This window comes from Aeromonas sp. S9(2024) (assembly GCF_041403185.1).
GTDB classification, from domain to species: domain Bacteria; phylum Pseudomonadota; class Gammaproteobacteria; order Enterobacterales; family Aeromonadaceae; genus Aeromonas; species Aeromonas enteropelogenes.
This window is the reverse complement of the sequence record NZ_JBGLRE010000007.1, coordinates 167,988-225,658: the sequence shown is the minus strand read 5'-3', so window position 1 is coordinate 225,658 and position 57,671 is coordinate 167,988. Positions and strand designations below refer to the sequence as shown.

Genomic DNA, 57,671 nt, shown 5'->3' with positions numbered 1-57,671 from the left:
GTGGGCATGAAGTCCCGTGGCTGCTACGAGACTCCGGGTGGTACCGTCATGGTCGCCGCGCTGCGCGCCGTGGAAGAGCTGGTGCTGGACAGAGCGACCCGCGCCTGGCGGGAAAAACTCGGTGCCGAGTTCTCCCACCTGGTCTATGACGGTCGCTGGTTCACCCCCCTGTGCAAGGCGATCCTCGCCTCCGCCAACGCCATCGCCGAGGATCTCGACGGGGAAGTGGTACTGAAGATGTACAAGGGCCAGGTCACCGCGACCCAGAAGAAATCGCCCAACAGCCTCTACTCCGAAGACTTCGCCACCTTCGGCGCCGACGAGGTGTACGACCAGAGCCATGCCGACGGCTTTATCCGTCTCTACACCCTGGCCAGCCGGATCCGCGCCATGAAGGAGCAGCATCTGGCCATCGGTGGCGACCACACCCACGGTTGATCACCCGGTGTGACCCGCTGATACCGGTGAGGGGGCATGGCCCCCTCACCCATAAGTGGCGGGATGTGACCAACGCGGCAGCGCCCTGGCCGCGTCTGTGAGATAACCCTCGGTCAGAGCAGAGAACAGACAAACAAGGCACGATTTCACGCTCGGGGGCCAGGCGCCGCCGACAACGCATTCAAGGAGAGCAGTATGGCACTTTGGGGTGGACGCTTCAGTCAGGGAGCCGATAGCCGGTTCAAGCAGTTCAACGATTCGCTGCGGTTCGATTACCGCCTGGCGGAGCAGGATATCCAGGGCTCCATGGCCTGGGCCCGCGCCCTGGTAAAAGTGGGCGTGTTGACCGAGGGCGAGCAGGCAAAGCTGCAACAGGCGATGGAAGTGCTGCTCGCCTCGGTGCAGCAGGATCCCCAGCAGATCCTGAGCTCGGATGCCGAAGACATCCACTCCTGGGTCGAGGGCAAGCTCATCGCCGCCGTCGGCGATCTTGGCAAGAAGCTGCACACCGGCCGCTCGCGCAACGATCAGGTCGCCACCGACCTCAAGCTCTGGTGCAAGGCGCAGGGCGAGCTGCTGGCCGCCTCCATCACCGCCCTGCAACAGGGGCTGGTGGCCTCCGCCCGGGCCAATCAGGCCGCCGTGCTGCCCGGTTACACCCATTTGCAGCGCGCCCAGCCGGTCACTTACGCCCACTGGGCGCTGGCCTATGTGGAGATGCTGGAGCGGGATCACTCCCGCCTGCAGGATGCCCTCAAGCGCCTCGACACCAGCCCGCTGGGCTGCGGCGCCCTGGCGGGCACCGCCTATGCCATCGACCGCGAGGCGCTGGCGCTGGATATGGGCTTTGCCGGTGCCACCCGCAACAGCCTGGATTCGGTGTCGGATCGGGATCACGTGGTGGAGCTGATGCACGTGGCGTCGCTCTCCATGACCCATCTGTCGCGCTTTGCCGAAGATCTGATCTTCTACAACACCGGCGAGGCGGGCTTTGTCGAGCTCTCCGACGCGGTCACCTCCGGCTCCTCCCTGATGCCGCAGAAGAAGAACCCGGATGCGCTGGAGCTTATTCGTGGCAAGACGGGTCGGGTGGTGGGCGCCCAGCTGGGCATGCTGATGAGCCTCAAGGCGCTGCCGCTGGCCTACAACAAGGACATGCAGGAAGACAAGGAGGGGCTGTTCGATGCCCTCGATACCTGGCACGACTGCCTCGACATGGCGGCCCTAGTACTGATCGACCTGAAAGTGAATGGCGAGCGCACCATGGCGGCGGCCCAGGGCGGCTACGCCAACGCCACGGAGCTCGCGGACTACCTGGTGGCCAAGGGGATCCCGTTTCGCGAGGCGCATCATATCGTCGGCGAAACAGTGGTCTACGCCATCAGTGTGCACAAGCCGCTGGAGGAGCTCTCCATCGGTGAGTTCCAGCGCTTCAGCCCGGTGATCGACTTCGACGTCTACCCCAATCTGGAGCTGGAGGCGACCCTGGCCAAGCGGGTTGCCAAGGGCGGCGTCGCCCGCGAGCAAGTAGAAGCGGCCCTCACCGCCGCCGAAGCCTGGCTGGCCAAGCGCGGTTAATCCCACCGGGATATCAGGAGAGGGCGTCAGCCCTCTTTTTTATGTCGGGTTATCAGCTCGTTCCGCTTGCCCCGAGGGCGGCAAAGCGGGCATATATCCCTGACCAGGCTGAATGGATCTCAGCGCCAACCAGAAGGAACCTGCATGTATCTGCCACCCCATTTCTCGGCCACCGACCCCAAGGCCCTGCACCAACTGATCCTGGCCCATCCGCTGGGCGCCCTGATCACCCATGGCGAACAGGGGCTCGATGCCAACCACCTGCCCTTCGAATTTGACGGTGAAGAGGGGAAGCACGGCATCCTGCGCGCCCATGTGGCCCGCAACAACCCGCTCTGGCAGGAGGTGAAAGACGGCGACGAGGTGCTGGTGATCTTCAAGGCCGCCGACGGCTATATCTCCCCCAACTGGTATCCGGGCAAGCAGGCGCACCATAAACAGGTGCCGACCTGGAACTACAGCGTGGTGCATGCTCACGGCCGCATCCGGGTGCGCGACGATGCCCGTTTCGTACGCCGTCTGCTGGCAAACCTGACCCGCCGCCACGAGGCCGAAGAGCCAGCGCCATGGAAGATGGCGGATGCCCCGCGAGACTATCTCGAGGCCATGGTGCAAGCCGTGGTTGGCATCGAGATCGAGGTAGTACGGCTGGTCGGCAAGTTCAAGCTGAGCCAGAACAAGGATGAGGGGGATCGCCTAGGTGCAGTCCAAGCCCTCCAGGCAAAGGGACTGACTGAGCTGGCCGGCGACATGGCAAGCCCGCCCTCGCCTCGCGCATAACCCTTTGAGCAAAAACCAAAACGGCAACCATCAGGTTGCCGTTTCCTTTTATTCAGCCGGGCTCACGCGCTGGCATTAAGCAGCCTGCCGACCCCCTCCCCCTTGCCGTTGGGCAGGGTCTGTTTAAAGGCGGCGAGCAGCTGATCGAGGTTGAGACTGCTTGCTCCCAGGGAGCCCTTGAGGGTGTCGAGTTCGCTGCGCAGCGCATCGAGACGGGTGCCCTGGGTGCCATTGGCGAGCTGGGTGCGGGCTGCGTCGATGGCATCCGGCAGGGACTGGCCACCAAACTCCTGCCCCAGGCTCTGCACCAGATCGCTCATAAAGTGGTTGATGGCGGGGCGATTTTGCTCGCTGTTGGCATCCTTGATACCGAGGCGCTGGAACAGGCTCTGGACCGTCGGGGCCAGACGCTCCGGCTGTGCGGCCTGCGGCGCCGCTTGCGTCTTGCCACTGCTGCTCAGCAACTGACTGCCGAGCTTGAGGGCAATGGAGGCGATGGGAAGCAGGGTACTGATCATCATGATATCTCTCCGCGGCGATGGCCCTGGGTGGTGTTGCCAAGAGAAGTGCATAAGCGGGGCCAACATGGCGAAAAAAACGCCGACCATGGCTAACGCCTTGAGCCGCCATCTGATTTACCGAGCAGCATCGACTCGCAAAGTGGGAAGCGCCCCCTCCCCGCAAGCCACCGGCGGCCAGAGGCTGCCGCCTGCGCGCCAAGCGGCAAGTGACTGCGGCAAGTGGCAGCGGCAAGACCGTTTGCCTCCTGTTCTCTGGCCCCTTGCGACCATAAGGGGCAGCAGATAGTCCCCTTTTATCGGCGCATTTATTAGGGAATCTTATTGGCATTAAGATGATGTCGATTTTCTTATCATCCCGCTTCCCGCAAGATGGCTCGCAGATCGGGTCCGCTCATCTTGGTATCTTGTGTCCCTTGTTCTCGGTGGCCCTGCCTCTCTTAAGTCAAACACCTGTCCCGGAGTCCTTATGTCGTTGATAACACCCCTGATTGCCCCCGAAGTCACTCCCATCGCTCCCGGATTCAGAGCCCTCAGCATCACGGTGCAGGCGGCGGCCATCAGCGATCCCGACGTGGGCGCTCGTGCGCTGGACAGCGCCTTTGCCGCCATGGCGCGGGGGGATGCCCCCTGGGCCGAGGCGCACCTTAGCGCCTGGGCGGACGTGTTCAGAAAATTTGGTGCCAAGCCGCAGCGCACCCCCTGCTCCGCCGAGGCGCTGAGGAAGCGGGTGGCCCGCGATGGCAGCCTGCCGAGCATCGACCCCATCGTCGATCTCTACAATGCCATCAGCATCGAGTACGCCATTCCGGTCGGCGGGGAGAACCTGGTCGCCTATCAGGGCATCCCCCGTCTGGTGGTAGCCGATGGCAGCGAGCTGTTCGACACCGTCAAGGGGGGTGAAACCGCCCACGAATCTCCCGAGCCGGGCGAGGTGGTCTGGCGGGATGACAAGGGCGTCACCTGCCGGCGCTGGAACTGGCGGCAGGGGGTGCGCACCCGCCTCAGCGTGGAGTCCAGCAAGATGTGGTTCATTCTGGAGAGCCTGCCCGAGATGCCGCTGGAGGCCCTCCATGAGGCCGGAGAGAAGCTGGTGGCCGGCATTCGCCAGATGATGCCGGGGGCTCTGATCGAACAGGTCCTGATTGGCGAGCAGGGCTAGCCCCTTTCCCCCCGACGAAACAGACTGGGGGCAGAAATGCAAAGAGGCTCCGAAGAGCCTCTTTTTTTATGCCTTGCCCACTTAGCCGAGCAGCAGATAGAGCTGGTGCGCCGCCACCCCGGCGCACAGGCCGCCGACGGTGTGGGCCACGATGGCGCGAGAGGTGAGATGACGATAGCCGAGGGCATCCAGCATGGCAGTGTGGGTGCTCAAAAAGCCGCTCCAGCACATCCCCATGGCGGTGAACACGGCCACCTCATTGCCGGTGATCCACCCCTTGGCGATAAAGGGGGGCACCAGCGACATGGCCGCGCCGACCGCGCCGAGGGAGGTGGCCGGGAAGGCGACCAGCTCCGGCTGCTGGAAGCCGAACAGCAGGTCAAACAGCCATCCCGCCTTGGCTGCCAGCACAGGCAGCAGCGCCACCCCCTGGAAAGCCTCGCCGGTATAACCCTGCTCCCCCGGGCCGAAGGTTAGCAGCATCACGAAGGTGCTGATGATCAGCACCCCGGGGATCACCGCCATCCCGAGCTCGACGCCGGATTTGCCGCCATCGAGCAGGGAGTTGAGCACCCGCAGCCAGCCAGGCGCCGCCTCTTTGCGAAGGCCCGGCTTGGGACCATGGGCGCTATCCAGACTCTCGGGCAGCACCTCGCCAACCAGCGGGCGGATCATCCGCTGCATCAGTCGGGTGGACACCACAGAACCCACCAGGGCCCCGAGCAGGCCGATCAGCGCCGCCGTGGCGGTGGATTCGCCGCCCGGCAGCTGCAGGGTGGCCATAAAGGTCACCACGATCAGCCCCATGCCGAAGGCGGTGCCGAAGTTGGTCAGCGATACCAGCTGCCAGGGAGTGAAGCCCTTGCGAAAGCGGCTGTCCCTAGCGAGGCTGATCACCGCCGGGTTGTCGGAGAAAAAGGTCATCAGGGCCGCCAGGGCGGTGCGACCCGGCAGGCGAAACACCGGCTTCATCAGGGGCGCCAGCAGCACCTCCAGCAGGCGGATCACCCCGAACTCGCTCAACAGCTGGCTCAGGGCACCGGAGAGCACTGTGATCCCCATGATAAAGAGCACGGTATTGAGCAGCAGCTGGTGCGCCGTGTTGAACAGGGTGTTCACCATGGCGGAAAGGCCCATCTCGCTACCCAGATAGCCAAACAGTCCCCCCAGGATCAGCAGAACCAGCACGGGTTCCAGCCAGCCACGAAGGGCACCTAGCCGCCCCTTGGATTCGATAACTACATGATTTTCCATATCTATCCTGCGTTGTGTCTGTGCGTGTGTTGTTATGGTGGCGTCAGGGCCCACGCCAAATGACAAGCCCCCGTCTTGCGACAAGGGCTCGCTGAACTGGCTCCTCCCGCCGGCCTTGCGCCTGCGGCCTATGCGCGGCCACCGTCACACCCGACGGCGCGACTGGCTCGGCACAATTGGCTGAACGGCTGAGCCGAGGAGGAAAAATACGTTGAGTAATGGGCAAACCAGAACGGCCAGCCCGCCATCGCACCGGGCGGTGCTCACCCCCCGGCCGGCCAGCATTGAGGGGCGGGAGTATAACAACTGGGGTCAGTCAGTAAAAGAATCGGCGGCAGTGGGGGCTTTTTCCCCCGGCCCCACGCCAAACAGGGCTCCAATGGCAGCACTTTTGCCTGTTTCTATATCCTCATCGGGCGGCTCTCAGAGTGGCAGCCTGCGCCATGCCACAAAAAGGTGGCGCCGATCCTCTCGATTCCGTTACGGTAACCCGAGCCCAGATTCGAAAGGAGCACCCCATGCACGGACCCGACCCCGCCAACCCGCACCCCATGGCGAGCTTCCCCCAGGTGTGCTTTATCAAGAACACCATCAAGGGGCCCAATATCGAGGTGGGTGACTACACCTACTACGATGACCCCGAGGATTCGGCAGACTTTGAGCGCAACGTCCTCTACCACTTCCCCTTCATCGGCGACAAGCTCATCATCGGCAAGTTCTGCGCCATCGCCCGCGGAGTGAAGTTCATCATGAACGGCGCCAACCACCAGAGCTCGGGCCCCTCCACCTACCCCTTCTTTATCTTCGGCAACGGCTGGGAGAGTGCCGCCCCCGCCCCGGGCAGCCTCCCCTACAAGGGGGATACTGTCATCGGCAACGACGTCTGGATCGGCTTCGAGGCCCTGATCATGCCGGGGGTGAAGGTCGGTAACGGCGCCATCATCGCCGCCCGCGCCGTGGTCACCGGTGACGTGCCCGCCTACGCCGTGGTCGGCGGCAACCCCGCCAAGGTGATCCGCTACCGCTTCGACGACGACACCATCGCCCGTCTCAACGCCATCGCCTGGTGGGACTGGCCGGTGGAGCAGATCAGCCAGCACGTGGCGCTGATTAGCAGCGGGGAAATAGCCGAGCTGGAAGCGGCAACCCGATAGAGACGACCACCATCAAGCAGGAAGCACCATGCAACTAACCCCACCCCAACCGCCTCAGGCCCATGAATTCGAGGCCCTGCGTCGTGGCCTTAACGGTTTCAACGAGGCCGTTACCGGCCCCCTCCATCGCGAGCGGATCGCCAGCTTTATCAAGGATGAAGCAGAGGTGGTGCTGGGCGGCATTCTGGGGGAGATAAAATGGGGCTGGCTCCATATCGAGGGGCTCTGGGTCGATGACGCCATCCGCCAAGCTGGCTGGGGTGCCCGCCTGCTCTCCGCCATGGAGCAGTACGCCAGAAGCCAAGGCATCACCAATTTTCATCTTGAAACCACCAGCTTCCAGGCGCTGCCCTTCTACCAGCAGCAGGGCTACGAGGTCTTTGGCCAGCTGCCCGATATGCCGCCGGGGCATGTGAGTTACTTTCTGAAAAAGCAGGAGCAGGTATAAGCCGATGAGAAAGTTGAACCTCCCAGCAACAGACAAGACGCCGAATGACTGGTGTTGTCCTCTCCATCTACGCCTTGTTTTGCTCTTCCCACTGCTTGCGCTCAGTTCCAGCCCCCTTGCCCTGTCACTGCACGATCTGGATCCGGCGTTTGAGCGGTGCGAAGCCATCAAGTCGCAGCACAAACCCAGCTTGCCACCCAAGGGGGATCCCTTCTGGACTCTAGAGAGGGAGCAACAGGTCACCGTGCTTATCTATCTGCACGAGAAGAGCATGGAACATTGCACCGCAGCAGAGATCGATGCGCTGGCGCTCAAGGCATTTCATCAAGCAGTAGAGGGAGACCGCACCTTTCTCGACACCCTGATCAAGGCGAGAGCCACCACCCTGACGACAGCCCAGAAAACTCAGTTACAGCAGATTGGTCAAGCAGAGTTGGACAGGCTGGCAGGCATGAAGGAATTTGCTCTTCCCTTCTCACTAACCGGTTACCTCACCCAGTTGGCTGGCGCAGTACCCTGACAAGAGGAAAATAGAGGTCAACTGATATGCGGCCTATAACAGGCTATAAAAAAATGACACATCTCCTCTCTATTCCATTAGAGAGCTGTAAGTATATATTCGTGAGAACACCCCACCATGGTAGTAATCCCCAACAAGAGGACATGCCTGTGGAGCAGATTAGCTGGGATTTTAAGCGGTTTACTTGCAGGAGCCGCACAGGGCTAGAAAAAATCAGTCCATGGTAAAACCCAACCTAATTTACAGACTTAAATTATTTTAATATTAGACATTGGAGTGCTGAAATTGACAATAAACTATGATGGATGGTGTCGCAGAATTGACTTGGCATTTCGCGCACGATACCCATATTTAACTACTCGGATATTTAAATTAAACAAGTACGATTATGCTTTGTTTATTGAGCAAGAAATAGACAACTTAGATACAGTAAAGCAAATTTTTGACAGGGAGATAAGATATATAACCGCCCCCATAGAAATAACAAACAAACAACCTGAAAAATATGATTTTGAATTGAATTGCATATCTGATGAAGAGATACCATCAAACTTCGAAGGTTTTCCATATACACTAAATCAATTGCATATACACATTGCATCCATTCATAGAGGGATAAAAGTATCTGCCATAACAACAAATCATCAAGAACATATCATTGTTATTGAATTAGATGCGTGTAGTGCACCTTCAGATATTACATCCGTTCAAGAGACAGCTAATAAATTGAAGTTGCCTTTTGAGACTAAAGTCACTTTAAGCACAAAAAACGCACTGCACATGGATGTTGGTGACGAAGTTTTCATTATTGCTCCATCTCAAGCTAAGAAAAGTCTTTCCTGTGAATTTATTGAACGGGATGAGTCCCTATGGTATGAAAACATTGACAAATTCTATGATGGTTCTTTTAATAAATCAGATTTATATTTCATAGATAAAAACAAAAGCTGTTGCTTAGTAAACTTCTCACTATTTAAGAATGCAAACCTTAGAAATCATCTACTGTTATATGATATTATTTATTGTATTCTTCCTCTTGCTGAAAATATGCAACAATTTCTGGAAGAACAAAAAATAAGTCGAGATGATATTCTACACCTCATTTCTCGTGGGCGAGTAAGAATAATAAACCTACAACCAGAGAGTCGTCTAGACTATGGATTTCTTAATGAAGCGTTTCAAGTGGATTCAGCCTCAGTCATAAGCAGGCGTGCAATTTCAGCTCTATCGGCAATTGATCTTGTAGAAATAAACAAGAACTATATATTTAATAATTCAGAATTAGAACCTTATATACATCCATTAATAATGGATATATCTGAATCATTAGATGTTCACCATGACATAATTAGCAACTATCTCCTATGGCCAAGGAAAGCTCTACGAAGCAGTCTAGAGACACTGGATCAAGCAGGACCTATGGGAATCGCACGCTATGGTGTCAATAATACCATCATGAGTTCTTGGCACCTTGATAGAAAAGAAGTTTACGAATTTGAATTTACTGTGAATAGCGATAGAATTCATTTGGCTCACGCATTAGATGCAACATACTTCCCATTCTATACCGATGAGGGGAAATATACTGATCATCCGTATGCCTCTATAATGGGCAGTCTATTGAATTTCTACAAAAAATCCACACTTCAAACTTTACATACTATTTTTGAAATCCCCAAAGCGAATATAGAAGAAAACAGAACCTTATCTTTGATTTCTACCTTTGATATCAATGACTACATTCCAATATCTGATTTTGAGGCAGATCTATCTAGTTGTATTGTACGAAGAGGTATGAATTCTCTCTTTTCAGAGCTAAACTCACTGAATAATCTAGATAGAAGTGTTCGTATACAACAATACAATGCTGAACTGGATGTTTTTTCGAGAAGAAAGAAAATAATAACCCATGCGCTTGACTTGTGTGAAGATAGTGTAGGTCTATTTTTACCATTTTTAGGCACAGGAAAGAAATTGTTATTAGGTGGAATAAACACAGCCAGAAAAAATTTTCGCACAATACAAACCATCTATGAATTCATAGAGGATAAGTCAATGCAAAAAGATATAAGAAAAAATAATGTCAGCCTTTTGTCAAAAGTAAATAGAGTTGCAAGACTGAAAAGAAGCATACGTTAGCACCTTTATCTTCACCACAGCACCACAGCAAAGCAATGCGCTCAGCTTATTGCACCCTACGATCCCCCTGAGGTGATGGCAGGCACGGTATTGGCTCCCCCTCCAATCCGCCAAGGGGAAGGGGCAAGGTCAGGAGCGCCATCAGGGATGATGGCGCAGACGCAGCCGGCACAGGGATGTGCCGTCTGCGGCGGTCCGTCCGACCTTGTACCTGACCCGAGGGCAACCGCGTAGCGGTCGGATTGGCGGGGGAGAAGACCTTTGGTGACTTTGGGTCTTTCCAAAGTCACTCGCCCAAGCCCGAAGGGCGGGCGAAATCCCTTCGAGGCCAGCGGCCTCGCATCCCATGCGGCATAGCCGCATCAAGACCCCTCCCCAGCCCTCCCCTTCGCAGGGGAGGGAGCCAGGTGCCCGCCACAGGCACGGAGTTTGGCTGAACGCCCGGATGCCACCGGCAAAGGGACCTGACCGCCCCTATCGGCCCAGAAAGGGTTCCCAATCCTTGAACACCGGCTGCAACCCCGCCTGGCGCACGGCGGCGGCCACTTCCCCCACCGGCCTGTCGTCGTGGATGGCGAACTGCTCCAGCTCCTCTTTATCTCCCTCGGCATAGCCACCCGGCTGGGTGCGCGACTCGGCCGACATCTGGGTGATGCCAAGGCGCACGGCACCGTTTCGAAGCAACAACCTCACGACTTGCACAACACCATCGAATTGGCTGAAATGCAGAAGATTCTGAAAAATAGTTACAGTAGGATTTCCGTTATTACACATTTGAGGTTGCCATGTCCGACAAGACTAAAGACATCAGAGAAGCGCTCGCAGAGGCACTGATACATGCCGAAGAAAAAGGTGACCTTGTCATTACAACAAGTGTAATCGACGGCATTACCGTCCCCATGGCTGAAGCAATCAAGACTGTATATGCGGGAATGTTTACAACTCATGAATTGTCCGCGCTGAGCAACTTGGCATTCCATGCAACGCAAGATGCCAATTTTTACGATTGGGAAATGCCAACACTTATCGGTTTATCCCGAGAAGAGATGCAGTCATTGGGAGAAAAGCTGCGTGACCTCACCTAGCGGCAACACAGCGTAAAATTGTTTGCGTTCCCACTCTCACCCCAACACAGAACGGACGATTACGCCTGACGGCTAATCGACCCTACGATTGCACGGCGCAGCCGTGCCTGCTCGCCACAGGCACGGAGTTTGGCTGAACTCCGCCCCTATCGGCCCAGAAAGGGTTCCCAGTCCTTGAACACCGGCTGCAACCCCGCCTGGCGCACGGCGGCGGCCACTTCCCCCACCGGCCTGTCGTCGTGGATGGCGAACTGCTCCAACTCCTCCTCACCGCCGTCCGCATAGCCCCCCGGCTGGGTGCGCGACTCGGCCGACATCTGGGTGATGCCAAGGCGCACCGCGCCGTTGCGAAACGCCGGTGATTCGCGGGTCGAGAGGGACAAGTCCAGGGTCGGCGAGAAGAGGCGCCAGGCGCAGACAAGCTGCGCCAGCTGGCGATCCGACATCACAACCTCCGGCTCCAACCCCCCGGTGCAGGGACGCAGGCGCGGGAACGAAAGCGAATAGCGGCTCTGCCAGTGGTGGCGCTCAAGCCAGGCAAGATGCTCGGCGACAAAATAGCTGTCGGCACGCCAGTCCGAGGAGAGGCCGATCAGCGCCCCCAGCCCTATCTTGTCGATGCCGGCACGGCCCAGTCGGTCCGGCGTGGCGAGTCGCCATGCGATGTCCTGCTTGTTGCCGCGCAGGTGGTGGCGGGCGTAGGTGGGGGCGTGGTAGGTCTCCTGATAGACCATGACCGAATCGAGGCCGAGGGTCTTGAGCTCGGCGTATTCGGCTTGCGAGAGGGGCTGCACCTCCATCCCCACCGTGCTGAAGTGGCGGCGGATGATGGGCATCACCTCGCGGAAATAGCCGAGCCCCACCTTGGTCTCGTGCTCGCCGGTCACCAGCAGCACGCTGTCGAAGCCACGCGCCTTGATGGCGAGGCACTCGCGCTCGATCTCCTCCAGGCTCAGGGTCTTGCGCTTCAGGCGGTTGCTCATGGAGAAGCCGCAGTAGGTGCAGTCGTTGGCGCACAGGTTCGACAGATACAGCGGCACATAGAAGCCGATAGTGTTGCCAAAGCGCTGGCGGGTCAGCCGCTCGGCTTCGGCCGCCATCTGCGGCAAAAACGCCTCGGCGGCTGGCGAGATCAGCGCCATAAAATCGCTCAGGGTGCGGCGCGGGGCGCTCAGGGCGCGCTCCACGTCTGCGGCGGTCTTGGCGCGTACCTGCATCCCCACGTCGTCCCACTCCAGCGCCTGCCATCTATCGAGAAAACTCACGCCCTCGATGGGGTCGAAGTGCACGCTCATAGGGCCCCCAGAAAATCGGTGAGCGGGCTGGAGGCCTGGGCCTGCACGCCGCGCGCCCCCAGACCCGCCTTATAGGCGCTACGTCCTGCCTCACAGGCCAAAGCAAAGGCGCGGCCCATGGCGACCGGGTCGCCGCTCACCGCGATGGCGGTGTTGACCAGCACGGCGTCGGCGCCGAGCTCAAAGGCGGCGGCCGCGTGGCTCGGCGCACCGATCCCCGCATCCACCACCACGGGCACATTGGCCTGCTCGACGATGATGGAGAGAAACTCCCGGGTCACCAGCCCCTGATTGGAGCCGATGGGCGCGCCCAGCGGCATCACGGCGGCGCAGCCCACCTCTTCCAGCCGTTTGCAGAGCACGGGATCGGCACCGCAATAGGGCAGCACCACAAAGCCCTCTTTGACCAGCTGCTCGGCGGCTTTGAGCGTCTCGATGGGATCGGGCAGCAGATAGCGCGGATCGGGGTGGATCTCGAGCTTGAGCCAGTGCGTCCCCAGCGCCTCACGGGCCAGGTGGGCGGCAAACACCGCCTCGGCGGCGGTCTTGGCGCCGGAGGTGTTGGGCAAGAGCTTGACCCCGAGTTGCAGCAAGGGGCTGAGGATATCGTCGTGGGTCTTGCCCGGTTCGAGGCGCTTGATGGCCATGGTGACCAGCTGGGAGCCACTCGCCTCGATGGCGGCAGCCATCAGATCCGGGCGGGCAAACTTGCCGGTGCCGGTGAAAAGGCGCGAAGAGAAGGTGTGATCGGCAATGGTCAGCATGTCAGCCCCCTGCAATGGCAGTAAAGAGGTGGAGTTCGTCCCCGTCGTTGAGACGGGTTTCGGCCCAGCGGCCACGGGGCAGCACGGCGCCGTTAAGGGCCACCGCCACCCCCTGGGGATGGACGCCCTGGGCGGCCAGCAGGTCGGCCACGCTCTGCCCTGCCGCCAGCGGCTGGGCTTTATCGTTGAGTCGAATGGTGAGGGTCATGGGGTGATCTCCTTATCGTGTGTCGGGCATCGGCGCTGCCCGCAAACCGGGCAATCGGGATCGGGGGTCAGGGTGAGGGTCTGCCACCGATGGGTCAGCGCATCGAAACGGCGCAATGTGCCCACCACCGGGCTCGGCATCCCGAGCAGCAGTTTCAGTGCTTCCAGCGCCTGCAAAGAGCCCATCACCCCCACCAGCGGGCCGGTGACGCCGCTGGTCTCGCAGCTCTGACTCACCTTGGTATCCTGCGGATAGAGGCAGGCGTAGCAGGCGTGATCGCTGCTGGTGCGCGCCATCAGCTGCCCCTGCCAGCCCACAGCGGCGGCACAGATCCAGGGCTTGCCCTGGGCCACGCAGGCGGCGTTGATGGCCTGGCGGGTGGCCAGGTTGTCGCAGCAGTCGATCACCAGATCTACCTCGGCCACAAACTCCGGCAGGCTGGCAACATCGAGCCGCTGGTTGATGGCGATCAGCTCCACCAGCGGGTTGTGGGCGGCCAAGCGCTCGCGGGCCAGCTCCGCCTTGGAGTGGTTGACCGCCCCGCTATCGAACAGGATCTGGCGCGGCAGGTTGCTGGAATCCACCGTATCGCCATCGGCGAGCCAGAGGGTGCCAACCCCGGCACCGGCCAGATAGAGGGCGAGCGGCGAGCCGAGCCCACCGAGGCCCACGATCAACACAGATTTGCCTTTCAGCTGCGCCTGACCGGCTTCGCCGATCTCCCCCAGCATCAGCTGGCGACCGTAGCGCAAATACTCTTCGTCACTGAGAGACACGGCATCAGAGAGCATGTTCTGCCTCCCGTATCACGCTGACCGAGCGTGGCTCATCCCCCGCCCCCACGGCAGCCAGCAGCCGCTCGGTCGCCCCCTGCCAGTCGTCGCTCGCCGTGATGGCCGAGACCAGCGCAATGCTGCCGACCCCGCTCGCCTTGACCGCCGCCACCCGCTCCTCGCTGATGCCGCCGATGGCCACCGTGGGCCACTCCGCCATCAGGGCGCGGTAGCGGTGCAGCCGCGCCAGCCCCTGCGGGCGCGAAGGCATCGCCTTGGTGTTGGTCGGGAAGATATGGCCGAGTGCGATATAGGAGGGGGCCAGCTCGCGGGCACGCATCAGCTCGAAGTAACCGTGGGTGGAGATGCCAAGGCGCAGCCCGGCGGCCTGAATGGCGGCGAGATCCGCAGTCTCCATGTCCTCCTGCCCCAGGTGCACGCCCCAGGCGCCCGCCTCGATGGCCTGCTGCCAGTAGTCGTTGATAAAGAGCCGCGCCCCATGGCGGCGACCGAGCGCGACCGCCTCAGCAATGGCCGGCGCCACCTGGGCGGCGGGCAGGTCCTTGATGCGCAGCTGGATCGTCTTGACCCCGGCCCCCAGCAGGCGCTTGAGCCACTTGACCGAATCCACCACCGGATAGAGGCCGAGGCTATGTTCGGTCGCGGCGAAGGGGCCCTGCGGCAGGCGAGCGCTGCTTGCTTCATACAGGCCGAAGCGGCGATCCAGGGCTGACCCCGCCAGCACGGCGCGGGGGAAGTGGGCGAGGCTGGTCGGCCAGCCCAGATGGGCGATGGGGCCGGGGCCTGCCCCCACCCCCTGCGCCGCCGCCAAGCCTTGTTGCAGGTAGGCGCGCGCCAGGGTGATGGCGTCTTCCACCGGGTAGTCCTGCGCCACCACGGCGGCGATGGCGCTGGCGTAGCAGCAGCCGGTGCCGTGGCCGTGGCGGGTATCGAGGCGCGGCGCTGCCAGCCAGAATTCGCGGGTCTCATCCTGGTAGTAGTCGAGGCAGAGATCCCCGCTCCACTCAAGGTGGCCCCCCTTGACCAGCACGGCGCGGGCGCCGAGTTCGCGCAGTCGCCGTGCTGCGAGGCGCACCAGCTCGGGGCTGCTGACTGGCAGACCGGTCAGGGCTTCCAGCTCGGGGCCGTTGGGGGTAATCAAGGAGAGGCGCGGCAGCAGGTGCTCGCGCACCGCCGCCAGCATGCCGGGCTCTGCCATGGGGGTGCCAGTGCTGGCGATAGCCACCGGGTCGTAGACCACGAAGGGAGCATCGACGGTCGACAACCTGCGGGCCAGCACCTCCACGTGCAGCCGGGTCGGCAGCAGACCTATCTTGATGGCAGCCGGTGGCAGATCCAGCCCCAGGGCATCGATCTGGGCGGTGAAGGTCTGCATCAGCACGGGGTCGACCATCTTCACCGCCACCGAGTTCTGGGCGGTGATGGCGGAGATGACGGAGCAGCCGTGCACGCCGAGGTCGTGCATCGTGTGCAAGTCGGCCTGAATGCCGGCCCCGCCGCCGGAGTCGGATCCCGCTATGGTCCAGACCACGGGACGGGCCTGCGTCACCGCGGACAGGTCGGCGGGGCTGACAGCCCCGCGCTCGCTGCTCACGCCTCCTCCCCTGCGGCCTGCCTCAGGGTCGCCGCCTGGTGGTAGATCTCGCCGCCGGTCTCCTTGAAGGTCTCGGCCATGCGGGCCATGCCGCTCTCCACCTCGGCCACGACCCGCTCCTGCTGGCCATCCATGCCGACCATCTTGATCTCTACGGCTTCCAGCTTGGCGGCGTAGTCGCGCACGTCCTGGGTGATCTTCATGGAGCAGAACTTGGGCCCGCACATGGAGCAGAAGTGGGCCACCTTGCCGGACTCCTGGGGCAGGGTCTCGTCGTGATAGGCGCGGGCGGTGTCGGGATCCAGGGCCAGGTTGAACTGATCCTCCCAGCGAAACTCGAAACGAGCCTTGGACATGGCGTTGTCGCGGATCTGGGCGCCCGGGTGGCCCTTGGCCAGATCCGCAGCGTGGGCGGCGATCTTGTAGGTGATCAGCCCCTGCTTGACGTCTTCCTTGTTCGGCAGGCCCAGGTGCTCCTTGGGAGTCACGTAGCAGAGCATGGCGCAACCGTACCAGCCGATGAGCGCCGCACCTATGCCGGAGGTGAAGTGATCGTAACCCGGCGCAATGTCGGTGGTGAGCGGGCCCAGGGTGTAGAAGGGCGCTTCGTGGCAGTGTTCCAGCTGCTCGGTCATGTTGCGCTCGATCATGTGCATGGGCACGTGGCCGGGGCCCTCGATCATCACCTGCACGTCGTACTCCCAGGCGATCCTGGTGAGCTCGCCCAGGGTGCGCAGCTCGGCGAACTGGGCCTCGTCGTTGGCGTCATAGACGGAGCCCGGACGCAGGCCGTCACCCAGCGACAGACTGACGTCGTAGGCGGCGCAGATCTCGCAGATCTCGCGGAAGTGCTCGTAGAGGAAGTTCTCCTTGTGATGGGAGAGGCACCATTTGGCCATGATGCTGCCGCCACGGGAGACGATGCCGGTGAGGCGCTTGGCGGTCATGGGCACGAAGCGCAGCAAGACGCCGGCGTGGATGGTGAAGTAGTCCACCCCCTGCTCGGCCTGCTCCAGCAGGGTGTCACGGAACAACTCCCAGGTGAGATCCTCGGCGATGCCGCCCGTCTTCTCCAGCGCCTGGTAGATGGGCACTGTCCCGATGGGCACAGGGCTGTTGCGCAGGATCCACTCGCGGGTCTCGTGGATATAGCGACCGGTGGAGAGATCCATCACGGTGTCAGCGCCCCAGCGGGTGGACCACACCAGCTTCTCCACTTCCTCTTCGATGCTGGAAGTGACCGCCGAGTTACCGATGTTGGCGTTGATCTTCACCAGGAAGTTGCGGCCGATGATCATGGGCTCGGCTTCCGGGTGGTTGATGTTGCAGGGGATGATGGCGCGGCCGGCAGCCACCTCATCGCGCACGAACTCGGGGGTGATGTTCTCGGGCAGCTTGGCGCCAAAGCCCTGGCCCGGGTGCTGGGTGCGCAGCAGCTCGGAGCGCACCCGCTCGCGGCCCATGTTCTCGCGCAGGGCGATAAATTCCATCTCGGGGGTGACGATGCCGGCGCGGGCATAGTGCAGCTGGGTCACCCGGCGGCCCAGCTTGGCGCGGCGAGCGCTGGGCAAATGCTCGAAGCGCAGGTGATCCAGCCCTTCGTCGGCCAGGCGCTCCTGGGTGAAGACGGAGCTCAGGCCCTCCAGCGCCTCGGTGTCAGCGCGCTCCAGCACCCAGTTTTCACGCAGGCGCGGCAAGCCACGGCGCACGTCGATGGGGGCAGCCTCTTCCCCATAGAGGCCCGAGGTGTCGTAAACCGGCACCGGCTCGTTGGGCTCGAACCGGGGATCCTCCTTGGTGCCGCCGACGAAGGTGTCGGCCAGCTGGATCTCCCGCAGGGGCACCCGGATGTCGGGGCGGGAACCTTCAATAAAGATGCGGCGGGAATTGGGGTGAGCCATCCCCTTGAGGTTGTCGATAAAGGTCTGGGCGCTGGAGCGCTGCTCGCGGCGGCTGGATTTGGCGGTATCAGATACATTGGTAGACATAGCAAAACTCACATTAACTGGTTGAAGTTATGGGTGTTTGCTTGTCTGGAGTTCGAGGAGAAGATGAACTTGCGGCGGGGTGCTCTAGCGGGGGAGTGGGCGATGGGGTTTTTCTTCCCAGTCCAGCCCTGTCATCCCTCTGCCCTGTGCAGCAGATCCGTGGCCCTGACGGCCCGGCGGGACAGCCTACCCCTGTGCGCCTGTAGCGGCCAGAGGCGGTCTGCCTCTGGCTGGCGGGAAGATGCTCCTTCCCCGGCGCGGTAACCCGCAAGTTACCCTTGTTTCCCTTCGCAGGTCTTAACCTGATCAGGTTCCACGGATCCCGAATTAACGGTCTCAGCTTAGCGTCGTTCGACGGTCAGCACTCCGACAAGATGGCGCCAGTATAAGTGGGGTTTTGCAAAGTACAACCCATTAACACGCCCGACCAGTGCAAAAGAAAGACCGGGCACTGGGCCCGGTCTGGTCGTTACGTTGCGTGTGCTTGTTTAATTGCGAGCCGGAGTCACCGAGAGCGTGACATTCTCGAAGCCCAGCTCGGCAAGCTCCTGGGCATCCAGCGGGATGTCCAGCTTGAGCCCGGTATTGGCACCGTCCACGCTGCGGGTACGGCGTACCTTGCAGTCGCTGCCAAGCGGCACCGGGGTGCCGATCTCGATATTGCCGGCGAACTGGCTCTCGGCGCGGAAGTCACCCGTGATGCTGGCGCGAACCGGGCGCAGTACCCTGGCCAGGCTGTCCTGCATGGTGGCGAGGCCGTTTTGCTGGATGGCCCAGTTCCAGTCCCACCACTTCATCTCGCCAGGGAGGTAGCGCTTGTCCCACTGGTAACGGATGCTGCTCGCCTTGTCCTTGAACGGACCGATGGCGAAGGTGTGACTCAGGGTCGGACGATCCTCGGGATGGGTATGCCAGGCATTGCCACCCCAGCGCAGAAAGCCGTTGAAGGTCAGGTCATAGCTCATATCCGCTTTGAACTCATAGGGATAGGAGATGTTCGCCTTGTAGAGCTCGATCTTCACCGGTACCCGGGAGCGGGCGGGCACGACCGGACGTACCGACTGGGACAACGCCGTGGTGACGGCCCCTCCGTTCTGGGAGGCCCAGGACTGGTTCGCGGCAATCTCGATGGAGACCTCGGTTTCCCCCACCAGCGGCCACTTGAACTTGTTCTTGGTCGAGACCTTCTCGCTCAGGCCATAGGTGTTGGTCTTGGACCAGTTGCTCATGGTGGTGTAGTTCAGGGTCACGTCGTAACCGGACTGAGGCGTGTCGCTGATGTTGGTCGCCCAACCCACCACTGTGTGGACCAGGGTACGCTCTGACTGGGTCACGTCGCCGTGGCTGAAGCTGCCCGGATCCAGGGTATAGGCGAAGTTGCTGACCCGGATGCTGCTCTTCTCGTTGCAGCGATAGCCGTCGCATTTCCCGCCGTCGTTGCCACGCAGCACCCAGTCGTCCCCCTCCTGGATCACGTCCATGTCATCCCCGACAAACTGGCTGTGATCGCCTCCGACCCAGGCATAGCCCAGATAGTGGGCCAGATAACTCACCGGCTTGATGAAATTGGCGCTGTCGTGAACCATACGCCATTGCACATCCACCGCATCGCCGTCAGGAATATTGAAGGCGGGCAATACAGGTATTTCTGCCGTGGCGGGACGAGTGGGATAACACCAGGTTGTCGATGCTTTACCCGGTTTTATTTCACCGTTATAACCTGGCCCAAGAATAACCCAGTTATTGGCCAACCCACTGATTTGCCACTGCCCCATCATGGCCACAATATTATTCCGGATACTCTGTGCTTCTTCCCGGTTAATTGGACGATAATCAGTACCGCAGACATCTTCCCCAAGAGAGAATAACCGCAGCTGGTCAGGATAGATGGGCTCTGCAGCATTGGCCTGGGCGGCCAGCGTGGCGGAAATGATTAATGACAAGCCTGTTATTTTGAGTGCTTTCATAGCAACCCCTTATTTTTTGAGAACACACGAATGATAGGGTTATTTTTATTAATAAGCAGCACGCCAGGCCACCATATCAGCCGAGGTTATTTAGACTCAAGCAGGAATATTTAATTTCATGATTTCAATGTGGCGAAAACGTTTAAATTAGAGCTATCACTTTAATGATCAAATACTTATAAGCAATCCTCTTTAAATGAAATAAAATCTAACAATTTTATATATTCTTAAATATCCTGACTTATTGGATAAAACAGAGAACAGATATTTCCCGGTTTTATTCCGTGATTTCATCTTCCGGATTGACGACCAGGATCTCCTGTAATCGCCCCGCCTCATCCCGGGTCAGCACCAGCTCGCGTCCGGGTTGCAGGTCACCGGGCCCCCCGTTGAGCCAGCGGGTATGATGGTCAAACGCCACCTCCCCCAGCCCCGCCATCGAGAGCGTTCCGGCACCTTGTGCGATCAGGGGTGCCTGCGCCCGTCGCCAGCCATCTGGCTGCCGGGGCGGCACCAGAGCAATCTGCTCGGCCACCCCATCACGGCTCCAGATGGCGAGACGCATACCGGGCCTCAAATCAGATAACTGCCGAATACCCTCCAGCCGGGCGCTGCCCAGCTCGAGCTCCGCCCCCTGAAACTGCAGGCGCAGGCCGTCATTGTGTTCCAGTTCTACCAGCCAGAGTTCGCGCTCGGTAGCCTGGGTATAAAAGGGCAGAGAGAGGAGAAGAAGGATGGCGGGTTTCATGTGGCGGCCCATGGTCAAGTGCAGGAGGAGCCTTAACTATGGGCCGGGATGGGGAGATTTTCCGCTGGCGAGTCAGTCGTCCTGGCGGCAGCGGCTCAGGCGCATGCCGTCGAATTTGCACTCCAGCTCAAGCCAGCGCCCTTCGAACGGAGCCAGGCTGTTGTCCGAGGTGGTGTAACCCCAGATCCGCCCCCGCTCGACCGGCCCTTCCAGCTCCATCTCGTCCGCTTCGTCGATAGCTTCCACTTCCCGCACGTAGCGCACGCCGTCCAGCACCACCCCTTCCAGATCGACCCAAGTGCCCCCCAGATCGTCTTCGTTGAGCCAATCCTTGAAGCGGGTCTGATCGTCGATCACAAACGGCAGACCATTGACCATCAGCTGCCCCAGCTGCCAGGTGGTGCGGCCGGTCAGCTTGAAATCGGCGGCATGTGCCATGCCAAATGGCAGCATGAGCAACAACAGCAGGGCACAGATAGGTTTCTTCATCGGGGATCCTCGGGGTTACACTGGCACACAGGATGCCGTATCCGGTGTGAAAAGACCGTGAAAAGGTCGCTGACCAGGAGAGCAAAGCATGAAGATTTTGGTTGTGGAAGACAATCCTCAGGTAGCGGAAACCATCATGGATTATCTGGAGCTGGCGGGCCACCGGCTGGATTGCGCCTATCACGGCCAGGCCGCCCTGCAGTTGCTGGCGGAGCAGCGCTTCGACGTCATCATCATGGATGTCATGATGCCGCGCCTGGACGGCCTGAGCGCAGTGGCCCGCCTGCGCGAGCAGGGCATTGCCACCCCGGTGCTGTTTCTCACCGCCCGCGACAGCCTGGAGGACAAGCTGGCCGGCTTCAAGGCGGGGGGTGATGACTATCTGGTCAAGCCGTTCGCCATGGAGGAGCTGGAGGTGCGCCTGCAGGCCCTCAGCCTGCGGGGGCCGCGCGGAGACGTGGGAGCCATCAGCGTGGGCGAGCTGACCGTCGATGCCGCCAGCGGCCGCGCCACCCGGGCCGGGGTCGAACTCAAGCTGGGCAAGATCCCGTTCCGGATCCTCACCCTGCTGGCTCGCCGCGCCCCTGCCATCGTCAGCCGCCAGGAGGTGCTGGACACCGTCTGGGGGGATGAGGAGCCGGACTCCGACGCCCTGCGCAGCCACATCTATGCCCTGCGCAACGCCCTCGACAAGCCCTTTCCCACCCCCATGCTGGAGACCCTGCACGGCCAGGGCTACCGGCTGGTGACCCCATGAGCCTGCCGAGCCTGCGCCGTCGCCTGGTGGTGGCCCTTGGCGGCGCCGGCCTGGTGCTGCTGATGCTGATCTCGGGCCTGATGCTGGTGGCCGAGGACAAGATGGAGGAGCTGAGCCTGCGCCACTGGCTGGAGGCTGAGGTAACCCGCTACGGCGATGACTGGCTGCGCCTCGGCATGGCGGCGCCGGCGCCGAGCCCGCGCCAGTTCTCCAGCTACTGGACCGAGGCTGGCCGCCTGCCGGTCTGGCTCAGGCCCTACCAGACCCCCGGCTTTTTCGAGCATCAGCTGGGCGAGGAGGACAAGCACTTTCTGGTGGCGCGCCACCCCTCTGGCAAGGGGCTCCTCTATCTGGTGTTCAACGACGACGCCGACGACTATCTGGATCCTTACGAAGACAAACTGCATCTTGCCACCCGGCTGATCGGGCTGGCGCTTCTGCTCGCCTTCATCGGGTTTGGCATCTGGCTGGTACGCCACATTACTGGACCGTTGCAGCGGTTGCAGCAGCGGGTCGCCCACCTCACCCCGGATCAGGCGGACTTCGTGCCCGATGCACCCTGGCAGGAGCTGCGGGACATAGAACGGGCCCTGCTGACCGGCAAGCAGGAGGTAAGCGCCGTATTTGCCCGCGAGCAGGAGTTCAGCCGCTTCGCCAGCCACGAGCTGCGCACCCCTAACATGGTGATCCAGGGTTCCGCCGCCCTGCTCGGCAAGGTGACCGATCTGCCAGCCCCGGCGGCCCGCGCCACCGTCCGCATTCGTGCCGCCGCCGACGAGATGGCCCTGCTCACCGAAACCTTCCTGCTGCTGGGGCGCAAAGAAGAGGTGGAGCGGCCGCCACAGCAGGTGGCACCGCTGATCCGCCGGGAGCTGGCCCGCCTTGCCCCCTTGCTGCAGCGGGAGTCCCTCGATATCCGGCTTGAACTGGACGAGGCAAGCGAAGTAAACGCTCCCCTCTCCCTGCTCGCTATTGCACTTGGCAACCTCTTGAAAAACGCCCTCAGCTACGCCGAAGGCCATATCGAGATCGAGCTGCGCGGGCAGGTGCTCACCATCAGCAACCCGACGGCGGCGGCGCCGGATCAGATCCTCGGCTACGGCTGCGGCCTCACCATCATCCAGCGCATCTGCGAGAAGCTGGGCTGGCAGATAGAGACCCGGCTGGCAGAGGGTATCTTCAGCGCCCGGCTGGCGATGAGCCCATGAAACAAGAAGGCGCCCGAGGGCGCCTTCTCTTTATGCTGCCTGATGCAGCTTGTCACTCACCGCCCCTTACTCGGCAGGCTTGTGCTTGCGGCTACCCTTGAGCTCGAGAAACTCGATGATCTTGCCTGCCACATCCTTGCCGGAGGCGGCCTCCACCCCTTGCAAACCGGGGGAAGAGTTCACCTCCAGCACCAGCGGCCCGCGGGCAGAGCGCAGTATGTCTACGCCAGCCACATCCAGCCCCATGATCTTGGCGGCCTGCACCGCGGTAGCCCGCTCCTCCGGGGTGATCTTGATCGCCTCTGCGGTGCCGCCCCGGTGCAGGTTGGAGCGAAACTCCCCGGGCTGGGCCTGACGGCGCATGGCCGCCACCACCTTGCCGTTGACCACCAGGCAGCGGATGTCGGCGCCGTTGGCCTCGCGGATATACTCCTGCACCAGGATGTTGTTGTTGGTCTGGATAAAGGCCTCGATCACGCTCTCGGCGGCCTTCTGGGTCTCGCACAGCACCACGCCGATCCCCTGGGTGCCCTCCAGCAGCTTCACCACCAGGGGGGCACCGCCCACCATGGTGATGAGGTCCGGCACGTCATGGGTACTGTGGGCATAGCCGGTTACCGGCAGGCCGACCCCGTGGCGCGACAGCAGTTGCATGGCACGCAGCTTGTCGCGGGAGCGGCTGATGGCCACCGAACTGTTGAGGGCCAGAGTGTTCATCATCTCGAACTGGCGCAGCACGGCGGTGCCATAGGCGGTGATGCTGGCCCCAATCCGCGGGATCACGGCGTCATAACTCTCCAGCTCACCCCCCTCGTAGTGAATGGAGGGGTTGTGGGAGGCGATGTTCATGTAACAACGCAGGGTGTCGAGCACCTCGACCTGGTGACCACGGGCCTGTGCCACCTCGACCAGACGGCGGGTGGAGTAGTTTTTCGGCTCACGGGATAAAATGGCGATCTTCATGACAATTCCGCTAGAAGGCAGTGCCTGGGCAGGATGGGGCGGGAGAGTATAAGGTGCCACAGCGCCAAGACAACGCCAATTGTTTCTCCTGACAACAAGACAAACCGCACACAGAGCTCCTCGCCGCGACCATGGAAAACGACGGCTTCGGGCTGGCTGGTCCACCAGCCCGAGCATGCCGCCGTTTTTTGCCTGACGATCAGCCGGATTTCATCCGGCCTTTCACTCTTAGCCGATATTGGGGGCCAGCCAGCGCTGGGCCTCCTCCAGTGTCATCCCCTTGCGCACGGCGTAGTCCTCCACCTGATCCCGCTGGATCTGGGCCACCGCGAAGTATTTGCTGTCGGGGTGGGAGAAGTACCAGCCCGACACCGCCGCCCCCGGCCACATGGCGTAGGACTCGGTGAGCTGCATGCCGATGGCCTGCTCCACGTCCAGCAGCTCCCAGATGCTCCCCTTCTCGGTGTGCTCCGGGCAGGCCGGGTAACCGGGCGCCGGGCGGATGCCGCGGTAGTTCTCGCGGATCAGCTCCTCGTTGGAGAGCGCCTCGTCCGGGGCATAGCCCCAGTGCCGCTTGCGCACCTGCTCGTGCAGGTATTCGGCAAAGGCTTCGGCCAGACGGTCGCACACCGCCTGAATGAGGATGGCGTTGTAGTCGTCGTGCTCCGCCTTGTAGGCCTTGGCGATGGCCTCCTCGCCGATGCCGCCGGTCACCGCGAAGGCGCCGATCCAGTCCGGCTTGCCGCTCTCTTTCGGGGCCACATAGTCCGCCAGACAGTAGTTGGGGAAACCCTGCTTCTCGCTCTGCTGGCGCAGGTGGTGCAGCACTTTTTTCACTTCAGTGCGCGACTCGTCGGTGTAGACCTCAATGCTGTCCCCCACGGCGTTGGCCGGGAACAGGCCGACGATGCCGGCACAGCGCACGCTCTGCTCCTTCTCCAGCTGATCCAGCATGGCGTTGGCGTCGGCAAAGAGGCGCGTTGCCTCCTCCCCCACTACCTCGTCTTCCAGGATGCGGGGGAACTTGCCCGCCAGCTCCCAGCTCAGGAAGAACGGCGTCCAGTCGATGTAGGGGCGCAGCACCGAAATGGGCACGTTTTCGAACTTCTGCACGCCAGGCTCCCGGGGCGCCGGCGGCTCATACCCCACCCAGTCCAGCTGATGACGGTTGGCGCGAGCCTCCGCCAGCGTGATGGGGCGCGAGCGCGGCTGCTTGCGGGCGTGCTGCTCGCGGGCGATCTCGTACTCCTTGTCGATGCGAGCCACGAAGGCGGGCTTGAGATCCTCGCTCAACAGGCTCTGGGCCACCCCTACCGCGCGGGAGGCGTTGGAGACATAGACCACGGGCTCGGAGTAGTTCTGTTCTATCTTCACCGCGGTGTGGGCCTTGGAGGTGGTGGCGCCACCGATGAGCAGCGGCAGCTTGAAGCCCTGGCGCTCCATCTCCTTCGCCACGTGCACCATCTCGTCTAGGGACGGGGTGATGAGGCCCGACAATCCGATAATGTCGGCGTTCACTTCCCGGGCCGTCTTGAGGATGGTCTCGCAAGGCACCATGACCCCGAGGTCAACTATCTCGAAGTTGTTGCACTGCAGCACCACGCCGACGATGTTCTTGCCGATGTCGTGCACGTCCCCCTTCACGGTGGCCAGCACGATTTTGCCGTTGCTGGAGCCGCCCGATTTTTCAGCCTCGATATAGGGCTGCAGGTAGGCCACCGCCCGCTTCATCACCCGGGCCGACTTCACCACCTGGGGCAGGAACATCTTGCCGGCGCCGAACAGATCGCCGACTACGTTCATGCCGTCCATCAGCGGCCCCTCGATGACGTGCAGCGGCCGCTCGGCCCCGGCGCGCGCCTCCTCGGTATCCTCCTCGATGAAATCGGTGATGCCCTTGACCAAAGCGTGTTCCAGCCGCTTGCCCACCGGCCAGCTGCGCCACTCCTGCTCCCGCGGATCTTCCGCCTGGGCGCCGGCGCCGCGGTACTTCTCGGCGATGGCCAGCAGCTCTTCGGTCGCGTTGTCGTTGAGGTTCAGCACCACCGCCTCGACCTTCTCTTTGAGCTCGGCCGGGATGTCTTCATAGATGGCGAGCTGGCCGGCGTTGACGATCCCCATGTCCATGCCGTTCCTGATGGCGTGGTAGAGGAAGACGGCGTGGATGGCCTCGCGCACCGGCTCGTTGCCCCTAAACGAGAAGGAGACGTTGGAGACGCCGCCGGAGATCATGGCGTGAGGCAGGTTCTCCTTGATGTCCTTCACCGCGTCGATGAAGTCCACCGCGTAGTTGTTGTGCTCGTCGATGCCGGTCGCCACCGCGAAGATGTTGGGGTCGAAGATGATGTCTTCCGGCGGGAAGCCCACCTGATCCACCAGGATGCGGTAGGCGCGCTGGCAGATCTCGAACTTGCGGGCGCGGGTATCGGCCTGCCCCACCTCGTCGAACGCCATCACGATGACGGCGGCGCCATAGCGGCGCAGCAGCTTCGCCTGCTCGATGAACTTGTCCACCCCCTCCTTCATGGAGATGGAGTTGACCACCGGCTTGCCCTGCACGCACTTGAGGCCGGCCTCCAGCACCTCCCACTTGGAGGAGTCGATCATCACGGGCACCCGGGCGATGTCCGGTTCACCGGCGATCAGGTTCAAGAAGCGCACCATGGCCGCCTCGGCGTCCAGCATCCCCTCGTCCATGTTGATGTCGATGATCTGGGCGCCGTTCTCCACCTGCTGCTTGGCGACGTCCAGGGCCTCGTCGTAGAGCCCCTCTTTTATCAAGCGCTTGAACTTGGCCGAGCCGGTGACGTTGGTGCGCTCACCCACGTTCACGAACATGGATTCGGGGGTGATGATGAGGGGCTCGAGGCCCGACAACCGGCAGGCCACCGGCAGATCCGGCAGGACCCGCGGCTTGATGCCCGCCACGGCGTCGCTCATGGCACGGATATGGGCCGGAGTAGTGCCGCAGCAGCCGCCCACCAGGTTGAGAAAACCGCTTTGGGCCCACTCGCGGATATGGCCCGCCATCTCGGCGGCGTCGAGGTCGTACTCACCGAAGGCGTTCGGCAGACCGGCGTTGGGGTGGGCGCTCACGAAGGTTTCGCTGATGCGGGAGAGCTCCTCCACGTACTGGCGCAGCTCGTCCGGGCCCAGCGCACAGTTGAGACCGAAGGAGACAGGTTTGACGTGACGCAGCGAGTGGTAGAAGGCTTCGGTAGTCTGGCCGGAGAGGGTGCGGCCGGAGGCGTCCGTGATGGTGCCGGAGATCATCACCGGCAGGCTGTAGCCCAGCTCCTCGAACACCAGGTCCACCGCGAAGGCGGCCGCCTTGGCGTTGAGGGTATCGAAGATGGTCTCGATGAGGATGATGTCGGCGCCGCCCTCAATGAGGGCGTGGGTCGATTCGGTATAGGCGGCCACCAGCTGGTCATAGGTGACATTGCGCTTGCCGGGGTCGTTCACGTCCGGCGAAATGGAGGCGGTGCGGTTGGTCGGCCCCAGGACGCCTGCCACGAAGCGCGGCTTGTGGGGCTCTTTGGTGGTCCACTCGTCGGCTACGGCGCGGGCCAGCCGGGCCGCCTCCCGGTTGATCTCGCCCGAGAGATCTTCCATCTCGTAGTCGGCCATGGCGATACGGGTGGCGTTGAAGGTATTGGTTTCGAGGATATCGGCCCCGGCGGCGCAATACTGCTCGTGTATCTCGCGAATGACGGCGGGACGGGTCAGCACCAGCAGGTCGTTGTTGCCCTTGATGTCGGTGTGCCAGTCGGCGAAACGCTCACCTCTATAGTCCGCCTCGCCGAGCTTGTACCCCTGGATCATGGTGCCCATGGCCCCGTCGATGATCAGGATCCGCTCCTTGAGGCAGGTTTCCAGTTTCTTTGTTATGTCCGACTTCTGGTTCGGATCCCTACTTTGCCCACTCTTCGCCACGGCGCTTTCCTCTTACATCCATGCAACTGCGTAAGCAGCATCCTAACAGTAAACCTGGAAAATGGAAATCTAGCCGTCTATCAGTCCAAAATGGCCTTCATATACTCACTTGTGGGTAATGAGTAACATATGACCCGGGAGTACCCTATGGGCGTCCCGACAGGGATACGTGCTTGCTGTTTACAAACGAGAAAAAATAACTATGAGCGTCTACTACACACTCTGCTTCCTGGCAGCGTTGGCGATATTTATCGCCTTTGCCAACCAGTATGTCGTGAAGATCCAGACCACCATCGCCATCACCGCCGGCTCCATGCTGATCTCCGCGCTGATGGTGCTGTTCGGTAAACTGGGTTGGTTCAACCTGGAACCCCTTGCCGTCGAGACCATGAAAAGCATCGACTTCCAGAATTTCCTGCTCAAGGGGATCCTGGGCTTCCTGCTGTTCGCCGGAGGTCTTGGCATCAACCTCAAGGCGCTGCGCAGCCAGAAGTGGGAGATCACCATTCTGGCCATAGTCGCGACCCTGCTCTCCACCTTCCTCATCGGCTACGGCTTCTGGTTCATCGCCAAGCTGCTGGGCTGGGATGTGCCACTGGTCTACTGCATGCTGTTCGGTGCCCTGATCTCCCCCACCGACCCCATCGCCGTGCTGGCCATCGTCAAGAAGATGAAGGCGCCGCCCCAGATCTCCATCCAGATCGAGGGGGAGTCCCTGTTCAATGACGGTGTCGGCCTCGTCATCTTCGCCACCGTGTTTGCCGTGGCATTTGGCGGCGTCGAGCCCACCTTCGGCAGCGTGGCGGGTCTGTTCCTGCATGAAGCCCTGGGTGGCATCCTGTTCGGTGCCGTGCTGGGGGTCATCGCCCACGTGATGATCAGCGCCACCGATGACGGCTCTCTGGAGCTGCTGCTGACCCTCTGCATCCCGACCGCCGGCTTCGCCTTTGCCAACATGATCGGTGTCTCCGGCGCTCTGGCCATGGTGGTGACCGGCATCATGATCGGCAACTGGACCCGCCACTCCGGCTTCTCCGAGCAGAGCCGCCATCACCTGGATCACTTCTGGGAGTTGATGGACCAGTTCCTCAACGCCCTGCTGTTCCTGCTGATCGGTCTGGCGCTGGTGCTGCTGGATCTCGCCTGGCGTGACTGGATCCTGCTGGTCATCGCGGTGCCGCTCTGCCTGGCTGCCCGCTTCATCAGCGTCTCCCTGCCCTATGTGGCCTTCCGCCGTTTCCGTACCTATAACACCTTCTCGGTGCGGATCCTCACCTGGGGCGGCCTGCGCGGCGGTCTGGCCATGGCGATGGCCCTGGCACTGCCGTCCGGCGTCATGATGCTCCCGGAGCACGGCGTCGACCTGCGCCAGGTCATCCTGGTGATGACCTACTCGGTGGTGATGTTCTCCATCGTGGTGCAGGGCATGACCATCACCCCGATGATCACCGCAGCCAAGCGGGCAAGCGGCGACTACTGATTGCCGCCTGCCGCCGGGTTTTGCGACCCACTGGCACGCTGATAAAAAAATCCGGCCCCTCTACGGGGCCGGATTTTTATTTGGGCGCGAATTGCCGATGCCCTCAACAAGCGACGGCCGGTACCGACCGGGGATTGGCAGCGTTCTGGTTCAGCTCCGCCCTGAACTGCCCAAGGGGGATCGGCCGGCCAAACAGGTATCCCTGCTGATAGGTCACCCCTTTGGTCTTGAGGTATTGCGCCTGCGCCGGATGTTCTACCCCCTCGGCCACCAGGGAGAGGCCGAGGCGGGAACCCAGGTCGATCACGTTGTCGACTATGTGCTCGGAGAGGGACTCGGTCCCGATCCGGCTGATAAAGGACTTGTCGATCTTGAGGTAGTCCACCTGGAACTGCTGCAGATAACGCAGGCTGGAGTGGCCGGTGCCGAAGTCATCGATGGCCAGCCTGACCCCCAGCTCGTTGAGCCGTCTGAACAGCGACAGGGTCTGGGGATCGGCCACCAGCAGCTCCCGCTCGGTCAGCTCCAGCACCAGCACCACCTGGCCCGGCGCGAAATGAGCGAGGAAGCGGCGACACTCGGCGAGCAACCCGGCCTCGCGGCAGTGGGCCGCACTGATGTTGAAGCTGATGTGAAATCCGTGGGGCACCTGCTGGCGCTCCATGCCCAGCTCCCGGGCCACCTCTTCCATGATCAGGGTTGTCATCGGCACTATGAGGCCACTCGCCTCCGCCTGGGGGATGAAGAGATCGGGGCGGATCAGCCCGGCCGTCGGATGCTGCCAGCGCATCAGTACCTCGGCCCCCATCACCCGCTCGCCATCCGACGCCACCAGGGGTTGCAGGTAGGGCACGAACTCCTTGTTGCGCAGGGCGCGTTCCAGCTCGCTGACGGGTGAGCGGGGCCGTCCCAGCAACCACCAGATCAGCAGGGCAAAAGTCAGGGAGATGCCTGCCAGCAGCAGGGCCCCCCAGCGCTTCTCCTGCCACAGGGAGAGCCAGAGCGATGAGATTTCATGTCCCGCATAGATGGAGAGCGGATAGCGGGCGGAAGGGGTCTCGTGACTGGCCAGGGTGGGCAGGGCCACCTCCTTGTCGCTCAGCACCCCCTCGTCATCCAGCCACTGGCTCCCCACGTGAAGGAGCAACTTGCAGGGGCGACCGCTGATCACCAGCATGAAGCGCAGGTAGTCGCCATCTATGGTGCTGACCGCCGCCCCTTGCTCCTTGTTGTCCCGCAGGATCAGCAAGGGGTGATCGGCACGCACCTGGCTCCCCGACACCAGACGCAGGCGCCCGTCGATGTAATTTTCCTGCCGATCGGGCCAGCGGATGGGGCCAAACAGGGAGTTGCAGTAGGCCTCCTCCTCCCCCGCCAGATTGACGGTGCGCACGAAGGGTACCAGCGCTACCTGTTGGCGCAGGGCAAACAGGGCCCGTTCGCACGACTTGCCGAGGAAGGGCAGGATAGCCTGATTGGCTTCTTCCGCATGGGACAGCATGGTTTCCATCAGGGAGACCGCCTGTTTGGCGGACTCCTCGGACTGGCGTTCCAGGGTCTGTATATGGCTGTTGTACAACATCCAGAGACCCAGGGAGAAAGGCAGTCCGAACAGCAGCAGGGTACAACCAAGGCGTAGCCAGGGACGGGAGAAATCCAGGTTGGGCAACGTCATCGACATAAGGGCACCATACAGCGAACATGGCGACCCAACATAACAGGCGATGCTGAACTCAGGCCTAACGCGAACAAAGTTTGACCAGAGCGGAGCCAAAACAGCCAGCCCACTCTCCGCTTGCCAGAGCCCTTTAACTGGCGTTCACGCTGCGCTTTTCCCGTGCAGGAACAGGCGAGCTGGCGGGGATATCCCCTGACTGCAGCTCTTCGCAAAATTGCGGCAACGGCATGGGGTGGGAGTAGAGGAATCCCTGCAGAAACTGGACTCCCTTGCTCCTGAGATAGGCGGCCTGCTGCTCTGTCTCGACCCCTTCCGCCACCAGGGCGAGGCCTAGACGGCTCGCCAGATCGATCACGTTGTCGACTATGTGCTGGGAGAGGGATTCTGTGCCTATCCTGCGGATAAATGACTGATCTATCTTGAGATAATCCACATGAAACTGCTGCAGGTAACGCAGGCTGGAGTGGCCTGTGCCAAAGTCGTCGATCGCCAGCCTGACCCCCATCTGATCCAGCTGCTGGAACAGGGAGAGCGTCTGGTTATCCGCCACCAGCAGCTCCCGCTCGGTCAGCTCCAGCACCATCACCACCTTGCCGGGGGCAAAGTGATCGAGAAAAGTGCGGCATTCGCTGAGCAGGGAAAAGTCGTGGCAGTGGGCCGCACTGATGTTGAAACTGATATGAAAACCATCCGGCAGCTGCGTCTGTATCCGCCCCAACTGGTTCGCCACGCTTCTCATCATCTGGCTGGTCATGGGCACGATAAGGCCGGATTCCTCCGCCTGGGGAATGAAGAGATCGGGCCTGATCACTCCCTCGGTGGCATGGTGCCAGCGCATCAGCACCTCCCCTCCCATCATGCTGCCGTCGTCACTGGCCACCTGCAGTTGCAGATAGGGGACGAATTCCCTGGCACGCAGGGCCCGTTTCAGCTCGTCATTGGGGGAACCCGGGCGGCCCAGCACCCACCATACCAGCCAGGCAAGCAACAAGGCGCTGGCGGCCAGTGACAACAACGCCAGCTGACGCGCCTCCCAGAGTGACTGCCAGTAGTGGGGAATGCTGTAGCCTGCGTAGATGGCAAAGGGGTAGCGGTCGGAGGAGAGCCTGAGGCTGGTACTGCGCTCCAGCCTGGGGGCATGGTCCAGATAGCGGCCAGACTCGTCGATGCTGGCCGAGCCCACCTGCAGAAACAGGACGTCGGGCTTGTCTCCAAGGGAGAGCATGAAACTGAGCAATGAGCTGTCGACGGCGCTGAGAGCGGCATCCCTGCCCTGTTCGGTGCGCACCACCAGCAGGGGGTGGTTCTGCCTTACCTTGTTGCCGCGCATCAGCAGCAACTTGCTATCGAGATAACGGGAGCCATCATCGACTTCGCTGACAGCCCCGAACAACGAGGTACAGCTGATCACTCCATCATTGACCAGGTTGACCGAGCGCAGGAAGGGCTCCACAGCTACTTTCTTGCGCAAGATCAGCAAATTACGTTCACAGGGGGCCGCTACAAACGGCAGCACTTCCCGGTTGACCTGTTCCGCACGATCCAGCACCTCTTCCATCAAGGTAATGGCCTTGTGTGCCGAAGCTCGGGAATCGGCTTTAAGATCATACAGATAGTTGCTGTGAACGATCCAGCCACCGACCAACAGAGGGAGGGAGAACGCCAGCAGCGTGCTGCCGATGCGCAATCTAGTACGGGAGAGATCCAACCGGAAAAGAAACATAAAAAACCACGCCACAAGCTGTCAGGCCTGCCCAGGCAGACGCTGCACTAGACCAAGAGTCGGGTTACACAGGTAACGATGACACATCGCTACCGCTCATAACCGAATAACATAACGCAAAGCGTTTATAAAACGAACCGATGAAACTGTGACCAGATCACACTTGTACCAGCCGCTCCCGCAGCAAGAGGCCCCCATAGAAACGAATAATGCCGCGTCGGGACGCGGCATTATGGTTTATTTCCGATACGGACTCCGGTGAAGAGCGGTTATACCGCTTGCTGCAGGATCACCGCATCGGCCTTCTTGGTGTAGGAGGCGATCTCGTTGAAGTTGAGGTAGCGATAGGTGTCGGCGGCAGTGGCATCCAGCGACTTGGCATACTGCAGGTACTCCGCCACGGTCGGGATCTTGCCGAGGATGGCGGCAACCGCAGCCAGTTCGGCAGAAGCCAGATAGACGTTGGCACCCTTGCCCAGACGGTTCGGGAAGTTGCGGGTGGAGGTGGAGACCACGGAGGCCCCTTCCGCTACCCGCGCCTGGTTGCCCATGCAGAGGGAACAGCCCGGGATCTCGATGCGGGCACCGACGCGGCCGAAGATGCCGTAGTAGCCCTCTTCGGTCAGCTGATCCTTGTCCATCTTGGTGGGCGGGGCGATCCACATGCGGGTCGGCAGCTCGCCCTGGTACTTCTCGAGCAGTTTGCCGGCGGCGCGGAAGTGGCCGATGTTGGTCATGCAGGAGCCGATGAACACCTCGTCGATCTGGTCGCCGGCCACGCTGCTCAGCAGGCGGGCGTCGTCCGGATCGTTCGGCGCACACAGGATGGGCTCCTTGATGGTGGCCAGATCGATCTCGATGATCTCGGCGTACTCGGCGTCCTTGTCCGCTTCCATCAGGGTCGGGTTGGCCAGCCACTCTTCCATCCCCTTGATACGGCGGGTAATGGTGCGTACATCGCCGTAGCCTTCGGAGAGCATCCATTTGAGCATCACGATGTTGGACTTCAGATACTCGATGATCGGCTCTTTATCCAGCTTGATGGTGCAACCGGCGGCGGAACGCTCGGCGCTGGCGTCGGCCAGCTCGAACGCCTGCTCCACCTTCAGGGTCGGCAGACCTTCGATCTCGAGGATACGGCCGGAGAAGATGTTCTTCTTGCCCGCTTTCTCGACGGTCAGCAGCCCTTTCTGGATGGCGGCGTAGGGGATGGCATGGACCAGGTCACGCAAGGTGATGCCTGGCTGCAGCTCGCCCTTGAAGCGCACCAGCACGGATTCCGGCATGTCCAGCGGCATCACGCCGGTGGCGGCGGCGAAGGCCACCAGACCTGAGCCCGCCGGGAAGGAGATGCCGATGGGGAAACGGGTGTGGGAGTCACCACCGGTACCCACGGTATCCGGCAGCAGCATGCGGTTCAGCCAGGAGTGGATGACGCCGTCACCCGGACGCAGAGAGACACCGCCGCGGTTCATGATGAAGTCCGGCAGGGTGTGGTGAGTCTGCACGTCGATGGGCTTGGGATAAGCCGCGGTGTGGCAGAAGGACTGCATGGTCAGGTCGGCGGAGAAGCCGAGGCAGGCCAGATCCTTCAACTCGTCGCGGGTCATCGGGCCCGTGGTGTCCTGGGAGCCGACCGTGGTCATCTTGGGTTCGCAGTAGGTACCCGGACGAATGCCCTTCACGCCGCACGCCTTGCCTACCATCTTCTGGGCCAGGGTGAAGCCCTTGCCGGTGTCGGCGACAGGCTGCGGACGACGGAACACGGTGGAAAACGGCAGACCCAGCGCTTCGCGTGCCTTGTCGGTCAGGCCGCGACCGATGATCAGCGGAATACGGCCACCGGCGCGCACTTCGTCGATCAGCACGTCGGTTTTCAGTTCAAACTGGGCCAGCACCTCTTCGGTGCCGTGTTTGCAGATCTTGCCCTGGTAGGGGTAGATGTCGATCACCTCGCCCATCTCCAGTTTGGAGACGTCTACCTCGATGGGCAGGGCGCCGGCATCTTCCATGGTGTTGAAGAAGATAGGAGCAATCTTGCCGCCAAGGCAAACACCGCCGGCACGCTTGTTCGGCACGAACGGAATGTCGTCGCCCATGAACCAGAGCACGGAGTTGGTGGCGGATTTGCGGGAAGAGCCGGTACCGACCACGTCACCCACATAGGCGAGCGGGAAACCTTTCTCTTTCAGCGCATCAATGGTCTTGACGGGGCCGACCACGCCATCCTTGTCCGGGGTGATGCCGGGACGGGCATTTTTCAGCATGGCCAGGGCGTGCAGCGGAATGTCCGGACGGGACCAGGCGTCCGGCGCCGGAGACAGGTCGTCGGTGTTGGTCTCGCCGGTCACCTTGAAGACGGTGACGGTGATCTTGCCGGCCAGCTCGGGACGGGAGAGGAACCACTCGGCATCGGCCCAGGATTGCATCACCTGCTTGGCGTGGGCGTTGCCCGCCTTGGCCTTCTCTTCCACGTCGTGGAAGGAGTCGAACATCAGCAGGGTGTGGGAGAGGCCCTTGGCAGCAAGAGGGGCCAGCGTCGCGTCATCCAGCAGGTCGATCAGCGGCTGGATGTTGTAACCCCCCTGCATGGTACCGAGCAGCTCGACGGCTTGCGCGGCAGTCAGGATGGGGGAATGGGCCTCGCCCTTGGCGACGGCGGTGAGGAAACCGGCCTTCACGTAAGCCGCTTCGTCAACGCCAGGGGGAATTCGGGAGGACAACAGCTCTTTCAGAAAGTCTTCTTCGCCGGCGGGCGGATTCTTGAGCAACTCGACCAGGGCGGCGACTTGCTCAGCATCCAGAGGTTTGGCAACTATGCCCTCGGCGGCACGTTCTGCGACGTGTTTACGGTAAGTTTCAAGCACGACTAATTCCTCTTTGGTCTTTTTTTGGGGTTCGCCCACGCTCGCGGCGATCGTCCTTGCGGGACACCCTGTAGGTGTGCTCCCCACTATATAAGTTTTAACGACTAATTAAAATCCAAACGCTGTTTACTTATTCACCACAAACTCATAACCAATTAATCGCTATCTATTTTTTTGGAAATTTAAAAATCCGCCATAACCATACTTAACAAATCAGCATCATTTTCGCATTATTCGAACGTACTGCCCAATTGCAGATAGAAGACATCATTGCCCCCCTCCGCCATGCCATAGCCGAGGAAGACGGGGCCGAGGAAGCTCTCCACCCCCACATAGACGGAACCCGCGGTGAAGGAGCTCCCCATACCGATGTCCTTGCCCTTGTTCCAGACCCCGCCCTGCTCCAGGGAGCCCCCCAGGTAGAGCGGCATCCTGAATGCGCCGAAGTCGTTATCGGCCACCCGATAGATGTAGCGCAGCCCGCCAAACAGGCTGTAGCGGCCGCTCAGCTGGTAACGCTGGAAACCGGAGAGGCGGAACAGGCCCCCCAGATCCTGGATGTGCAGGGGGACCGCCTCCTCGCTGCCGGAGCCCCCCCCTTCCAGTATCAGGTTGAGGCTGTGGCGATCCCAGGACCAGGGTTTGATCATGGAAAGGTGGTAGTTCCACCCCTCGCTGCGATCATTCAGATCCTCCGGCCCCTCGAAGTTGACGTGAGAGTGGCCCAGCTTGATGTCCCACTTGACCCCTTCATAGGGGAAATAGAGGCTGTCGAGGTTATCGTGCTCGAAACGCACATAAGGGCCCCAAGCCGTCGCATCCACGCTGTAATTCCTGAAGTTTTGCAGATCCACCTTGCCGGTCTGTCCCTCCAGGCCCATGGAGAGGCGGCTCCAGGGTTGGCGATTCCAGCCGATGGCCAGATCCGCGCTGAAGAAGGAGTAGTCGGTATCGAGGTAGTTCAGGTCGATCTCGTCCGGCACCGGATTGAACAGGCGTCGGTCGGTCTGGTCATAGGCCAGGCTGGCCTCACCATAGAAGGTCTGGGAGGGCTCCAGCGGCGTATAAAAATCGGTCTTGATGTGCTTGGCCGTGCCGAGCGACGCCTCGGTCAGCCACTCGGCCCCCCAGTCGTTGACGTTGGTCAGGGTGTAGGACATGCCCACGTTGTAGTTGGAGGTGTTTTCAAAGTCATCAGTGAAGCCGAACTGGAAGTTGAGGTAACCCGGGCCCCAGTTCTTCTCGCTGGCATCCACCACCAGCACGTTCTCCCCGTCCCGCTCCTCCACCTCGTAGGTGATGCGATCGAACGACTCCAGGGCATAGAGGCGGCGGATCCCCGCTTCCAGGCTCTCGTTGGTCTGGATCTTGTCAGGCCGCACCTTCAGCATGGCGCGTACCGTATCGTCGGAGAGTCGCGACTTGTTGAGGATCTCCACCTTGTCGATGAAGTAGGCGGGCTGGCCGCTGCGCTCGGCGCGCCGGCTCAGCTTGAGATTGCGGTAGTCGTTGTACTCGGCCTTGCTCAGGGAGAGGCGTTCAAGCTGCGCCGACGCCTTGCCGGCCGTCGCCTCTCCTATCTTGATCCCCTCCGGCATGCGGCTGAAATCGGCGATCCCCATGTCGCCGAACTCGGGCACGAGCAGTATGTCTCCGGGCCCCAGCAACGCCTTCTGCTTCTCTGTGCCTACCTGGGTCATGTAGGTGGTGAGCTGATCGATCATGGCGAGCCCCGACTTGAGGGATTCCTTGGTGCGCAGCTTGGCGCCGATATCCACCGCGATCACCACGTCGGCCCCCATCGCCTTGGCCACATCCACCGGCATGTTGTTGACGCTTCCCCCGTCCGCCAGGATATGCCCCTCCCACTCCACCGGCTTGAGCGCGCCGGGAATGGACATGGAGGCCTGCATCGCCTTGGCAAGGCTGCCATGATCCAGCACGAAGGGGGTCACCGTCTCCATGTCGGTCGCCATGGCGCGATAAGGGATGGGCAGATCGTCGAAGCTCTTCTGCACCGGCAGGTTGGAGGTGGCGTGGCGCAGCAGGCTGGCCATGGACTGCCCCTGGAAGAAACCGTCCGGCAGCTGGGTGGTATCGCCGTTGACCCCGATATCGGTGCGCAGCTGGTACTGCTCGCTCTGCTGCTTCTTGCGCAGGGAGAGCTCGTTGCGGCCGACCTTGTCCTGATAGCCTTTGTTCCAGTCGATGGCGAGGGTGGTGCGCTCCACCTCCTCGGCGCTGAGCCCCATGGCATACATCCCCGCCACATAGGAGCCCATGCTGGTACCCACTATGATGTCGACCGGGATCCGCTTCTCCTCCAGCACCTTGAGGATACCGATATGGGCCGAGCCCTTGGCCCCGCCCCCACTCAGTACCAGAGCGACCTTGGGGCGGCTCCCTTCGCTTGCCTGCACCAGCAGGGGGCAGAGAGCCAGGAGAAGCAGAAACAAACGGGTCCATCCCGCACGGAAGCAGCGCATCATATTTTCCATATCATTCAGGGGGGATTACTCACCAGGATTGGCCCCTACTATAAGGGCCGCTCCGATGATCGCAAACTGCATCCGCGTGTCAGGTGGTCACCAGTACGCATCCTTGGTGCCATACGGGATTCGCCTCCTGTGAGCGCAAACGTAATCTGCGAATAAAGGTGTCCCTTGACTCAAGGGCATGGCCCCCTGGCCGCTAATATCAACTCATCCCGTGTTCCTCCACCCGAGTCACTCTTATGCTTGCAAGCCTGACACTCAAACAGAAAATCCTGGCCACCATCACTCTGGCCGTCGTGCTCTCCTGCCTGCTGGTGGGTTACTTCAGCCAGCGCTCGGCCCAGCAGCTGATCGAGAAGCGGATGTTCGAGCAGGAGCTACCCAACCTGACCCAGCGGATCAGCAAGGAGATCGAACAGGATCTCAAGGGGATCGCCCAGGCGGCACGGCAGCTGGCCACCGATCGCTTCATCCTCGACTGGGTGGACAGGGGGATGCCCAAAGAGCAGGAACCCATCCTGATCAACCAGCTCAAGGACGTGGCCAGCCAGTATGGTCTGGTGACCGCCTCCTTCGCCGATCGCCAGAGCGCGGCCTACTACAACCAGGACGGCTTCCTGCGCAACCTGACGCCAAGCCAGGATGCCTGGTTCTACGACTACACCAAGAGCCAGAAGGAGATGACTCTCAGCATCTTTCGCGAAAGCAACGGCGAGATGAAGCTGTTCGTCAACTTCCAGCAACTCGATGGCCGCGGCCTGGCCGGATTTGCCAAATCCCTTGATGCCATGGTCGCCATGGTCTCCAGCTTCCGGCTTGAGCAAAGCGGCATCGTCTTCATGGTCGATGGCAGCGGCAAGGTGAAGCTGCACCCCAACGCCAGTCATATCGATCGTGATACCCTGGGCGCGCTGGTCAGCGGTGACAGTGCCAGCCTGCTCGCCAAGCGTCCCTTCGCCGTCATCAACGCCGAGGTGGACGGCCAACCCATGGTGCTGGCCAGCAGCTATATCCCCATGCTGGACTGGTATCTGGTCACCCAGGTGCCCCAGGCCGAGATCTATGCCGGGCTGGCCCAGACCCGCAACGAGATCCTGATGATCTCTCTCGTCATCGCGCTGGCCATGGGCGCCATGGGCATGCTGCTGGCGGGCTCGGTGAGCCGCCCGCTCAATGACCTGGCCGGGTTGTTCAAGGAGCTTGGCAGCGGCGATGGCGATCTGACCCGCCGCCTCAAGGTGGAAGGGCGTGACGAGCTGGCCCAGGTGGCCAGCGGTTTCAACAACTTCGTGGCCAAGATCCACGCCTCCATCGAGCAGGTGGCCGACAACTCCCGCCAACTGGCCGCTACTGCCAACGAGGTGGCCGGCAAGGCGCAACTGACCCAGCACAACTGCACCGCCCAGCGCGACCGCACCGTGCAGGTGGCCACCGCCATCCACGAGATGGGGGCAACGGTGAGCGAGATCGCCGGCAATGCGTCGCTGGCGGCAGACGTGGCGAAACAGGCCAACGATCAGGCGGATGCGGGGGCCCAGGTAGTCGCCCAGGCCCGCCACGGCATCGTCGATCTCTCCGGCGAGATCGAGCAGGTGGCTGGCGTCATTGAATCCCTGGCCAGCCAGACCGATTCCATCGGCAGCATCCTCGACACCATCCGCAGCATCTCGGAGCAGACCAACCTGCTGGCTCTCAACGCCGCCATCGAGGCGGCCCGGGCCGGGGAACAGGGCCGCGGCTTCGCCGTGGTAGCCGACGAGGTGCGCAACCTCGCCAGCCGATCCGCCGCCTCCACCGCGGAGATCCAGGAGATGATCAACCGGCTGCAGGAGCAGAGTGCCCGTGCGGTCAGCGCCATGGCCCGGGGCCGCAACCAGAGTCTGGAAGTGGTGAACCAGGCAGATGAGGCCAACGGGGCGCTCGGCCAGATCACCGCCCACATCACCCAGATCAGCGACATGAACATCCAGGTGGCCACCGCCACCGAGGAGCAGTCCAGCGTGGTGGGCGAGATCAACCGCAACGTGGAGGACATCAACCAGCTCACCATGGAGACCGCCGACATCGCTCATCAGCTGACCGAATCGAGTCGCAGCCTGCAGCAGCTCTCCGGCCAGCTCGACAAACTGGTCGGCAGCTTCCGCCTGTGATGAGCATTGCAGGATTATTCGGGGGCACCCTGGCGCCCTTTTTCATGGTCGCGCCATACCATGACGCAGCCCCCTCGCCCTCTCTGCTCCAAAGGCCGGAAATGCCTCATAATCAGGGAAAAACAGGAGGCAGTATGAGCAAGCTGGTTGTCGTGATGTTGCTGGGGGGACTGCTCAGTGCCTGCAGCAGTGGACCGGTACGGGTACACAGTGCAGATGTGAGCGTCGATGACGCCCGCATCCGCATCAGTGATGGTAGCAGGGACGGCTACGGCACCTTCTGCCCGCCGGGCCAGGCGAAGAAGGGACGCTGCTAAAGGCAGTGACTCCCGACCAGGCCACATGAGCTGCAACGGGAAGTGCAGCAACAGGCATCAATAAAAAGTGCAGCAACAAAAAAAGCCGCTCGATTGAGCGGCTTTCTTGTGCAACCAATTGAAGAAAATTACTTTTTCTTCTTGGCCTTGGCGTTCGGCAGGTCAGTGATGGAGCCTTCGAACACTTCGGCAGCCAGACCCACGGACTCGTGCAGAGTCGGGTGAGCGTGGATGGTCAGGGCGATATCTTCGGCGTCGGCACCCATTTCGATGGCCAGACCGATTTCACCCAGCAGTTCACCACCGTTGGTACCCACGATGGCACCACCGATGACGCGGCCGCTCTCCTTGTCGAAGATCAACTTGGTCATGCCGTCTGAGCAATCGGAGGCGATGGCGCGACCGGAAGCTGCCCACGGGAAGGTGGCAACTTCGAAGTTCAGACCCTGTTGCTTGGCTTCCTTCTCGGTCAGACCAACCCAGGCCATCTCCGGCTCGGTGTAGGCGATGGACGGGATCACTTTCGGGTCGAAGTAGTGCTTCTTGCCGGCGATGACTTCGGCAGCCACGTGACCTTCGTGAACACCCTTGTGAGCCAGCATGGGCTGACCGACGATGTCACCGATGGCGTGGATGTGCGCCACGTTGGTACGCAGCTGCTTGTCCACCTCAATGAAACCGCGCTCGTTGACGGCAACGCCCGCCTTCTCGGCGTCCAGCATCTTGCCATTCGGCACGCGACCTACGGCAACCAGCACGTTGTCGTAGCGAACCGGCTCGGCCGGGGCGTGCTTGCCTTCGTAGGAGACGTACAGGCCATCTTCACGGGCTTCAACTGCGGTGACCTTGGTCTCCAGCATGATGTTGAACTTCTTGGCAACGCGCTTGGTGTAGATCTTGACGATGTCTTTGTCGGCAGCCGGTACCAGCTGATCGGCAAATTCCACCACGTCGATCTCGGAGCCCAGGGAGGAGTACACGGTACCCATCTCCAGACCGATGATACCGCCACCGATGACCAGCAGTTTGCCGGGAACGGTTTTCAGCTCCAGCGCGTCGGTAGAGTCCCATACGCGGGGATCGTCATGGGGGATGAACGGCAGTTTCACCGGACGGGAACCGGCCGCGATGATGGCGTTGTCGAAGGTGATGGTGGTCTTGCCATCAGCGCCTTCCACTTCCAGCGTGTTCGGACCGGTGAACTTGCCGAAGCCATTCACAACCTGAACCTTACGCATCTTGGCCATACCGGCCAGACCGCCGGTCAGCTGGGTGATGACCTTCTCTTTCCACAGACGCACCTTGTCGATGTCGGTCTGCGGGGCACCGAAGACGATGCCGTGCTCGGCCAGCGCCTTGGCTTCTTCAATGACTTTGGCGACGTGCAGCAGGGCCTTGGAGGGAATGCAACCCACGTTCAGGCAGACGCCACCCAGGGTGGAGTAACGCTCAACGATAATGGTATCCAGGCCCAGATCGGCGGCGCGGAAAGCAGCGGAATAACCGGCAGGGCCAGCACCCAGTACTACGACCTGGGTTTTGATTTCTTTACTCATCATGACCTCTTTGTCGTTCTTATATCCCCGGACAGCGCAGTCTTAAACCTTCTTTTTGTTGCAAAACAAGGCGGCTGCAGCCGTGAAAAAAACGGGGCAAGTTTACAATCCTGTTAACGAAATGAGAAGTAAAAAGGGCAGGCTCTGGGCCCGCCCTCTCACTTACAGGACCAGTCGACGAATGTCGGACAGTACGCCATTCATGGTGGTGATGAAGCGGGCTCCATCGGCACCATCGATAACGCGGTGGTCGTAGCTCAGAGCCAGCGGCAGCATCAGACGCGGCACGAACTCTTTGCCGTTCCACTTCGGCTTCATCTCGGACTTGGAGACGCCCAGGATGGCCACTTCCGGCGCGTTGACAATCGGGGTAAAGCTGGTACCACCGATGCCACCCAGGCTGGAGATGGTGAAGCAGCCGCCCTGCATGTCGGACGCGGTCAGCTTGCCGGCACGAGCCTTCTTGGAGATCTCGGCCAGATCGCGGGACAGCTCGATGATGCCCTTCTTGTTGACGTCGCGCACAACCGGCACAACCAGACCGTTGGGGGTATCCACCGCCACACCGATGTGGATGTACTTCTTCATGATCAGCTTGCTGCCGTCTTCGGACAGGGAGCTGCAGAAGCGCGGATGGGCTTCCAGGGCCTTGGCGGCGGCTTTCAGGATGAACACCAGCGGGGTGATCTTCACGTCCAGCTTCTGCTTCTCGGCCAGCACGTTCTGCTCTTTGCGGAACGCTTCCAGCTCGGTGGTATCGGCTTCGTCGAACTGAGTGACATGAGGGATCATGGCCCAGTTGCGGTGCAGGTTCGGACCGGAGATCTTCTGGATGCGGGTCAGTTCGACCTCTTCCACGTCACCGAACTTGCTGAAGTCGACCTTCGGCCACGGCAGTACGCTCATGCCGTTGCCAGAGCCTTGACCTGCAGCCGGTGCGGACTCGGCGCGCTTGACCGCATCCTTCACATAAGCCTGCACGTCTTCTTTGACGATGCGGCCCTTGCGACCGGAGGCCTTCACCTTGGCCAGGTTGACGCCGAACTCGCGAGCCAGACGGCGCACCGCCGGAGAGGCGTGGACGTAGGCATCGTTGGCGACGAAGTCAGAGGCAGCAGCTTGGGCGACCGGCGCAGGGGCAGCAACCGGAGCAGCAGCGACCGGAGCCGGGGCTGCGGCAGGGGCCGGAGCAGCCACGGCAGCCGGAGCGGCGCCAGCCACTTCGAACACCATGATCAGGGAACCGGTGGAGACCTTGTCACCCGCCTTCACCTTGATCTCCTTGACCACACCGGCGAACGGAGCCGGCACTTCCATGGAGGCCTTGTCACCTTCCACGGCGATCAGGGACTGGTCGGCTTCGACCTTGTCACCCACTGCCACCATGATCTCGGTGACTTCCACTTCGTCACCGCCGATGTCCGGTACGTTGACATCCTTGGCGGCGGCAACAGCAGGGGCAGCAGCCACGGGGGCGGCAGCCTGAGCCGGTGCAGCGGCAGCAACCGGCGCGGCGCCAGCCACTTCGAATACCATCACCAGGGAACCGGTGGAAACCTTGGCGCCGGCGGCAACCTTGATCTCGACCACGCGGCCAGCGAACGGTGCCGGCACTTCCATGGAGGCCTTGTCACCTTCCACGGCGATGATGGACTGGTCGGCCTCGACCATGTCGCCCACGGCAACCATGATCTCGGTGACTTCGACTTCGTCACCACCGATATCCGGTACGTGCACGTCCTGACGGGCGGCAGCGGCCGGAGCGGCAGCAGGGGCAGCAGGGGCAGCAGCAACCGGTGCAGCAACTTCTGCAGGTGCGGCGGCAGCGCCTTCGGCTTCGAAGATCATGATCTGGGAACCGGTGGCGACCTTGTCGCCCACCTTGATCAAGATCTCTTTAACGATGCCGGCGGCCGGAGCCGGGACTTCCATGGAGGCTTTGTCGCCTTCTACCGCGATGATGGACTGGTCGAGCTCGACCTTGTCACCCACGGCTACCATGATCTCGGTAACTTCAACCTCATCGGCGCCGATATCCGGCACCATAATCTGTTTGGACATTGTGCTTTATCCTCTTGCGTGCATCCGCGTTGCTGGCTGGCAGCCTCACGCGCATCTCGCGTTAACCTTTGCAAGACCGTGCCGGACAGCTTGTCCCGGCACGGCACTTGATCCTCTTACGCGTACAGCGGGTTCACCTTGTCGGCGTCGATGCCGTACTTGGTGATGGCCTCGGCCACAACCTGCTTGTCGATCTCGCCGCGCTGGGCCAGCTCGGTCAGGGCAGCAACCACCACGTAGAACTCGTTCACTTCAAAGTGACGACGCAGGTTGGCACGGCTGTCGGAACGGCCGTAACCGTCGGTACCCAGCACACGGTAGTTCTCGGTCGGAACGAAGGCACGGACCTGATCGGCGAAGGACTTCATGTAGTCGGTCGCGGCGATGGTGGCCTCGGTGCCCAGCACCTGAGCAATGTACGGTACGCGGGCTTCGCTGGTCGGGTGCAGCATGTTCCAGCGATCCGCGTCCTGACCGTCACGAGCCAGCTCGTTGAAGGAGGTGACGCTGAACACGTCGGAGCCGACACCGTATTCGGTAGCCAGGATCTGGGCGGCCTTGCGCACGTGACCCAGGATGGAGCCACAGCCCAGCAGCTGAACCTTGGCCTTGTCGCCGGCCACGGATTCCAGCTTGTAGATACCCTTGCGGATGCCTTCCTCGGCGCCTTCCGGCATGGCCGGCATGGCGTAGTTCTCGTTCAGGGTGGTGATGTAGTAGAACACGTTCTCCGGGTTCTCACCGTACATGCGACGCAGGCCGTCCTGTACGATCACCGCTACTTCATAGGCGTAGGACGGGTCGTAGGAGACGCAGTTCGGGATGGTGTTGGCCAGGATGTGGCTGTGACCATCTTCGTGCTGCAGACCTTCGCCGTTCAGGGTAGTACGACCGGAGGTCGCACCCAGCAAGAAGCCACGGGCTTGCTGGTCACCGGCTGCCCACGCCATGTCGCCGATCCGCTGGAAGCCGAACATGGAGTAGTAGATGTAGAACGGGATCATCGGGCAGTCGTTGGTGCTGTAAGAGGTCGCAGCAGCCAGCCAGGAGGACATGGCGCCCAGCTCGTTGATACCGTCTTGCAGAACCTGACCCTGCTTGTCTTCCTTGTAGTAGGAGACGATGTCACGGTCTTGCGGGGTGTACTGCTGACCGTGCGGGCTGTAGATACCGATCTGGCGGAACAGACCTTCCATACCGAAGGTACGGGCTTCGTCAGCCAGGATCGGGACGATGCGCTTGCCGATGGACTTGTCTTTCAGCATCACGTTCAGGGAACGCACGAACGCCATGGTGGTGGAGATTTCGCGCGCCTGTTCGCCCAGCAGCGGGCCGAAAGCATCCAGTGCCGGGATTTCCAGCTTGGTGGTGCTCTCGCGCAGACGGGTCGGTACATAGCCCTTCAGTGCGGCACGGCGGGCGTGCAGGTACTTGTGCTCTTCGGTACCTTCTTCGATCTTCAGGTACGGCAGGTCGGCCAGCTGCTCGTCGGATACCGGCAGGCTGAAGCGATCACGCAGGTGACGCACGGAGTCCAGCTCCATCTTCTTGACCTGGTGAGCGATGTTCTTGCCTTCGGCCGCTTCGCCCATGCCATAGCCCTTGATGGTCTTGGCCAGGATAACGGTCGGCTTGCCCTTGGTTGCTGCGGCTTTGGAGAAAGCGGCAAACAGTTTGCGAGGATCGTGACCACCGCGGTTCAGGGCGAAGATCTCCTCGTCGGTCATGTCTTTGACCAGGGCGGCAGTTTCCGGATAACGGTTGAAGAAGTGCTCGCGAACGTAGGCGCCGTCGCGGGACTTCATGGTCTGGTAGTCACCGTCCACTGTCTCGTTCATCAACTGGATCAGCTTGCCGGAAGTGTCTTTCTTCAGCAGCTCATCCCACTTGCGACCCCAGATAACCTTGGTGACGTCCCAGCCGGCGCCGGCGAACAGGCCTTCCAGCTCGTTGATGACCTTGCCGTTGCCGACAACCGGGCCATCCAGACGCTGCAGGTTGCAGTTGACCACGAACACCAGGTTGTCGAGCTTTTCACGCACGGCAACGGTCAGGGCGCCCTTGGCTTCCGGCTCGTCCATCTCGCCGTCACCCAGGAAGGCGTAAACGGTCTGCTCGGAGCAATCCTTGATGCCACGGTCAGTCAGGTACTTCAGGAAGCGGGCCTGATAGATGGCGGCGATGGGGCCCAGACCCATGGAGACGGTCGGGAACTGCCAGAAGTCCGGCATCAGTTTCGGGTGCGGGTAGGAGGGGATACCCTTGCCATCCACTTCCTGACGGAAGTTGTCCAGCTGCTCTTCGGTCAGACGACCTTCAGCGAACGCACGGGCGTAGATGCCCGGGGAGATGTGACCCTGGAAGTAAACCAGGTCGCCACCATCCTTCTCGTTGCGGGCACGGAAGAAGTGGTTGAAGCAGACTTCGTAGATGGTTGCAGAGGAAGCGAAGGAAGACATGTGACCACCCAGGTCCAGGTCTTTCTTGGAGGCGCGCAGCACGATCATCATGGCGTTCCAGCGGATGATGGCGCGAATGCGGCGCTCCATCTCCAGGTCGCCCGGGTAGTCAGGCTCTTCGCTGGACGGAATGGTGTTGATGTAATCGCGGTTTGCCTTGGCAGCCACGTCCACACCGCTTGCGCGGGCTTTCTCGGCCAACTGTTCAAGGATGAACTGAGCGCGTTGGGGACCCTCTTCACGCAGCAGGGATTCCAGAGAGGCAAGCCACTCCAGCGTTTCTATCGGGTCCACATCGTTCTTCAGGATATCAGACATGGCTGGTTCCTATTTTGTTGTGATTGCACGGCATTGCACGGCGAAGGGCGCAAGCATTCGACAATAAAAGAAAGCCTTGTGGGATTAGTTTTCCTGCTGACGGATCCGACGCATGGATCGCTGGATCCGGCTGTCTTCCCTCTGCATATCCAACAAGGTGTCCTCGATAAAGGCCAGGTGCTCATGACAAGCAGCTCTGGCCCGCTCCGGAGCCCCCGAAAGAATAGCCTCGATCAGACTCGCACGATGGCGACGGATCTTGGCTACCACTCCCGGGCGGCGATTCAAAATCTCGTTATTTTGCAGAATGTTCTGCTCCAGCATGGGGCTCATGGCCCGCAACAGGTGCAGCAGCACCACGTTGTGGGAGGCCTCGGCCACCGCCAGATAAAACTGGGTCACGGCAGCGGATTCCGCCACCAGCGACCCCAGCTGCCCAGCCTCCTCGATGGAGATCTGCACTTTGCGGATCCGCTCGAAATCTGACTCTGTGCCCCGCAATGCGGCGTAGTAGGCACAGATGCCTTCCAGCGCATGACGGAACTCCAGCAAATCGTAGCGGGCCTCGGGGTGGGTGCTGAGCAGCTCGAACAGGGGATCGGCGATCCCCTTGCTCAGGGCATTCTGCACATAAGTGCCACCGCCCTGACGGCGATAGAGCAACCCGCGCGCCTCCAGCCGCTGGATGGCTTCGCGCAGGGAGGGGCGCGAAACCTGAAACTGGATGGCCAGCTCGCGCTCGGGAGGCAGTTTCTGTCCCGGCTGCAGGCTGCCTTCCAGAATCATCTGTTCCAGTTCGGCGACGATGGCGTCAGCTAACTTGGGTTGCGTGATCTTGCGATAGGGCATGAGGCTACTTTGTTAAATTGGTATTACCAATTTTATGGATGGGGCGAAAATTAGCAGAGGGGCATTGAAAAGTCCACCCAAAAGATGATCTGAATCAAGAATGAAAGGCACCACTTAAGGGGTAAATTGGCGCAAACATGATTTAGCTCATAGAAAATGGTCTTACCAATATTCTTGAGATAGCTCACAAATAACATTTGAATAACCAGCAATAAAAATGGCCTGCCACATTGGCAAGCCATTGATTTAAAAAGGCAAAGTGAATTTTAATTTTTACAGGAAACGTTGAGTTTCTGGCGAAAATCCTGCCATTGGAAGCTGTCCCCCGGATCCGTCTTGCGCCCCGGTGCGATATCGCAATGACCCACAATTTTTTCCAGAGTGATGGCCGGATAATGGTCACAGATGGCCCGAGCGAGCCCACTCAGCACAGCATATTGCGCCTCCGTGTAGGGAATATCATCCGTCCCTTCCAGTTCGATACCGATGGAGAAGTCGTTGCACGCCTCCCTCCCCTGCCAGCTGGATACTCCCGCATGCCAGGCGCGGGCGCCAAACGGTACATACTGCACCAGTTCGCCATCGCGGCGGATCAGGCAGTGGGCCGAGACCCGCAGCTGATGGATGTCGGCAAAATAGGGATGCGCCCCGGGATCCAGCCTGCCCATAAAGAGATCGTCGATAAAGGGGCCGCCAAACTCGCCGGGGGGCAGGCTGATGCCGTGCACCACCAGCAGGGAGATATCATCCTGTACGGGGCGCTCGTTGTGATGGGGGGACGGAACCCGGCGTGCCTCCCGGCACCAGCCGGCGGCATCGATGGAAAAATGTGTGTTAGGCTGGGTCATCTTTGGCTCGATATGGATGAGGTATGCAGCAAACGGCGCGCTGGTTCTGGTTACTGGCCTGGCTCTCTCTGATGGGTCTGCTGACCCTCTACTTCCACTCCCGCTCCCAGCCAAGCGTCACCGCCAGCGGCGAACTGCTGCTAAGGGCCGACCAGAGCGGCCACTATCGTCTGGAGGGTGCCATCAACGGTCAGCCGGTGCAACTGCTGCTCGACACCGGCGCCACCCGCATAACCGTGCCGCTGCCGGTCGCCAAACGGCTGGGGCTGCCCGCCCATGGCAGCAGCCTGGTAAATACGGCTGCCGGGATGATCCGGGTCGGCAACGGCACCATCGAAACGCTGGCGATGGGCCCTTTGACCTTGTACGATCTGGCCATCTTCATCAATCCGGCGGCAGAGGGAGACGAGGTGCTGGTAGGCATGAATGCTCTCGGTCGGCTGGAGCTGGTTCAAAAGGAGCGGCAGGTGCTGCTCAGACCCTTGCAGGAATAAGGCATGTTTCAACAGGATGTCAGCCGCGCCGTGCGCGCCGCACTACTCGAAGATCTGGGCGATGCCCTCACCACGCTGGACCAGCCGGATACCAGCGCCGATATCACGGCCCAGCTAATCCCCGCCGATCGCATCTCCAGCGCCCGGGTTATCACCCGCGAGGCCGGCGTCTTCTGCGGCCAGCCCTGGGTGGATGAAGTCTTTACCCAGCTCGGCGGCGAGGTGAAGGTGGAGTGGCTGGTGCAAGATGGCGAGCGCCTCTCCCCCAATCAGGAGCTGTTCCGCCTCCATGGTCCGGCCCGTCTGCTGCTGACCGGCGAGCGCAATGCCCTCAACTTTGTGCAGACCCTCTCCGGCGTCGCCACCCTCACAGCCCGTTATGTGGCCGAGCTGGAAGAGACCGGCTGCCGCCTGCTCGACACTCGCAAGACCATTCCCGGCTTGCGCAGTGCCCAGAAGTACGCCGTCACTTGCGGCGGCGGCAAGAACCACCGCATCGGCCTCTTCGACGCCTACCTCATCAAGGAGAACCATATCCTTGCCTGTGGCGGCATCGCCGGCGCCATCCAGGAGGCTCGTCGCCTCAATCCGGACAAACCGGTGGAGGTCGAGGTCGAATCCCTGACTGAACTGGAGCAGGCACTGACCGCCGGTGCCGATATCGTGATGCTGGACAACTTCGACTTGGCCATGATGCGCGAAGCGGTCGCCATCAATCAGGGACGCGCCAAGCTGGAGGTCTCCGGCAACGTCACCCTTGAGACCCTGGCCGAGTTTGCCGCGACCGGAGTGGACTATATCTCGGTGGGCGCGCTGACCAAGCATGTGCGGGCGCTGGATCTCTCCATGCGCTTTATCTGAACGGATTGTGACCGTTCCGGCTACGCCAGCCGAATATCCGGCAGATGCCATCACCTCTATAGGTAATGACTTGATAAGGCTGCTAAAACAGACTCATTGAGAGGCCCGTCAACATAACCGGCCCCTCGACTTGCAAAAGGCGCCCTCGGCGCCTTTTCTTTATATGTCGTACCAGCAACAAGAGAAGGGGGAGGCAATTAAGCAGAAACAGGTCAGTTTTCGCTCTTTTTTCACCCAAATAGAGGATTGGATCAAAAACTTTAATGACGGGCCTGCGCACTTGTTGCCAACGCCATCCGCTCAGATAAGATATTGACGTGTGGTTAGTTTTCCACCGTCACTTCCCAGGAACAATGGATAAAAGGATATTTAAAATGAAGAAACAGTCAGGCTTTACCCTTATCGAATTGATGATCGTGGTCGCGATCGTTGCCATCTTGGCTGCTATCGCATTGCCGGCATATCAAAGCTATACAAAACGCGCAAAATTCACTGAAGTAATCTCTGCGACTGGACCAGCTAAAACTGCTGTTGAAGTATGCGTACAAGGTCACACGGGGGGGACAAGTACTCTCGCATCAGACTGTGCAGCTTCTGGTTTAGCTGCGGTTTCAGGTGCTTCCGATCTCACTGGAAATTTGGCGAGTGTAGGCGTTACTGCAACAGGCAATGTTGTCACTATACTTGCTACTGCCAGCACTGACTTAGATAGTTCCACTTATTCTTTGGTCACGAATACCTTGGCGACTGAAGGACAGCAAGTATTGTGGACCATTTCTGGTTCTTGCAAGACCGATGGTAAATGCTAACGCATGACCTCTAGCCCCCATAGCGGCCTGGCGATAAGCCTGGCCGCCTCTTCGTTGATCAGTGAAGAGGATTCCCAGCGCTACCTGAGTCAGGCCAAGGCCCAGCGCAAACCCTTCGTGGCATTTCTGGTGGAGAACCAGATCCTCGACAGCAAGGCGTTGGCCGATTTCTGCGAGCTGGAGTATGGGGTACCTCTACTGGATCTTGCCGCCTTCGATCTGGCCGAGATCCCGCAGAAGTACCTCAATCAGAAGCTGATTGAGAAACACCATGTGCTGCCCATCTACACCCAGGGCCACACCCTCTATATCGCCATGTCGGATCCGACCAATGTGTCGGCACTGGAAGATTTCGGCTTCAGCTTCGGGCTTCATACCGAGGCGCTGCTGGTGGAAGAGAACAAGCTCACCACCGCCATCGGCAAGCTACTGGAAAACGAGACTGACGTACTCGGCATGGAGGAGATCGACGAGTCCGAAATCTCGGATCTTGAGGTCTCCGATGAAGGCAGCCGCCTCGACGAGAGTGTCAACACCACGGACGATGACGCCCCCATCGTCAAGTACATCAACAAGATCCTGATGGATGCCATCAAGCGCGGCGCCTCCGACCTGCACTTCGAGCCCTATGAGCAGAAGTACCGCATCCGCTTTCGCATCGACGGCATCCTGCACGAAATCGCCACGCCTCCGGTCAATCTGGCCAACCGCTTCTCGGCCCGCCTCAAGGTGATGGCGCGCCTCGATATTGCCGAGCGGCGCCTGCCCCAGGATGGGCGGATCAAGCTGAAGCTGTCGCGCAACAAGTCGATGGACATGCGGGTCAACACCCTGCCCACCATGTGGGGGGAGAAGATCGTTATCCGTCTGCTGGACTCCTCGGCAGCACGGCTCAATATCGAGCAGCTCGGCTTTGACGACAGGCAGAAGGCGCAATACCTGCGCGCCCTCTCCAAGCCCCAGGGGATGATTCTGGTGACCGGCCCCACCGGCTCGGGCAAAACGGTCTCGCTTTACACCGGCCTCAACATTCTCAACACCACAGAGGTGAATATCTCCACCGCCGAGGATCCGGTGGAGATCAACCTGCCCGGCGTCAATCAGGTGCAGGTCAATCCCAAGGCGGGACTCACCTTCGCCAGCGCCCTGCGCTCCTTCCTGCGCCAGGATCCGGACGTGGTGATGGTGGGGGAAATTCGGGATCTGGAGACCGCAGAGATCGCCATCAAGGCGGCGCAAACCGGCCACCTGGTGCTCTCCACTCTGCACACCAACTCGGCTGCCGAGACCCTGACCCGGATGATGAACATGGGCGTGCCGGCCTTCAACATCGCCTCCTCGGTGACCCTGATCATGGCCCAGCGGCTGGCCCGTAAGCTGTGCGATCACTGCAAGGCGCCTGAAGTGGTGCCGGAAGCCGAATTGCTGGAGCTGGGCTTTACCCCGCAGCAACTGGCGGCGGGGCTGCGGCTGTTCAAACCGGTAGGTTGCAAGGAGTGCTCGGGCGGCTACAAGGGACGGGTCGGCATCTACGAAATCATGTTGATGTCGGAAAATATCGCAAAATTGATCATGCAGGGAGCCAACTCGCTGCAGATCGCCGCCATCGCCCAGAAGGAGGGGATGCGGACCCTGCGCACCTCTGGGCTGGAGAAGGCTCGTTTGGGCGTTACCAGTCTGGCGGAAGTGAACCGGGTCACCACCAACTGACTAAGGAGTGCCCCTCTACGGACAATGTCGGATCGTGCCGTAACGCCTTCTGGAAGCAGGCGTCATAAATACAGGATGCCAGAGAGCAAATCGGACAGGCGCCAAGATGGCCCCCCATCGAATCAGTATCCCGCTGGCAAGTGCCAACCGGGGACCTTGACCAGGTCAATGGCGAAGAGGTGTGAGACACCATACGCCCGACCCAATTGCAGGATGCAGTGATGGCAACGCTAACCAACAAGAATAATGCCCCCAAAAAAGTCTTCGCGTTTCGCTGGAGCGGGGTCAACCGCAAGGGCCAGAAAGTCTCTGGTGAACTCCAGGCCGACAGCATCAACACCGTCAAGGCTGAGCTGCGCAAGCAGGGGGTCAACGTCACCAAAGTGGCCAAGAAATCCCAGGGGCTGTTCTCCAAAGGCGGCGCCAAGATCAAGCCGATGGATATCGCCATCGTCTCGCGCCAGATCACCACCATGCTCTCCGCTGGCGTACCGCTGGTGCAGAGCCTGCAGATCATCGCCCGCAGCCATGAAAAAGCCTCAATGCGCGAGCTGATGGGGATCGTCGCCGCCGATGTGGAGACCGGCACCCCCATGTCGGAAGCGCTGCGCCGCCATCCCCGCTACTTTGATGCCCTCTACTGCGATCTGGTGGAGGCGGGCGAGCAGTCCGGCGCGCTGGAGACCATCTATGATCGCATCGCCACCTATCGGGAAAAGTCGGAAGCGCTCAAGTCCAAGATCAAGAAGGCGATGTTCTACCCCACCATGGTCATTCTGGTGGCCATCGTCGTCACCTCCATCCTGCTGCTGTTCGTCATTCCCCAGTTCGAGGACATCTTCAAGAGCTTCGGCGCCGAGCTGCCCATCTTCACCCAGTTCGTCATCGGCATCTCCCGCTTCATGCAGAACTGGTGGTATGTCTTCTTCGGCGGGGCGGCGCTCGCCATCTTCCTCTACGTCCGCGCCTGGCGCGCTTCTCAAAAGGTAAGAGACAACACCGACAAGTTTGTGCTGACCATCCCGGTGGTCGGCATGATACTGCACAAGGCGGCCATGGCCCGCTTTGCCCGCACCCTCTCGACCACCTTCTCGGCCGGTATCCCATTGGTGGATGCCCTCATCTCGGCGGCGGGGGCCTCCGGCAACTATGTCTATCGCACTGCCGTCATGGCCATTCGCAACGAGGTGGTAGCGGGCATGCAAATCAACGTGGCGATGCGCACCGTGGATCTCTTCCCCGACATGGTGATCCAGATGGTGATGATCGGCGAGGAGTCCGGCGCCATCGATGATATGCTCTCCAAGGTCGCCACCATCTTCGAACAGGAGGTGGATGATCTGGTGGATGGCCTCACCAGCCTGCTGGAACCCCTCATCATGGTGGTGCTCGGGGTGCTGGTCGGCGGCATGGTGATCGCCATGTACCTGCCCATCTTCAAGCTTGGCGATGTCGTGGGTTGATTCATGAGGGCATGCAGGCCAAGGCCGCTCATGCCCTTCCCTTCATTTGATGACTGACGGTTGGTTATGACACTTCTTATCGAGCTGGCGCACGGCTTGCCCTGGCTCTATCTCTCCCTGGTTTTTCTCTTCTCTCTGATGATCGGCAGCTTCCTCAACGTGGTGATCCACCGCCTCCCCATCATGCTGGAGCGGGAGTGGCAGGCCGAATATCACGGCTACTTCGAGACACAAACGCCAAACAGCGATCCGGCTGAACGCTACAACCTGATGGTGCCGCGTTCCGCCTGCCCCCACTGCGGCCATGCCATCACGGCCGTCGAGAATATCCCGCTCCTGAGCTGGCTCTGGCTCAGGGGCCGTTGCCGGGAGTGTCGGGCCCCCATCTCGGCCCGTTATCCCTTGGTGGAATTGCTGACAGCCCTGCTCTCGGTAGCGGTAGCCACGATCCTGACGCCGGGCTGGGGTGTGCTGGCAGCCCTGCTGCTGACCTGGGTGCTGGTGGCGCTCACCTTTATCGATCTGGACAAGATGCTGCTGCCCGACCAGCTTACCCTGCCATTGCTGTGGGGCGGATTGCTGTTCAATTTGCTGGGTGGCTTTGTACCGCTGGCCGACGCGGTGATCGGGGCCATGGCCGGCTATCTGGTGCTGTGGAGCCTCTACTGGGCATTCAAGCTGCTGACCGGCAAGGAGGGGATGGGATATGGCGACTTCAAGCTGCTGGCGGCGCTCGGTGCCTGGCTGGGCTGGCAGTCCCTGCCCATCATACTGCTGCTCTCCTCCCTGGTAGGCGCCATCATCGGCCTCACGCTGATCGCGCTGCGCAAGCACCATCAGGGCAAGCCCATTCCCTTTGGCCCCTATCTGGCCATCGCGGGCTGGATCGCCCTGCTGTGGGGCGATACCATCACCCGCTGGTATCTCGAAATGGTGCTCTGACCCATGTATGTAGTCGCAATCACCGGCGGAATTGGCAGCGGCAAGACCACGGTGGCCAACCAGTTCGCCGAGCTCGGCATCGATGTGATCGACGCTGACGTCATCGCCCGCGAGGTGGTGGAACCGGGCACCCCGGCCCTTGCCGCCATCGCCGCCCACTTTGGCCCGGATGTCATCGCCTCCGATGGCCGGCTCGATCGCCGCCAGCTGCGCGAGCGGGTCTTCAGCGAACCCGATGCCAAGGCCTGGCTCAATGCCCTGCTTCACCCCCTCATCCGCAGCGAGATGCAGCGCCAGTGCGCCGCCGCCCGTTCCCCCTATTGCCTGCTGGTGGTTCCCCTGCTGGTGGAGAACAGACTCACCGGGCTCGCAGACCGGGTGCTGGTGATCGACGTGGACGAAGCGACCCAGATCGCACGCACTTGTCGCCGGGATGGGGTGAATCGGGAGCAGGCCCAGGCCATTCTGGCCGCTCAGGCCAGCCGGGATGAGCGTCTCGCGGTCGCCGACGACATACTCGACAACCGGGCAGAGGACAAAATGGCAATCAGAACGCAAATTTTGGCCCTGCACCAAACATATCTGGCGTTTGCCTCTCAACAAGCCCGGCAACAGTGAGTACACTAGGCCGGTTTATGGCTGGCCAGGATTAGGCATGATTTACGATTTCCCCCTCAATGAAAAAAGCCGGACTTATCTGCGTCTGGAATCCCTGTTTTCCCAGATCCACGACAATCTGGAGAGTGACCAGTCCTGGGCACATATCGCCTTTTTCAAGGGGCTGTTCGATCTGCAGGAGTTGCTTGAGCGCGGCGATCTGCGGGCCGATCTTATCAAGGATCTGGAGCGCCTCAGCCAGCGTCTGAGCCACTGGGCCAACTTGCCTGACGTGGATCTGGAGCAGGTCAAGCTGATGCAGCAAGAGTGCAGCCAGCTCTCCCGCAGCCTGCTGAACGCCCCCCGCCCCGGTGCCCGCCTGAAAGAAGATCGCTTGCTCGGCTCCATCCGCCAGCGTTTCTCCATTCCGGGTGGCTTGTGCGCCTTCGACGTGCCGCAGCTGCACCACTGGCTCGCCACCCCGGCCATCAGCCGCCATCAACAGATGCAGGGCTGGCTCAGCGACATCACCCTGATGATGAATGCCATCTCCCTGCTGCTGCGCCTGTGGCGCGAGTCAGGCTGCTTCAGCGATCAGGTGGCCACCAACGGCTTCTTCCAGGACACCGCCGAGAGCGCCGAGCTTATCCGCATCCGCCTGGCGGACAATCTGCTCTGCTACCCGACCCTGAGCGGTCACAAGAATCGCTTCGCCCTACGTTTTCTGCCCACCACAGAGCAGCAGATTGGCGATGTACCGTTCCAACTAGCCTGCTGCTAAGGAGTTCTCATGGTCACCAAGGTCAAGTGCCCTACCTGCAACAGTGAAGTGGAATGGGGCCCGCAGAGCCCCTTTCGCCCCTTCTGCAGCAAGCGCTGCCAGCTGATCGATCTCGGCGAATGGGCCGATGAAGAGAAGCGCATTCCGGGGGAGACAAACCCGGACCTGTTGCCGGAGCCGGAAGAGGGCGACCGCTGGCTGTAAGCAGCATCCGCCAAGATACAAAAAAGGGCCTGAAGGCCCTTTTTCATTTCCGGATCAGGGGATCAGCCCTGCAGGCGCGCCACTATGGGGCCATTGGCATCGGGGAAGTGATAGTTGTGCAGCTCGGCCACCGGCACCCAGAGACACTCCTGCCCCTCTTTGCCGAACGGCTCACCGCTAAAGCGCGTCACCTTCCAGATATCCAGCAACACCTGCTTCTCGGGATAGTCGTGGTGCAGCTCCATGAAGGGGGAGCAATCCTGTACCCGGATGCCGATCTCCTCCCACAGCTCCCTGTCCAGAGCGGTGAGCAAGTCTTCACCCGACTCCACCTTGCCACCGGGGAACTCCCAGCGATCCCCCTGATGGCGGTCGGAAGATCGCTTGGCGATGAAGATCTCGCCCCGCTCGTTCTCGATGACGCCCACCGCCACCCAGATCCGTTTTTTCTGTTCCATCTCGGTTACCTCGTCAGATACGGCCACTGCGCGTTCCTCATCAATAACAAGGCGGGCACTGGGCCCGCCTTGTGATGGCATCGCGCGTTATCAGGTCAACTGACCGTGACAGTGCTTGTACTTCTTGCCGGAGCCACAGGGGCAGGGATCGTTGCGACCTACTTTCTGCTCGTCCCGCACGAAGGTGGTGTGACCCTCGTCGGAGGCCACCTCTTCACCCGCCAGCTGGTTCTCGGCACTGGCATGGGTGTAGGTGCGGGGAGCAGCTTCAGCCTGCTGGCGCTGCTGGGCCTCCATCGCCTCCACGTCGCGTTCCTGCACCTGAACTCGGCTCAGGATGCTGACCACGTCGCGCTTGAGGGTTTCCAGCATCTGGGTGAACAAATCGAAAGATTCGCGCTTGTACTCCTGCTTGGGGTTCTTCTGGGCGTAGCCGCGCAGATGGATGCCCTGACGCAGGTGATCCATGGCCGCCAGGTGCTCCTTCCACAGGCCATCCAGGGTCTGCAGCATCACGGCCTTCTCGAAGTTGCGCAGCACGGCGGTGCCGACCAGCTCTTCCTTGTGGGCGTAGAGCTTGCGGGCCTCGTCCAGAATGCGCTCGCGCAGCTTCTCTTCGTAGAGCTTGTCGTCCTCTTCCAGCCACTTGACCAGCGGCAAGTCGAGGGAGAAGTCCCCCTTGAGGCGCGCTTCCAGGCCGGCCACGTCCCACATCTCCTCCAGAGATTGGGGCGGAATATATTCGTCGATCACGTTGTTGTAGA

Annotated in this window: 47 protein-coding genes, 1 pseudogene and 1 riboswitch (2 of these 49 cut by a window edge); of the genes and pseudogenes, 23 read left to right on the top strand and 25 right to left on the bottom strand. The window is 60.9% G+C overall.

Going from position 1 to position 57,671, the window contains the following annotated elements; translation table 11 throughout:
- From ACB028_RS13550 to ACB028_RS13540, 3 genes are all read left to right on the top strand, one after another.
- On the top strand, positions 1 to 438 hold the final stretch of the coding sequence (locus ACB028_RS13550) for an argininosuccinate synthase (RefSeq protein WP_371144503.1). 798 nt of this gene lie to the left of the window's left edge; the window shows 438 of its 1,236 coding nt (coding positions 799–1,236); the start codon falls outside the window, past its left edge; the stop codon is at positions 436 to 438.
- A 195-nt stretch (positions 439 to 633) separates the two neighbouring features.
- Positions 634 to 2,016, top strand: coding sequence for an argininosuccinate lyase (gene argH, locus ACB028_RS13545; protein ID WP_371144502.1), 1,383 nt, complete (start codon positions 634 to 636; stop codon positions 2,014 to 2,016).
- A gap of 144 nt (positions 2,017 to 2,160) precedes the next feature.
- Positions 2,161 to 2,796 carry an FMN-binding negative transcriptional regulator gene (locus tag ACB028_RS13540; protein WP_371144501.1) on the top strand — a complete coding sequence of 212 codons (636 nt, stop codon included), beginning with the start codon at positions 2,161 to 2,163 and terminating at the stop codon, positions 2,794 to 2,796.
- 62 nt (positions 2,797 to 2,858) lie between these two features.
- On the opposite strand, the gene ACB028_RS13535 is transcribed toward ACB028_RS13540, so the two are convergent.
- Entirely contained in the window at positions 2,859 to 3,314 is a 456-nt protein-coding gene (locus ACB028_RS13535; RefSeq protein WP_216994130.1) for a hypothetical protein, read from the bottom strand.
- Positions 3,315 to 3,783: 469 nt separating this feature from the next.
- Between ACB028_RS13535 and ACB028_RS13530 the strand changes: the two genes are divergently transcribed.
- On the top strand, positions 3,784 to 4,476 hold the full coding sequence (locus tag ACB028_RS13530; protein WP_201980405.1) for a B3/4 domain-containing protein: 693 nt from the start codon (positions 3,784 to 3,786) through the stop codon (positions 4,474 to 4,476).
- Between the two features lie 81 nt (positions 4,477 to 4,557).
- Here ACB028_RS13530 and ACB028_RS13525 read toward each other — a convergent pair whose 3' ends face one another.
- Positions 4,558 to 5,730 (bottom strand): nucleoside recognition domain-containing protein, encoded by a 1,173-nt coding sequence (locus ACB028_RS13525; protein ID WP_371144500.1) that lies wholly within the window; start codon positions 5,728 to 5,730, stop codon positions 4,558 to 4,560.
- Positions 5,731 to 6,248: 518 nt separating this feature from the next.
- Between ACB028_RS13525 and ACB028_RS13520 the strand changes: the two genes are divergently transcribed.
- The 4 genes from ACB028_RS13520 (at position 6,249) to ACB028_RS13505 (ending at position 9,991) form a co-directional block, all read left to right on the top strand.
- A complete protein-coding gene (locus ACB028_RS13520) occupies positions 6,249 to 6,884 on the top strand; it encodes a Vat family streptogramin A O-acetyltransferase (RefSeq protein ID WP_371144499.1) in 636 nt (211 codons plus the stop codon).
- 28 nt (positions 6,885 to 6,912) lie between these two features.
- Positions 6,913 to 7,332: a GNAT family N-acetyltransferase gene (locus ACB028_RS13515; RefSeq protein ID WP_371144498.1), complete on the top strand. Its 420-nt coding sequence runs from the start codon at positions 6,913 to 6,915 to the stop codon at positions 7,330 to 7,332.
- A gap of 4 nt (positions 7,333 to 7,336) precedes the next feature.
- Positions 7,337 to 7,852, top strand: coding sequence for a hypothetical protein (locus tag ACB028_RS13510; RefSeq protein ID WP_371144497.1), 516 nt, complete (start codon positions 7,337 to 7,339; stop codon positions 7,850 to 7,852).
- Positions 7,853 to 8,245: 393 nt separating this feature from the next.
- Positions 8,246 to 9,991 (top strand): hypothetical protein, encoded by a 1,746-nt coding sequence (locus ACB028_RS13505; protein WP_371144496.1) that lies wholly within the window; start codon positions 8,246 to 8,248, stop codon positions 9,989 to 9,991.
- Positions 9,992 to 10,465: 474 nt separating this feature from the next.
- Here ACB028_RS13505 and thiH (ACB028_RS13500) read toward each other — a convergent pair.
- Positions 10,466 to 10,669 (bottom strand): annotated as a pseudogene (thiH, locus tag ACB028_RS13500) (2-iminoacetate synthase ThiH); the annotation flags it as partial.
- A 107-nt stretch (positions 10,670 to 10,776) separates the two neighbouring features.
- Here thiH (ACB028_RS13500) and ACB028_RS13495 point away from each other — a divergent pair.
- Positions 10,777 to 11,076, top strand: a complete 300-nt coding sequence (locus ACB028_RS13495; RefSeq protein WP_026457977.1) for a hypothetical protein — start codon at positions 10,777 to 10,779, stop codon at positions 11,074 to 11,076.
- 146 nt (positions 11,077 to 11,222) lie between these two features.
- On the opposite strand, the gene thiH (ACB028_RS13490) is transcribed toward ACB028_RS13495, so the two are convergent.
- From thiH (ACB028_RS13490) to ACB028_RS13450, 9 genes are all read right to left on the bottom strand, one after another.
- Positions 11,223 to 12,371 carry a 2-iminoacetate synthase ThiH gene (gene thiH, locus ACB028_RS13490; protein WP_371144495.1) on the bottom strand — a complete coding sequence of 383 codons (1,149 nt, stop codon included), beginning with the start codon at positions 12,369 to 12,371 and terminating at the stop codon, positions 11,223 to 11,225.
- The gene (locus ACB028_RS13485) at positions 12,368 to 13,135 is read right to left on the bottom strand and encodes a thiazole synthase (RefSeq protein WP_371144494.1); all 768 of its coding nucleotides are present in this window, start codon (positions 13,133 to 13,135) and stop codon (positions 12,368 to 12,370) included. Before ACB028_RS13485 ends, thiH (ACB028_RS13490) begins: the two co-directional genes overlap by 4 nt.
- A gap of 1 nt (position 13,136) precedes the next feature.
- Positions 13,137 to 13,343: a sulfur carrier protein ThiS gene (gene thiS / locus ACB028_RS13480; protein WP_139409386.1), complete on the bottom strand. Its 207-nt coding sequence runs from the start codon at positions 13,341 to 13,343 to the stop codon at positions 13,137 to 13,139.
- Positions 13,340 to 14,134 (bottom strand): ThiF family adenylyltransferase, encoded by a 795-nt coding sequence (locus tag ACB028_RS13475; RefSeq protein WP_371144493.1) that lies wholly within the window; start codon positions 14,132 to 14,134, stop codon positions 13,340 to 13,342. The genes thiS and ACB028_RS13475 overlap by 4 nt, the downstream gene beginning before the upstream one ends.
- Positions 14,124 to 15,731, bottom strand: coding sequence for a thiamine phosphate synthase (gene thiE, locus ACB028_RS13470; RefSeq protein ID WP_371144492.1), 1,608 nt, complete (start codon positions 15,729 to 15,731; stop codon positions 14,124 to 14,126). Before thiE ends, ACB028_RS13475 begins: the two co-directional genes overlap by 11 nt.
- Positions 15,728 to 17,719 carry a phosphomethylpyrimidine synthase ThiC gene (thiC, locus tag ACB028_RS13465; RefSeq protein WP_371144491.1) on the bottom strand — a complete coding sequence of 664 codons (1,992 nt, stop codon included), beginning with the start codon at positions 17,717 to 17,719 and terminating at the stop codon, positions 15,728 to 15,730. The genes thiE and thiC overlap by 4 nt, the downstream gene beginning before the upstream one ends.
- A 265-nt stretch (positions 17,720 to 17,984) precedes the next feature.
- A riboswitch (TPP riboswitch) is annotated at positions 17,985 to 18,098 on the bottom strand.
- Positions 18,099 to 18,207: 109 nt separating this feature from the next.
- Entirely contained in the window at positions 18,208 to 19,686 is a 1,479-nt protein-coding gene (locus ACB028_RS13460) for an aerolysin family beta-barrel pore-forming toxin (protein WP_371144490.1), read from the bottom strand.
- 277 nt (positions 19,687 to 19,963) lie between these two features.
- Positions 19,964 to 20,434 carry a hypothetical protein gene (locus tag ACB028_RS13455; RefSeq protein ID WP_371144489.1) on the bottom strand — a complete coding sequence of 157 codons (471 nt, stop codon included), beginning with the start codon at positions 20,432 to 20,434 and terminating at the stop codon, positions 19,964 to 19,966.
- Positions 20,435 to 20,506: 72 nt separating this feature from the next.
- A complete protein-coding gene (locus tag ACB028_RS13450) occupies positions 20,507 to 20,923 on the bottom strand; it encodes a hypothetical protein (RefSeq protein ID WP_216993581.1) in 417 nt (138 codons plus the stop codon).
- A gap of 88 nt (positions 20,924 to 21,011) precedes the next feature.
- Here ACB028_RS13450 and ACB028_RS13445 point away from each other — a divergent pair, with 88 nt between their 5' ends.
- Together ACB028_RS13445 and ACB028_RS13440 are read left to right on the top strand one after the other, a co-directional pair.
- Complete coding sequence (locus ACB028_RS13445) at positions 21,012 to 21,680, top strand: response regulator transcription factor (protein ID WP_026458199.1); 669 nt, start codon at positions 21,012 to 21,014, stop codon at positions 21,678 to 21,680.
- Positions 21,677 to 22,888, top strand: a complete 1,212-nt coding sequence (locus tag ACB028_RS13440; RefSeq protein ID WP_371144488.1) for a sensor histidine kinase — start codon at positions 21,677 to 21,679, stop codon at positions 22,886 to 22,888. The genes ACB028_RS13445 and ACB028_RS13440 overlap by 4 nt, the downstream gene beginning before the upstream one ends.
- Positions 22,889 to 22,954: 66 nt before the next feature.
- On the opposite strand, the gene rimK is transcribed toward ACB028_RS13440, so the two are convergent.
- Together rimK and metH are read right to left on the bottom strand one after the other, a co-directional pair.
- A complete protein-coding gene (gene rimK, locus ACB028_RS13435; RefSeq protein ID WP_042025107.1) occupies positions 22,955 to 23,851 on the bottom strand; it encodes a 30S ribosomal protein S6--L-glutamate ligase in 897 nt (298 codons plus the stop codon).
- A gap of 228 nt (positions 23,852 to 24,079) precedes the next feature.
- Positions 24,080 to 27,787: a methionine synthase gene (metH, locus tag ACB028_RS13430; RefSeq protein ID WP_371144487.1), complete on the bottom strand. Its 3,708-nt coding sequence runs from the start codon at positions 27,785 to 27,787 to the stop codon at positions 24,080 to 24,082.
- 202 nt (positions 27,788 to 27,989) lie between these two features.
- On the opposite strand from metH, the gene ACB028_RS13425 reads away from it, so the two are divergent.
- The gene (locus tag ACB028_RS13425) at positions 27,990 to 29,267 is read left to right on the top strand and encodes a sodium:proton antiporter (RefSeq protein WP_026456942.1); all 1,278 of its coding nucleotides are present in this window, start codon (positions 27,990 to 27,992) and stop codon (positions 29,265 to 29,267) included.
- Positions 29,268 to 29,370: 103 nt separating this feature from the next.
- Here the strand turns inward: ACB028_RS13425 and ACB028_RS13420 are convergent, their stop codons facing one another.
- The 4 genes from ACB028_RS13420 to ACB028_RS13405 form a co-directional block, all read right to left on the bottom strand.
- Positions 29,371 to 30,948: an EAL domain-containing protein gene (locus ACB028_RS13420; RefSeq protein ID WP_216993578.1), complete on the bottom strand. Its 1,578-nt coding sequence runs from the start codon at positions 30,946 to 30,948 to the stop codon at positions 29,371 to 29,373.
- Between the two features lie 127 nt (positions 30,949 to 31,075).
- Positions 31,076 to 32,668, bottom strand: a complete 1,593-nt coding sequence (locus ACB028_RS13415; RefSeq protein WP_371144486.1) for an EAL domain-containing protein — start codon at positions 32,666 to 32,668, stop codon at positions 31,076 to 31,078.
- 269 nt (positions 32,669 to 32,937) lie between these two features.
- Complete coding sequence (acnB, locus tag ACB028_RS13410) at positions 32,938 to 35,535, bottom strand: bifunctional aconitate hydratase 2/2-methylisocitrate dehydratase (RefSeq protein WP_371144485.1); 2,598 nt, start codon at positions 35,533 to 35,535, stop codon at positions 32,938 to 32,940.
- Between the two features lie 230 nt (positions 35,536 to 35,765).
- The gene (locus ACB028_RS13405) at positions 35,766 to 38,021 is read right to left on the bottom strand and encodes a patatin-like phospholipase family protein (protein WP_371144518.1); all 2,256 of its coding nucleotides are present in this window, start codon (positions 38,019 to 38,021) and stop codon (positions 35,766 to 35,768) included.
- Positions 38,022 to 38,269: 248 nt separating this feature from the next.
- Here ACB028_RS13405 and ACB028_RS13400 point away from each other — a divergent pair, with 248 nt between their 5' ends.
- Both ACB028_RS13400 and ACB028_RS13395 read left to right on the top strand, forming a co-directional pair.
- Positions 38,270 to 40,180 carry a methyl-accepting chemotaxis protein gene (locus ACB028_RS13400; RefSeq protein WP_371144484.1) on the top strand — a complete coding sequence of 637 codons (1,911 nt, stop codon included), beginning with the start codon at positions 38,270 to 38,272 and terminating at the stop codon, positions 40,178 to 40,180.
- A gap of 134 nt (positions 40,181 to 40,314) precedes the next feature.
- Entirely contained in the window at positions 40,315 to 40,497 is a 183-nt protein-coding gene (locus tag ACB028_RS13395; RefSeq protein WP_026456693.1) for a hypothetical protein, read from the top strand.
- Between the two features lie 128 nt (positions 40,498 to 40,625).
- Here ACB028_RS13395 and lpdA read toward each other — a convergent pair whose 3' ends face one another.
- From lpdA to ampD, 5 genes are all read right to left on the bottom strand, one after another.
- A complete protein-coding gene (lpdA, locus tag ACB028_RS13390) occupies positions 40,626 to 42,053 on the bottom strand; it encodes a dihydrolipoyl dehydrogenase (RefSeq protein WP_042025101.1) in 1,428 nt (475 codons plus the stop codon).
- 162 nt (positions 42,054 to 42,215) lie between these two features.
- Positions 42,216 to 44,114: a pyruvate dehydrogenase complex dihydrolipoyllysine-residue acetyltransferase gene (aceF, locus tag ACB028_RS13385; protein ID WP_371144483.1), complete on the bottom strand. Its 1,899-nt coding sequence runs from the start codon at positions 44,112 to 44,114 to the stop codon at positions 42,216 to 42,218.
- A 116-nt stretch (positions 44,115 to 44,230) separates the two neighbouring features.
- Positions 44,231 to 46,891 carry a pyruvate dehydrogenase (acetyl-transferring), homodimeric type gene (aceE, locus tag ACB028_RS13380; protein ID WP_342013429.1) on the bottom strand — a complete coding sequence of 887 codons (2,661 nt, stop codon included), beginning with the start codon at positions 46,889 to 46,891 and terminating at the stop codon, positions 44,231 to 44,233.
- 84 nt (positions 46,892 to 46,975) lie between these two features.
- Positions 46,976 to 47,740 carry a pyruvate dehydrogenase complex transcriptional repressor PdhR gene (gene pdhR, locus ACB028_RS13375; RefSeq protein WP_026456603.1) on the bottom strand — a complete coding sequence of 255 codons (765 nt, stop codon included), beginning with the start codon at positions 47,738 to 47,740 and terminating at the stop codon, positions 46,976 to 46,978.
- A gap of 266 nt (positions 47,741 to 48,006) precedes the next feature.
- Positions 48,007 to 48,588 carry a 1,6-anhydro-N-acetylmuramyl-L-alanine amidase AmpD gene (gene ampD / locus ACB028_RS13370; RefSeq protein WP_371144482.1) on the bottom strand — a complete coding sequence of 194 codons (582 nt, stop codon included), beginning with the start codon at positions 48,586 to 48,588 and terminating at the stop codon, positions 48,007 to 48,009.
- A 23-nt stretch (positions 48,589 to 48,611) separates the two neighbouring features.
- Between ampD and ACB028_RS13365 the strand changes: the two genes are divergently transcribed.
- The 9 genes from ACB028_RS13365 (at position 48,612) to yacG (ending at position 56,449) form a co-directional block, all read left to right on the top strand.
- Positions 48,612 to 49,082, top strand: coding sequence for a TIGR02281 family clan AA aspartic protease (locus tag ACB028_RS13365; protein WP_371144481.1), 471 nt, complete (start codon positions 48,612 to 48,614; stop codon positions 49,080 to 49,082).
- A 3-nt stretch (positions 49,083 to 49,085) separates the two neighbouring features.
- On the top strand, positions 49,086 to 49,943 hold the full coding sequence (gene nadC / locus ACB028_RS13360) for a carboxylating nicotinate-nucleotide diphosphorylase (protein WP_371144480.1): 858 nt from the start codon (positions 49,086 to 49,088) through the stop codon (positions 49,941 to 49,943).
- Between the two features lie 374 nt (positions 49,944 to 50,317).
- A complete protein-coding gene (locus ACB028_RS13355) occupies positions 50,318 to 50,752 on the top strand; it encodes a prepilin-type N-terminal cleavage/methylation domain-containing protein (protein WP_371144479.1) in 435 nt (144 codons plus the stop codon).
- Between the two features lie 3 nt (positions 50,753 to 50,755).
- Positions 50,756 to 52,462 carry a PilB family type IVa pilus assembly ATPase TapB gene (gene tapB, locus ACB028_RS13350; protein WP_042070810.1) on the top strand — a complete coding sequence of 569 codons (1,707 nt, stop codon included), beginning with the start codon at positions 50,756 to 50,758 and terminating at the stop codon, positions 52,460 to 52,462.
- Positions 52,463 to 52,683: 221 nt separating this feature from the next.
- Positions 52,684 to 53,925 carry a type II secretion system F family protein gene (locus ACB028_RS13345; protein ID WP_026456598.1) on the top strand — a complete coding sequence of 414 codons (1,242 nt, stop codon included), beginning with the start codon at positions 52,684 to 52,686 and terminating at the stop codon, positions 53,923 to 53,925.
- A 66-nt stretch (positions 53,926 to 53,991) separates the two neighbouring features.
- Positions 53,992 to 54,867: an A24 family peptidase gene (locus ACB028_RS13340; protein WP_371144478.1), complete on the top strand. Its 876-nt coding sequence runs from the start codon at positions 53,992 to 53,994 to the stop codon at positions 54,865 to 54,867.
- A 3-nt stretch (positions 54,868 to 54,870) separates the two neighbouring features.
- The gene (gene coaE / locus ACB028_RS13335; protein ID WP_371144477.1) at positions 54,871 to 55,485 is read left to right on the top strand and encodes a dephospho-CoA kinase; all 615 of its coding nucleotides are present in this window, start codon (positions 54,871 to 54,873) and stop codon (positions 55,483 to 55,485) included.
- Between the two features lie 37 nt (positions 55,486 to 55,522).
- A complete protein-coding gene (gene zapD, locus ACB028_RS13330; protein WP_201980463.1) occupies positions 55,523 to 56,245 on the top strand; it encodes a cell division protein ZapD in 723 nt (240 codons plus the stop codon).
- A gap of 9 nt (positions 56,246 to 56,254) precedes the next feature.
- Positions 56,255 to 56,449: a DNA gyrase inhibitor YacG gene (gene yacG, locus ACB028_RS13325; protein WP_268855569.1), complete on the top strand. Its 195-nt coding sequence runs from the start codon at positions 56,255 to 56,257 to the stop codon at positions 56,447 to 56,449.
- Positions 56,450 to 56,511: 62 nt separating this feature from the next.
- Here yacG and mutT read toward each other — a convergent pair whose 3' ends face one another.
- Together mutT and secA are read right to left on the bottom strand one after the other, a co-directional pair.
- Positions 56,512 to 56,907, bottom strand: a complete 396-nt coding sequence (gene mutT / locus ACB028_RS13320; RefSeq protein ID WP_026457309.1) for an 8-oxo-dGTP diphosphatase MutT — start codon at positions 56,905 to 56,907, stop codon at positions 56,512 to 56,514.
- A 90-nt stretch (positions 56,908 to 56,997) separates the two neighbouring features.
- On the bottom strand, positions 56,998 to 57,671 hold the 3' end of the coding sequence (secA, locus tag ACB028_RS13315; RefSeq protein ID WP_042070818.1) for a preprotein translocase subunit SecA. The gene runs 2,047 nt beyond the window's last position; only the last 674 of its 2,721 coding nucleotides appear in the window; its start codon lies off the right edge, out of view; it ends in the stop codon at positions 56,998 to 57,000.

Excerpts from the sequence above, each read along its gene's own strand:
- ACB028_RS13535 (WP_216994130.1), bottom strand. The coding sequence starts at position 3,314 with ATGATCAGTACCCTGCTTCCCATCGCCTCCATTGCCCTCAAGCTCGGC.
- ACB028_RS13425 (WP_026456942.1), top strand. The coding sequence starts at position 27,990 with ATGAGCGTCTACTACACACTCTGCTTCCTGGCAGCGTTGGCGATATTT.
- ACB028_RS13520 (WP_371144499.1), top strand. The coding sequence starts at position 6,249 with ATGCACGGACCCGACCCCGCCAACCCGCACCCCATGGCGAGCTTCCCC.
- ACB028_RS13415 (WP_371144486.1), bottom strand. The coding sequence starts at position 32,668 with ATGTTTCTTTTCCGGTTGGATCTCTCCCGTACTAGATTGCGCATCGGC.
- thiC (WP_371144491.1), bottom strand. The coding sequence starts at position 17,719 with ATGTCTACCAATGTATCTGATACCGCCAAATCCAGCCGCCGCGAGCAG.
- ACB028_RS13340 (WP_371144478.1), top strand. The coding sequence starts at position 53,992 with ATGACACTTCTTATCGAGCTGGCGCACGGCTTGCCCTGGCTCTATCTC.
- ACB028_RS13450 (WP_216993581.1), bottom strand. The coding sequence starts at position 20,923 with ATGAAGAAACCTATCTGTGCCCTGCTGTTGTTGCTCATGCTGCCATTT.
- ACB028_RS13475 (WP_371144493.1), bottom strand. The coding sequence starts at position 14,134 with ATGCTCTCTGATGCCGTGTCTCTCAGTGACGAAGAGTATTTGCGCTAC.
- rimK (WP_042025107.1), bottom strand. The coding sequence starts at position 23,851 with ATGAAGATCGCCATTTTATCCCGTGAGCCGAAAAACTACTCCACCCGC.
- ACB028_RS13440 (WP_371144488.1), top strand. The coding sequence starts at position 21,677 with ATGAGCCTGCCGAGCCTGCGCCGTCGCCTGGTGGTGGCCCTTGGCGGC.
- ampD (WP_371144482.1), bottom strand. The coding sequence starts at position 48,588 with ATGACCCAGCCTAACACACATTTTTCCATCGATGCCGCCGGCTGGTGC.
- mutT (WP_026457309.1), bottom strand. The coding sequence starts at position 56,907 with ATGGAACAGAAAAAACGGATCTGGGTGGCGGTGGGCGTCATCGAGAAC.
- ACB028_RS13540 (WP_371144501.1), top strand. The coding sequence starts at position 2,161 with ATGTATCTGCCACCCCATTTCTCGGCCACCGACCCCAAGGCCCTGCAC.
- ACB028_RS13420 (WP_216993578.1), bottom strand. The coding sequence starts at position 30,948 with ATGTCGATGACGTTGCCCAACCTGGATTTCTCCCGTCCCTGGCTACGC.
- aceF (WP_371144483.1), bottom strand. The coding sequence starts at position 44,114 with ATGTCCAAACAGATTATGGTGCCGGATATCGGCGCCGATGAGGTTGAA.
- ACB028_RS13525 (WP_371144500.1), bottom strand. The coding sequence starts at position 5,730 with ATGGAAAATCATGTAGTTATCGAATCCAAGGGGCGGCTAGGTGCCCTT.
- ACB028_RS13345 (WP_026456598.1), top strand. The coding sequence starts at position 52,684 with ATGGCAACGCTAACCAACAAGAATAATGCCCCCAAAAAAGTCTTCGCG.
- pdhR (WP_026456603.1), bottom strand. The coding sequence starts at position 47,740 with ATGCCCTATCGCAAGATCACGCAACCCAAGTTAGCTGACGCCATCGTC.
- ACB028_RS13365 (WP_371144481.1), top strand. The coding sequence starts at position 48,612 with ATGCAGCAAACGGCGCGCTGGTTCTGGTTACTGGCCTGGCTCTCTCTG.
- ACB028_RS13455 (WP_371144489.1), bottom strand. The coding sequence starts at position 20,434 with ATGAAACCCGCCATCCTTCTTCTCCTCTCTCTGCCCTTTTATACCCAG.
- tapB (WP_042070810.1), top strand. The coding sequence starts at position 50,756 with ATGACCTCTAGCCCCCATAGCGGCCTGGCGATAAGCCTGGCCGCCTCT.
- zapD (WP_201980463.1), top strand. The coding sequence starts at position 55,523 with ATGATTTACGATTTCCCCCTCAATGAAAAAAGCCGGACTTATCTGCGT.
- ACB028_RS13495 (WP_026457977.1), top strand. The coding sequence starts at position 10,777 with ATGTCCGACAAGACTAAAGACATCAGAGAAGCGCTCGCAGAGGCACTG.
- ACB028_RS13515 (WP_371144498.1), top strand. The coding sequence starts at position 6,913 with ATGCAACTAACCCCACCCCAACCGCCTCAGGCCCATGAATTCGAGGCC.
- thiS (WP_139409386.1), bottom strand. The coding sequence starts at position 13,343 with ATGACCCTCACCATTCGACTCAACGATAAAGCCCAGCCGCTGGCGGCA.
- ACB028_RS13445 (WP_026458199.1), top strand. The coding sequence starts at position 21,012 with ATGAAGATTTTGGTTGTGGAAGACAATCCTCAGGTAGCGGAAACCATC.
- ACB028_RS13510 (WP_371144497.1), top strand. The coding sequence starts at position 7,337 with ATGAGAAAGTTGAACCTCCCAGCAACAGACAAGACGCCGAATGACTGG.
- aceE (WP_342013429.1), bottom strand. The coding sequence starts at position 46,891 with ATGTCTGATATCCTGAAGAACGATGTGGACCCGATAGAAACGCTGGAG.
- thiH (WP_371144495.1), bottom strand. The coding sequence starts at position 12,371 with ATGAGCGTGCACTTCGACCCCATCGAGGGCGTGAGTTTTCTCGATAGA.
- ACB028_RS13530 (WP_201980405.1), top strand. The coding sequence starts at position 3,784 with ATGTCGTTGATAACACCCCTGATTGCCCCCGAAGTCACTCCCATCGCT.
- ACB028_RS13355 (WP_371144479.1), top strand. The coding sequence starts at position 50,318 with ATGAAGAAACAGTCAGGCTTTACCCTTATCGAATTGATGATCGTGGTC.
- ACB028_RS13400 (WP_371144484.1), top strand. The coding sequence starts at position 38,270 with ATGCTTGCAAGCCTGACACTCAAACAGAAAATCCTGGCCACCATCACT.
- yacG (WP_268855569.1), top strand. The coding sequence starts at position 56,255 with ATGGTCACCAAGGTCAAGTGCCCTACCTGCAACAGTGAAGTGGAATGG.
- coaE (WP_371144477.1), top strand. The coding sequence starts at position 54,871 with ATGTATGTAGTCGCAATCACCGGCGGAATTGGCAGCGGCAAGACCACG.
- ACB028_RS13485 (WP_371144494.1), bottom strand. The coding sequence starts at position 13,135 with ATGCTGACCATTGCCGATCACACCTTCTCTTCGCGCCTTTTCACCGGC.
- nadC (WP_371144480.1), top strand. The coding sequence starts at position 49,086 with ATGTTTCAACAGGATGTCAGCCGCGCCGTGCGCGCCGCACTACTCGAA.
- ACB028_RS13395 (WP_026456693.1), top strand. The coding sequence starts at position 40,315 with ATGAGCAAGCTGGTTGTCGTGATGTTGCTGGGGGGACTGCTCAGTGCC.
- ACB028_RS13460 (WP_371144490.1), bottom strand. The coding sequence starts at position 19,686 with ATGAAAGCACTCAAAATAACAGGCTTGTCATTAATCATTTCCGCCACG.
- argH (WP_371144502.1), top strand. The coding sequence starts at position 634 with ATGGCACTTTGGGGTGGACGCTTCAGTCAGGGAGCCGATAGCCGGTTC.
- lpdA (WP_042025101.1), bottom strand. The coding sequence starts at position 42,053 with ATGAGTAAAGAAATCAAAACCCAGGTCGTAGTACTGGGTGCTGGCCCT.
- ACB028_RS13405 (WP_371144518.1), bottom strand. The coding sequence starts at position 38,021 with ATGCGCTGCTTCCGTGCGGGATGGACCCGTTTGTTTCTGCTTCTCCTG.